This is a genomic window from Blautia sp. OM07-19 (assembly GCF_003481595.1).
GTDB lineage: Bacteria > Bacillota > Clostridia > Lachnospirales > Lachnospiraceae > Blautia_A > Blautia_A intestinihominis.
The window spans coordinates 118,168-170,422 of record NZ_QULA01000004.1 but is presented as its reverse complement, the minus strand read 5'-3'; the positions used below and the strand labels follow the sequence as shown (position 1 = coordinate 170,422).

At 43.2% G+C, this 52,255-nt stretch carries 46 protein-coding genes, 4 tRNA genes, 1 other RNA gene and 1 pseudogene (1 of these 52 cut by a window edge); 42 read left to right on the top strand and 10 right to left on the bottom strand.

Translation table 11 applies throughout. From position 1 onward, the window contains the following. Positions 1–382: 382 nt before the first annotated feature. The 10 genes from DXC01_RS05195 to DXC01_RS05150 all read left to right on the top strand — a co-directional run bounded on the left by DXC01_RS05195 (position 383) and on the right by DXC01_RS05150 (position 8,310). Positions 383–997 (top strand): hypothetical protein, encoded by a 615-nt coding sequence (locus tag DXC01_RS05195; protein ID WP_118698442.1) that lies wholly within the window; start codon positions 383–385, stop codon positions 995–997. Between the two features lie 105 nt (positions 998–1,102). Further along, positions 1,103–1,483: a hypothetical protein gene (locus tag DXC01_RS05190; RefSeq protein WP_118698441.1), complete on the top strand. Its 381-nt coding sequence runs from the start codon at positions 1,103–1,105 to the stop codon at positions 1,481–1,483. A gap of 181 nt (positions 1,484–1,664) precedes the next feature. Continuing rightward, complete coding sequence (locus DXC01_RS05185) at positions 1,665–1,859, top strand: helix-turn-helix domain-containing protein (protein WP_118698440.1); 195 nt, start codon at positions 1,665–1,667, stop codon at positions 1,857–1,859. Positions 1,860–2,425: 566 nt separating this feature from the next. Beyond that, on the top strand, positions 2,426–2,977 hold the full coding sequence (locus DXC01_RS05180; protein ID WP_118698439.1) for a single-stranded DNA-binding protein: 552 nt from the start codon (positions 2,426–2,428) through the stop codon (positions 2,975–2,977). Between the two features lie 23 nt (positions 2,978–3,000). Further along, on the top strand, positions 3,001–5,532 hold the full coding sequence (locus DXC01_RS05175) for a hypothetical protein (protein WP_118698438.1): 2,532 nt from the start codon (positions 3,001–3,003) through the stop codon (positions 5,530–5,532). Positions 5,533–6,022: 490 nt separating this feature from the next. Then, complete coding sequence (locus tag DXC01_RS05170; protein WP_118698437.1) at positions 6,023–6,316, top strand: hypothetical protein; 294 nt, start codon at positions 6,023–6,025, stop codon at positions 6,314–6,316. Positions 6,317–6,438: 122 nt separating this feature from the next. After that, entirely contained in the window at positions 6,439–6,624 is a 186-nt protein-coding gene (locus DXC01_RS05165; RefSeq protein ID WP_118698436.1) for a hypothetical protein, read from the top strand. Continuing rightward, positions 6,614–7,009, top strand: a complete 396-nt coding sequence (locus DXC01_RS05160; protein WP_243111550.1) for a putative PDDEXK endonuclease — start codon at positions 6,614–6,616, stop codon at positions 7,007–7,009. The genes DXC01_RS05165 and DXC01_RS05160 overlap by 11 nt, the downstream gene beginning before the upstream one ends. Then, positions 7,006–7,491, top strand: coding sequence for a hypothetical protein (locus DXC01_RS05155; protein WP_118698435.1), 486 nt, complete (start codon positions 7,006–7,008; stop codon positions 7,489–7,491). The genes DXC01_RS05160 and DXC01_RS05155 overlap by 4 nt, the downstream gene beginning before the upstream one ends. 285 nt (positions 7,492–7,776) lie before the next feature. After that, positions 7,777–8,310 carry an HNH endonuclease gene (locus DXC01_RS05150; protein WP_243105181.1) on the top strand — a complete coding sequence of 178 codons (534 nt, stop codon included), beginning with the start codon at positions 7,777–7,779 and terminating at the stop codon, positions 8,308–8,310. A gap of 104 nt (positions 8,311–8,414) precedes the next feature. Here the strand turns inward: DXC01_RS05150 and DXC01_RS05145 are convergent, their stop codons facing one another. Next, entirely contained in the window at positions 8,415–8,651 is a 237-nt protein-coding gene (locus DXC01_RS05145) for a helix-turn-helix domain-containing protein (protein ID WP_118197162.1), read from the bottom strand. A 229-nt stretch (positions 8,652–8,880) separates the two neighbouring features. Between DXC01_RS05145 and DXC01_RS05140 the strand changes: the two genes are divergently transcribed. The 6 genes from DXC01_RS05140 (at position 8,881) to DXC01_RS20865 (ending at position 18,795) form a co-directional block, all read left to right on the top strand. Continuing rightward, positions 8,881–11,421: an RNA polymerase sigma factor gene (locus DXC01_RS05140; RefSeq protein ID WP_118698434.1), complete on the top strand. Its 2,541-nt coding sequence runs from the start codon at positions 8,881–8,883 to the stop codon at positions 11,419–11,421. A 51-nt stretch (positions 11,422–11,472) separates the two neighbouring features. Then, positions 11,473–13,050 (top strand): SH3 domain-containing protein, encoded by a 1,578-nt coding sequence (locus DXC01_RS05135; protein WP_118698433.1) that lies wholly within the window; start codon positions 11,473–11,475, stop codon positions 13,048–13,050. A 253-nt stretch (positions 13,051–13,303) separates the two neighbouring features. After that, complete coding sequence (locus DXC01_RS05130; RefSeq protein ID WP_118698432.1) at positions 13,304–13,960, top strand: hypothetical protein; 657 nt, start codon at positions 13,304–13,306, stop codon at positions 13,958–13,960. 88 nt (positions 13,961–14,048) lie between these two features. Next, positions 14,049–15,653: a CAP domain-containing protein gene (locus DXC01_RS05125; RefSeq protein ID WP_158583618.1), complete on the top strand. Its 1,605-nt coding sequence runs from the start codon at positions 14,049–14,051 to the stop codon at positions 15,651–15,653. 50 nt (positions 15,654–15,703) lie between these two features. Beyond that, positions 15,704–17,902 (top strand): Ig-like domain-containing protein, encoded by a 2,199-nt coding sequence (locus DXC01_RS05120; RefSeq protein WP_158583617.1) that lies wholly within the window; start codon positions 15,704–15,706, stop codon positions 17,900–17,902. Positions 17,903–18,669: 767 nt separating this feature from the next. After that, on the top strand, positions 18,670–18,795 hold the full coding sequence (locus DXC01_RS20865; RefSeq protein ID WP_279221570.1) for a hypothetical protein: 126 nt from the start codon (positions 18,670–18,672) through the stop codon (positions 18,793–18,795). Positions 18,796–18,908: 113 nt separating this feature from the next. On the opposite strand, the gene DXC01_RS05115 is transcribed toward DXC01_RS20865, so the two are convergent. Genes DXC01_RS05115 through DXC01_RS05105 form a run of 3 tightly spaced genes read right to left on the bottom strand, consistent with a single transcriptional unit; the run spans position 18,909 to position 20,952 of the window. Beyond that, positions 18,909–19,769 carry a hypothetical protein gene (locus tag DXC01_RS05115; RefSeq protein WP_118698429.1) on the bottom strand — a complete coding sequence of 287 codons (861 nt, stop codon included), beginning with the start codon at positions 19,767–19,769 and terminating at the stop codon, positions 18,909–18,911. Positions 19,770–19,771: 2 nt separating this feature from the next. Continuing rightward, entirely contained in the window at positions 19,772–20,650 is an 879-nt protein-coding gene (locus tag DXC01_RS05110; protein WP_118698428.1) for a hypothetical protein, read from the bottom strand. Next, positions 20,647–20,952, bottom strand: a complete 306-nt coding sequence (locus tag DXC01_RS05105) for a hypothetical protein (RefSeq protein ID WP_118698427.1) — start codon at positions 20,950–20,952, stop codon at positions 20,647–20,649. The genes DXC01_RS05110 and DXC01_RS05105 overlap by 4 nt, the downstream gene beginning before the upstream one ends. Before the next feature lie 1,110 nt (positions 20,953–22,062). Between DXC01_RS05105 and DXC01_RS05100 the strand changes: the two genes are divergently transcribed. The 4 genes from DXC01_RS05100 to DXC01_RS05085 all read left to right on the top strand — a co-directional run bounded on the left by DXC01_RS05100 (position 22,063) and on the right by DXC01_RS05085 (position 23,545). Beyond that, the gene (locus DXC01_RS05100; RefSeq protein WP_118698426.1) at positions 22,063–22,317 is read left to right on the top strand and encodes a hypothetical protein; all 255 of its coding nucleotides are present in this window, start codon (positions 22,063–22,065) and stop codon (positions 22,315–22,317) included. Between the two features lie 316 nt (positions 22,318–22,633). After that, complete coding sequence (locus tag DXC01_RS05095) at positions 22,634–23,065, top strand: hypothetical protein (RefSeq protein ID WP_118698425.1); 432 nt, start codon at positions 22,634–22,636, stop codon at positions 23,063–23,065. Next, positions 23,062–23,310 carry a type II toxin-antitoxin system HicB family antitoxin gene (locus DXC01_RS05090; protein WP_118698424.1) on the top strand — a complete coding sequence of 83 codons (249 nt, stop codon included), beginning with the start codon at positions 23,062–23,064 and terminating at the stop codon, positions 23,308–23,310. Before DXC01_RS05095 ends, DXC01_RS05090 begins: the two co-directional genes overlap by 4 nt. Next, positions 23,303–23,545, top strand: a complete 243-nt coding sequence (locus DXC01_RS05085) for a hypothetical protein (RefSeq protein ID WP_118698423.1) — start codon at positions 23,303–23,305, stop codon at positions 23,543–23,545. The genes DXC01_RS05090 and DXC01_RS05085 overlap by 8 nt, the downstream gene beginning before the upstream one ends. 43 nt (positions 23,546–23,588) lie before the next feature. Here DXC01_RS05085 and DXC01_RS05080 read toward each other — a convergent pair whose 3' ends face one another. Then, positions 23,589–23,795 (bottom strand): type II toxin-antitoxin system HicB family antitoxin, encoded by a 207-nt coding sequence (locus DXC01_RS05080; RefSeq protein WP_118698422.1) that lies wholly within the window; start codon positions 23,793–23,795, stop codon positions 23,589–23,591. Positions 23,796–24,027: 232 nt separating this feature from the next. On the opposite strand from DXC01_RS05080, the gene DXC01_RS05075 reads away from it, so the two are divergent. The 4 genes and pseudogenes from DXC01_RS05075 (at position 24,028) to DXC01_RS05060 (ending at position 26,899) form a co-directional block, all read left to right on the top strand. Continuing rightward, complete coding sequence (locus DXC01_RS05075) at positions 24,028–24,273, top strand: hypothetical protein (RefSeq protein ID WP_118698421.1); 246 nt, start codon at positions 24,028–24,030, stop codon at positions 24,271–24,273. A gap of 66 nt (positions 24,274–24,339) precedes the next feature. Then, positions 24,340–26,070, top strand: coding sequence for a recombinase family protein (locus DXC01_RS05070; protein ID WP_118698420.1), 1,731 nt, complete (start codon positions 24,340–24,342; stop codon positions 26,068–26,070). Between the two features lie 23 nt (positions 26,071–26,093). Continuing rightward, positions 26,094–26,699: pseudogene (locus tag DXC01_RS05065) on the top strand (peptidoglycan-binding protein); the annotation flags it as partial. Between the two features lie 115 nt (positions 26,700–26,814). Next, a tRNA-Leu gene (locus DXC01_RS05060) sits at positions 26,815–26,899 on the top strand. Positions 26,900–27,036: 137 nt separating this feature from the next. On the opposite strand, the gene DXC01_RS21415 is transcribed toward DXC01_RS05060, so the two are convergent. Continuing rightward, complete coding sequence (locus DXC01_RS21415; protein ID WP_118698419.1) at positions 27,037–27,300, bottom strand: fibronectin type III domain-containing protein; 264 nt, start codon at positions 27,298–27,300, stop codon at positions 27,037–27,039. Further along, entirely contained in the window at positions 27,200–27,721 is a 522-nt protein-coding gene (locus tag DXC01_RS20260; RefSeq protein WP_118698418.1) for a hypothetical protein, read from the bottom strand. Before DXC01_RS20260 ends, DXC01_RS21415 begins: the two co-directional genes overlap by 101 nt. 557 nt (positions 27,722–28,278) lie before the next feature. On the opposite strand from DXC01_RS20260, the gene DXC01_RS05045 reads away from it, so the two are divergent. The 12 genes from DXC01_RS05045 (at position 28,279) to rnpB (ending at position 42,165) form a co-directional block, all read left to right on the top strand. After that, a tRNA-Leu gene (locus DXC01_RS05045) sits at positions 28,279–28,363 on the top strand. A gap of 239 nt (positions 28,364–28,602) precedes the next feature. Continuing rightward, positions 28,603–28,687: transfer RNA gene (locus tag DXC01_RS05040), tRNA-Leu, on the top strand. An 82-nt stretch (positions 28,688–28,769) separates the two neighbouring features. After that, positions 28,770–28,854 (top strand) — tRNA-Leu (locus DXC01_RS05035). Positions 28,855–29,050: 196 nt separating this feature from the next. Beyond that, positions 29,051–30,058 (top strand): deoxyguanosinetriphosphate triphosphohydrolase, encoded by a 1,008-nt coding sequence (locus tag DXC01_RS05030; RefSeq protein WP_118698417.1) that lies wholly within the window; start codon positions 29,051–29,053, stop codon positions 30,056–30,058. A gap of 20 nt (positions 30,059–30,078) precedes the next feature. Further along, the gene (gene dnaG / locus DXC01_RS05025; RefSeq protein ID WP_118698416.1) at positions 30,079–31,881 is read left to right on the top strand and encodes a DNA primase; all 1,803 of its coding nucleotides are present in this window, start codon (positions 30,079–30,081) and stop codon (positions 31,879–31,881) included. 39 nt (positions 31,882–31,920) lie between these two features. Continuing rightward, positions 31,921–33,045, top strand: a complete 1,125-nt coding sequence (gene rpoD / locus DXC01_RS05020; RefSeq protein WP_022215535.1) for an RNA polymerase sigma factor RpoD — start codon at positions 31,921–31,923, stop codon at positions 33,043–33,045. Beyond that, complete coding sequence (locus DXC01_RS05015; RefSeq protein WP_118251411.1) at positions 33,045–33,788, top strand: tRNA (adenine(22)-N(1))-methyltransferase; 744 nt, start codon at positions 33,045–33,047, stop codon at positions 33,786–33,788. Before rpoD ends, DXC01_RS05015 begins: the two co-directional genes overlap by 1 nt. Continuing rightward, entirely contained in the window at positions 33,751–34,533 is a 783-nt protein-coding gene (locus DXC01_RS05010; RefSeq protein WP_118698415.1) for a Nif3-like dinuclear metal center hexameric protein, read from the top strand. The genes DXC01_RS05015 and DXC01_RS05010 overlap by 38 nt, the downstream gene beginning before the upstream one ends. Before the next feature lie 45 nt (positions 34,534–34,578). Next, the gene (locus tag DXC01_RS05005; protein ID WP_442852508.1) at positions 34,579–36,234 is read left to right on the top strand and encodes a nucleoside kinase; all 1,656 of its coding nucleotides are present in this window, start codon (positions 34,579–34,581) and stop codon (positions 36,232–36,234) included. After that, complete coding sequence (locus DXC01_RS05000) at positions 36,227–37,237, top strand: helix-turn-helix domain-containing protein (RefSeq protein ID WP_118698414.1); 1,011 nt, start codon at positions 36,227–36,229, stop codon at positions 37,235–37,237. The genes DXC01_RS05005 and DXC01_RS05000 overlap by 8 nt, the downstream gene beginning before the upstream one ends. A 152-nt stretch (positions 37,238–37,389) precedes the next feature. Continuing rightward, positions 37,390–41,736 carry an MBG domain-containing protein gene (locus DXC01_RS04995; RefSeq protein ID WP_118698413.1) on the top strand — a complete coding sequence of 1,449 codons (4,347 nt, stop codon included), beginning with the start codon at positions 37,390–37,392 and terminating at the stop codon, positions 41,734–41,736. An 80-nt stretch (positions 41,737–41,816) separates the two neighbouring features. Continuing rightward, an RNA gene (gene rnpB, locus DXC01_RS04990) (RNase P RNA component class A) lies at positions 41,817–42,165 on the top strand. Positions 42,166–42,219: 54 nt separating this feature from the next. Here the strand turns inward: rnpB and DXC01_RS04985 are convergent. The 3 genes from DXC01_RS04985 to DXC01_RS04975 form a co-directional block, all read right to left on the bottom strand. Then, positions 42,220–42,657 carry an aspartate carbamoyltransferase regulatory subunit gene (locus DXC01_RS04985; protein WP_022214906.1) on the bottom strand — a complete coding sequence of 146 codons (438 nt, stop codon included), beginning with the start codon at positions 42,655–42,657 and terminating at the stop codon, positions 42,220–42,222. Continuing rightward, positions 42,657–43,577: an aspartate carbamoyltransferase gene (gene pyrB / locus DXC01_RS04980; protein ID WP_118698412.1), complete on the bottom strand. Its 921-nt coding sequence runs from the start codon at positions 43,575–43,577 to the stop codon at positions 42,657–42,659. The genes DXC01_RS04985 and pyrB overlap by 1 nt, the downstream gene beginning before the upstream one ends. A gap of 79 nt (positions 43,578–43,656) precedes the next feature. Further along, positions 43,657–44,052, bottom strand: coding sequence for a putative ABC transporter permease (locus tag DXC01_RS04975; RefSeq protein WP_118698411.1), 396 nt, complete (start codon positions 44,050–44,052; stop codon positions 43,657–43,659). 140 nt (positions 44,053–44,192) lie between these two features. Between DXC01_RS04975 and DXC01_RS04970 the strand changes: the two genes are divergently transcribed. The 6 genes in view from DXC01_RS04970 to DXC01_RS04945 are tightly spaced (at most 44 nt apart) and all read left to right on the top strand, a layout consistent with a single transcriptional unit that may run on beyond the window. Beyond that, positions 44,193–45,518 (top strand): bifunctional folylpolyglutamate synthase/dihydrofolate synthase, encoded by a 1,326-nt coding sequence (locus DXC01_RS04970; protein WP_118251430.1) that lies wholly within the window; start codon positions 44,193–44,195, stop codon positions 45,516–45,518. Then, a complete protein-coding gene (gene pheA, locus DXC01_RS04965; RefSeq protein WP_118251431.1) occupies positions 45,515–46,663 on the top strand; it encodes a prephenate dehydratase in 1,149 nt (382 codons plus the stop codon). The genes DXC01_RS04970 and pheA overlap by 4 nt, the downstream gene beginning before the upstream one ends. Before the next feature lie 2 nt (positions 46,664–46,665). Further along, entirely contained in the window at positions 46,666–47,973 is a 1,308-nt protein-coding gene (locus tag DXC01_RS04960) for an ATP-binding protein (protein WP_022214901.1), read from the top strand. Positions 47,974–47,999: 26 nt separating this feature from the next. Further along, positions 48,000–49,535 (top strand): Ppx/GppA phosphatase family protein, encoded by a 1,536-nt coding sequence (locus tag DXC01_RS04955; protein WP_118251432.1) that lies wholly within the window; start codon positions 48,000–48,002, stop codon positions 49,533–49,535. A gap of 12 nt (positions 49,536–49,547) precedes the next feature. Further along, on the top strand, positions 49,548–51,701 hold the full coding sequence (locus tag DXC01_RS04950; RefSeq protein ID WP_118698410.1) for an RNA degradosome polyphosphate kinase: 2,154 nt from the start codon (positions 49,548–49,550) through the stop codon (positions 51,699–51,701). 44 nt (positions 51,702–51,745) lie between these two features. Further along, positions 51,746–52,255 carry the start of a PTS transporter subunit IIC gene (locus DXC01_RS04945; protein WP_118698409.1) on the top strand. The gene runs 627 nt beyond the window's last position, so 510 of the gene's 1,137 nt are visible here — the first part of the coding sequence; it begins with the start codon at positions 51,746–51,748; its stop codon lies beyond the right edge, outside the window.

Below are 52,255 nucleotides of genomic sequence, written 5' to 3'. Positions count from 1 at the left end.
AGCACATTTTGTTGAAGTTTCTTTATATTTTATTTTATCTAGCACAACAAGTTAAATTATTTTATTATCTAACATTTTCAAGGTCAGGCGCCAACCTGATCCCTCATTTTTCTATAAATCCATATGCGAGATAACAAAAACAGGATTTGTGGAAAACTGAACACAAAGTGGAGTGAGCGGCGAACTACATCGCCGAAGTCGCGAGCAGGGGAACGTCCCACTCGATGGGCGACAATGAGTAGTAACCTATAAACGGGTCTACACAACACTGCTACTGTGTTCATTTTTTCATAGGTTCTGTTTTTTGCGTTCTGCTCGCATATGGATTTTTCTTTTTCTTCCCCAAAAAACATTAATTGAAAAAGAAAAGGAGAACAAAATTATGACCAAAACAAACGTAATATTAGCAACTATGGATTCTGTAAAAACACTGGAGGGCATGGTATTCCAGCCGGTTAAAATTCTGGAGGAGCTGGGTTATACCTACGCGGGCGCGACAGAGGATGAGAAATGGGATGAGAAATGGGATGAGATCCGTTATACAGGTGTTAATCCGGACAATCCGGAAGACATTGCTGTTGTAACAGTCGGAGAAAGGAATGACGAGCAGTACGCCTATCTGGAAAATGAAGATGGCGAGGACTGGCGGTTTAAAATCCACACGAGGGATAACATTATTACTAATGTGCACAAAATCTACACTCCAACGGAGGCGCTGGAAGAACTGCAGACAATGGTGATTGGAAAGAAATACGACGATTACACAGATTACAGTGAGCTTGGGGATGACGATGAGGTAATAGATTGGAATGAGGTCTGTACCTGGTACAATTTAGAACTTCATGGGACAAGCTACATAGAGAGTGGAGACGCAGAATATAAACAGATTGGCTTTAACGAAGAAACGCACGTTGTAGTACTGTACGTTAATACTGCAGACGCGCCGGAAGTCACGCTGTATATCTCCGACGATGGCACAATTTATGAAGTATGTTAAATTTTTGCCGGCCTGATTAAGTGCTCCCGGAAGAACGTTCTCCCGGGAGTGCATATTACACGAAGGGAGCGATTACGCCGGATACGAGAGGAGAACGAATGAATTATGACAACAATGACATTACCAGCATTCAATATGAGTTTTTTAGCCGGATACGTTGAGATGAAGCCCATTTGTAAGTCGTACAAAGAAGGACTGAAAATCGCTGAAATTTCGATCTTGGTTCCTGGAGAAAAGGGATCGTATAAGATTTTTACCACTGGCAGCCTGGCCGAGGAGGTCACTCACTCAGTCAAACCGGAAGATTTTCTGATGTGCTACGGTAGAGGCACGTCCACCAAAAATGGAAACAAATTTTGTTTGCAGGCGATCCGCGTAATGAATTACGGAAAAAACGTGGATGCGGAATACTTGGAACCGCTCCGGATTATAGAACCGTACACGATGGAAATTCCAGAAGCCGGGTTTCATAAAGTAGAATTGTAAAAAAAATACAAGAAATTGTAAAAATAGTATTGACAGACAGAAATAGATGTGTTATTATTAATACATAAACAAGAGAGGACGAAACCTCAAAGGTTTATAAAAAATTATTATTATTATCTTAGACGGAAACTTATTTGTAACCAGTTAACTCAGTAGCCCATTTTTGAGGAGGAAAATAGAAATGACCGAAAGAAAATGGAGTCTAGCAGCTTGCAGAGTAAATGCAAAATTAACTCAGAAAGAAGCTGCCAGAATTTTAAAAATGTCTCCAGCGACGCTGAACGCTCACGAGACAGGCAAAATCTCTCCTAAAATGGAGCAGATTAAAAAATATGCGGAACTCTATGACGTTCCCGTAGAAATTATTGATATCTGATTCTAAAAAAAATCAGATCGCACATTGAAAATCGAATAAAATGTTCATCAATTTTATTATTATATTTTAGGAACTTTATATATATCATCTATTAAAATCTATTTAACGGATGGTATCAGAATCAGTCCTAGCATAGATATCAAGAGTCTATGTTAGGCAGGAAAAATCTTAATCTTGAGTCAGAAGGAATACTGGATCCTGAACAAATCCATTTATTCCAAGCAATTTCCAATTTTGGAGAATACGGAATAACTCCGGGCATTTTCCAAATTAGGAATGGTACAGAATAACTCTGTAATTCTCCGGAAATTGCAAAAACAGGATGACTCTGGAAAAATTGAGATTTTGATTCTGATACTGTCCGTTTTTTTATTTTATTCTAACGAACTTTCTATATTTTGAGAATTCTCTCAAAAAAATTCCATCTATTTGAAAAAACCGCAAACGCCAAAAACAAAAATTGCTGTTTTTGAAAAAAAATAACATCTTATAATAGGGAACATTTATTCGATTCCTCAAAAATAACTCGTGAATTTTATTTTGACAGAAAAAAGGAGATTTTAAAAATGAATAATATTGTAATCGAAGGGCGTCTGGCCCAGGATCCAGAGCAGAAACAGACACAGAACGGAAAAATGATGACAACCTATAATATCGCCTGTGATCGCCAATACGACAAAGAGCACGTGGATTATTTTCACTGTCTGAGTTTTGGTCAGGTTGCTGATTATGTAGCCAAATATGGAGCTACCGGGATGAGCATTATCGCCGTAGGATCTGTTCAGATTGTGAATTATCAGGACAAAAATGGACAGAGACAGACTGGCGTAAATGTAATGGTCAATTCTGTAAAATTTTTGAGCCGCAATCCGAATACGGAAAATCCACAGAATCAAAATGGACAGCAGCAGCCTCAGGGCGGCTATGGTCAGCCGACAGGCGGTTATGGCAACGGTCAGAGGCAGCAGGCGAACGGCGGCGGATATGCACAGAATAATAATGGATATGCTCCTCGTAATACTGGTTACAGCCAGAATAACAATGGATACGGACAGCCTCAGGCACCTGATTTTATGCAGGTCCCTAGCGGAATGGATGACGAAATACCATTTAATTGATTTGCAGAAACAGGTGGACAAAAATGAAGAAAAATGAAAAAAAACAGAAAAGAAAAACAGCACCAACATTTGAGATGGCACTGAAAACCGGTATATTACCTAATTATATGCAGCTGTGGAGTCCTGAGAGACTCCAGGCTGTCAAGAAATTGTACGAGGCGATCACCGAGAAAAGGGATGCCGACCTCGGAAAAATTATTGTTGCAGGCGTACCCTGTGGAGGTGGCAAATCCTCCCTCCTCAAAGGTCTCGCGGTAATGGCGGCCGAGAGGATGCTGTCTCTGGTGATGATGACAGATAACAACCAGAGATTGCATGATGATATTGAGGATGCGATCAAATCCATCGGGGGGATTGAATGGGCGCAGGTAGAGCGTAATATAGCCTGGCTGTCGGATGGCGATACGGTAACGGCAGGAGAGTGGAGGAGCGTAATGCTCTCCTCTCTCGTGGCTCTCTCTACACAGCGCTATCTGATGGTTAATGATGATGTCCGCAAAAATGCCTGTACAACGTACATCATGGGCCAGCAGACTCTCAAGGACGTGTTGATCTGTGACGAGGCATTCCAGGATGTCGATGAACATATGTGTTATTACAGCGATGTCAAGCAGTTCTCCGGAATTCTCCGCGAGAGCATTCGTCCCGACAGAGAATGGGAGGATAACATTGGAGAGACTGCCAAAAGAGCGGAAAAATATGCAGATAAATTGATTTCCGACCTGTTATTAGAGATTGACAGAATTAACAAAATTAAATTACCGGCTCCTAAAAATGGACCGGCGCCGGAAGGACAAATGCACATTGACCTCTACCTCGGCAGAGAGGAGAGAGTGGAAAAATCGGAAAAAATATGGAGAGAAAAATGGTTGGAAATCCTGCCGATCGTTACTGATATCAGAGATGATATCAAGGCTGTCAAAAAAGATCTCCGCTCCGTCTCCGAAAATAGACTGTTTTCCGGACTCCAGAAAATCCAGAAGAGCATGGAAAATATGAGCGAAAAAACGAGACCTGAAACGATCCTCTCCACACTGGAAGAGCTGCTGAAATTAACTGAATTGCTGCCGATTGGCGGCGTTAGAGCTGGATTGAGAGAGATGGCAAGAACTTGCCTGGATAATGCTGAGAACTATTTTGCATTGCCGGAACTCGAAAAAATTATTCGGAACAACAGAGATAATATGTATAGCAACAGTGAACATGTTCGTGGTCGATCAATTACGGCAGAGCAGTTTTTAGACATTTTCCGTTCTGATAATGTGGTGTTCATCCAGGCCAGCAACTACGGCGATGACAAGGAAGGAGATTTGACGGGGCAGATTAAAATACACGTTTTCCGTTACAACATAAAATATTTGCCCCTCGACAAAATGCCTTGTTATCTATTCGATGGAACTGGCGGAATTAACCCGATGTATGACAATCGTGATATTTTTGAGGTCCGCCAGTATAGCAAGCCTCAGACTCATGTAGGATTTGTTCAGCTGGACGAAAAAATGAGCAAAACATTTTTACAGGATGGACGCAATATTGACCGGTTGTATGAGAGGGTTTCGAATTTTCTTTTGGAAACATATTGTCCTCGGAATCTGGATCCTCGAAAAATTATGATTTCTGGATTCAAAGCCGCCGGAAAAAATGCAGCAGAATACGGATTAGCATGGCCGGATGGATATGTTCCGGAGGGGCATGAGAGATATCCGATATTACATAATCATCAGACTGGAATGTACGGGCCAATATCTCAATATCCGTATGCTACATATGGAAGCAGTTACTGCACAGGATCTAATCTCTATAAGGATTGCTCCCTGTTATGCAAGATCTCAGTCTTGCGGCTCAAACAAACAACGGTTATCGGTCAGATTTGCTGCCGCGATCGTCAATTTTTGGAAAATCTGAAGAGCATGGATGAGAGCTATCGCGCACGTCAGCTGCAGCTGATATTCGCGTTTGGAGCAGACAGGTCAGATTTTGCGGATATCATTGAGGACGTTACGTTGAGGACTGCAATGGCGGATGTCATTCAGGAGATCAACAGGTTAAGAATCAGAAATTGGTGCGATAATCCGGCAGATGCTGGTAGATACGATATTACCGTAATATGGGCGTTAAGAGGTCGGAAACAGGGCGAATATGATTTAGCTGATGAAGATTTTTACGAAAAATTGATGCGTCGGGTTATGGAATATTTTGGTAGTAATCCTGCTGACAAAAATGATTACCGTTATATTCCAAGTAAATTGCATCCAAGAAGAAAATCTACGGAAAAAACCGGAACGTTGATGTGCAAAATATCTGACTGGTGGGAAGCACTTCCGGACGGAAAAGAATTCACGCTGTCGGATATGGCGGCGGGAGTAGGAGTTAACAAAAGAGTTTTAAACGCGACGCTCAGGAAAGAGCAGAACACTCATTTTCTGCATCTGCTGCAGGGGGAGGATAATTGCAATGTCCGGAAATCTGGAACCTGTTATATCTACAAAAAGCCAGCAAAAGAAAAAGAACCTGAGTATATTCAGGAAACACTGGATTTTGCCAAGATGATGTAATTCTGGCGGGGAGCTCTGAGTTGAGAATATTTTACAGGTTATTAGTTGCTATTAATAGCCTGTAAAATTACAAACTCAGACACTTGTAGTCAACGCAAAGCGTTCATTTTGATCGTAAAACTGTTGATGCTTCTATCAACTATTAATACTGTCGCCGACTCGTAGGTGATTTTTGGTAGATGTAACTGCCGATAAATTAACTAATGGTTATTAATGTTTTGGCTCTGGACACCAGACACTGGCTGATTACTGTTTAAGCTGGTAGTTTTACAAGTTCTTAGACTTTGTGCAATTTATATAAAAACAATACTTAAAAGCAATAAATATTTGTAAAAACTGGTGTAAACCGTACTCTTATATATATTATAGGGTACGGTTACCACTTAGAACTATTTGTACTTAAAAAATAAAGAGCTTGTAGTGCTTATTGACTTAGTACTCCCCGGCAAAATTTTAATTTTTGAAGATTTAGAATAGGAGGTTTTCCACTATGAAAAATATAACAACAACATTATCCGCTGTGGTAAAACACGTTGGTATAGATAAAACAAAAACACTTGTATGGCTTGAAACCTACACAAATTCAGGACGCTCTACCAGCAGCAGATTCTACACCTATGATAGATCAACGGACAAATGGACCTATCCGCTGGACGAGGCAGAAATAGAGGTATCAGAGCGTTATGTCGCAGAGGATTTTATGAACGTGTATAAAAATTTCCTTCAGATGGCCGACATGATCGACAGCAGTATTACCGGAATTAAGGAGGGGTGGTTGTCATGAAAAATATACCAAATAGAATTTTTATAGTTGTTGATCGTTACGAGTTAAATTTTGGCGGCGACATGGGTGACCGTTGTATATAATTAGCCGTCGGCGGTGCTGGCATTCACGGAACGAGTGGAATGATCGGCTTTGACAGCACAACTGGGCGTTGGTTGATTGGTGAGAAAAACGGCGTTCGTGAAATTTCCGAAGAAGAGGCGTTCAATCAGTTAGTTAAGGCTTACAAGGACTCTTACACCGTAGAGGATCTGGTGCGCGCCAATATGGAGGCAATTAAGAAAGGATGGTGTAATAATGGCAGGTAAAACAAAAAGAACTCCGCAGCAGATCGGACGTGCGAGCAAACAGAAGGGAGCGCGTTTTGAACTGGAAATCTCTCATTATTTAAAAGATCACGGTTATCCAAACGCACATAGAACCGCTCAGCACTGCGGCAAAACTGGAGATGCGGGAGACGTGGAGGGTGTGAGCGGGTTACATATAGAATGTAAACATGTGGAAAAACTTAACATCTATAATGCCTATCACCAGGCAGTAAGGGATAGTTCCGCCAACGGTAACGGAAATATTCCTGTAGTGATTCACAAGCGCAACAGAGAGGAAACGCTTGTAACCCTGTCACTCGATGATTTTATAGAGATTTATTCCGCCGGTAGAAACGGTGGGGAGAATGGAGTGTCTGAATTATGATTAATGGCAAACTTGAATTTTGCAGGGATGATTTTAAAATGTACCGCACTCTGGAAGCACAGTTGGCATTTTACCAGAAGCAGCTCTCGGAACTGCGCGACAATTACCTCATCGTCGATACTGTGAATGACTACAGGAGCGGCCAGGCACACACTGTAACCATCGAGACTGTGCAGCAGACCGCCTACGCTAGATCTAAGGCACAGACAGAATCTGTCATCCTGGACCTCACTCAGAAATTATGGATCATCAGGAGGACTGTGGATCTGGCCACCGGATGTACGGAGGCAGCTCTTCAGGCTGCAGTGGCTATGTACATATACAATGGAACAGAATTAGATAAAATCGCACGCCTCCTGTTCGTTAGCCGTCCTACCGTCAGTCGGTATATCAAGAGGTTTTTTGAACTGCCGGAGGTAAAGAAATTGTTTTACCAGGCCGTAGAGGATAGTAAAGGCAACCTGCGCGATCTGAAACACTAGAAACACTACATATAGTAAAAATATCAAAAAAAATTGAAAAATACGATATATTGAACGCTATGAACGGCATGAACGCCATGATATGTTATTATATAATTGTCAGAAAAAACAAATAAAACATTAGACATTTCAGTACGTGATGGTTATATATGTTGTATGTTGTACGTTAATTTCTGACATATATGGAATCCCTTTTTTCAAAATTTTATGTTCACCTAAAAAAGTCTTGCAAGATTTAAAACTGCAGGGCTTTTTTGTTGCAATTTTATGTGGAGGAAAATCGTTATGACAACTGAATCCGAAAAAATGGAATTTTTTGAAGATATTTCGTATAGTGAATATACAAGAGAACATTATGAAGTTTCTACGTTCGGAACTGTTATTAATAAAAAAACAAAGAGGATGCTAACGCCGTTTATCAGATCAGGATATCCTACCGTGTTAATTCCGATTGGTGATGGGAATGTAAAGCATTTTCCTTTGCATAGATTAGTTGCAGAAACATTTCTGCCTAATCCGTTAAATTTGCCACAGGTTAATCATAAAGATCAGAACAAGTTAAATCCACGAGTAGATAATCTTGAGTGGTGTACATGTCAGTATAATATTAATTACGGTGACGCAATTTATAGACGCGTCGTGAGTATGATAGGTCATACACCAGAAGTTGTGTGTTTGGAAACAGGTAAAATTTACCAAAATCAGAGCCAGGCAGCACAGGAATTGAGATTGGATCAGGGCAATATGAGTAGAGCCCTTTCTGGTAGGTGCAAGAGTGTTGGGGGATATCATTTTAGATGGCTTTTTGAATTTTCGTAGAAATTATTCAGCATGCCAAAAGGGCTGTAGTTCTTCTGATAAAGAAAATGCAGTCCTTTTGGTGTATAAATCAGATATGAAAATTAAAATTTATATTAAATATATTATTTTAGTAATTCATCATAGGTGGTATCAAGACAATCGCGTATTCCTCTGAGCTGGGATCCAGTAATATGCTGGATTCCGCGTTCGATCTTGACAAGTGTTTCCCTGGTGATGTCCACGTTTTTCAATTGCAGCATTCTGACAAAATCAGTCTGTCCATAACCTTTTTCTAACCGGATCCGGCGAATATTTCTGCCAATATCAATTCCAACCTGTTTGATCTTTTGTTCTGTCATATAACGAATTTCTCCCTGGTAAAAATAGAACCGAAATTAGTCCTTTTTATTTATCTTAAGGAAGAAAAATGTTATAATGGGACTAGTATTAGTCCAGTTTTGCGCGAATTATAGTATAAATCAGGAATCATCCATTTTCTGAAATGACAAATTAAAAAATTATTTTAAATTTAAAACCTTGAGGATACTTTATGTGTCTAATAGATAAACAAATGAAGGAGAGAGAATAATGATATGCTATAAATGCCAAAAGTACGTTGAAAAATCAGCAGAGAAATGCCCTTATTGTGGGGCTGACTTTAAATTTTCAGAAAAACTGATACAACAGGCAATTGAGGGAGAAGAAACAGCGCAGCAGGAACTTTACAACCGCACATACAGTGATGTGTATTTTACAATACTGGCAATTACGAAAGATAATGATCTTATTATGGATGTACTGCAGGATACTTATCTCACAGCATTTCAGAAACTAGAGCAGTTGAAAGAAAGTAATAGTTTCCGCGCATGGGTCAGAAGCATTGCTCATAATAAGACTTTGAATGCTTTGAGGGACCGCCGGGTGCTTTATACGGCATCTGTTGTATCCGTAGAAACGGAGAATGTTCTAAATGTCGAGGACAACCGGATAGAAAATATGCCGGAAGCAACTATTGATCAGCAGGAGACAAGTCGTCTGGTAAGGGAGATTCTGGATGTGCTTCCGGATGAGCAGAGAATTGTTATCGGAATGTTTTATTATGACCAGATGAGCGTATCAGAAATAGCAGAAGAACTGGAATGTAGTGAAAACACAGTAAAAAGCCGGTTGAATTATGGACGCAAAAAAATACAGAGTAAAGTTCTTGAACTGGAAAAGAACGGAACCAAACTCTACAGCCTTGCACCATTGCCGTTCTTCATCTGGCTGCTTAGAAATCTGTATGAACAGCCGGATAAGGATATCTTTGACGCAATACGTCAAAAATATATTTTGGGAAAAGGAGTAGCACAAAAGAAAGACAGTAGCGGTGAAGCAGCAGATTCTAAATCAGAGACAGATCCAGGAGAAGGAAAAAGTGAATCTGGTGCTGATACGTCACAGGGTAGTGAGAGTGGAGACCAGACAGAAAACAGTCCAGGACAGTCCAAAGAAAGTGATTTATTGAAAAAAGCATCGTCAGCCATGAAAACAGGAAACTCAGCCAGCCAGGGACTTCTTTTCAGATTATTGGCAGGTGCAGCGGCAGTTGCGGTTATAGGTACAGGAGCTTATTTTGGCTATCAGCATATGAAGCCTGATGAAAAAATAGAAAAAGAAGCATTGGATACGGAAGAGAAACCAAAAGAAAATCCGACAGAGAGTCCACTGCCAGAAGTAACCGCAACACCTGAACCAACCGCAACACCAACAGTGACGCCGTCTCCAACACCGGAGCCGGACAAAACTGTCAGAGAGGAAATAGAATCCACAGGTTATCAGTATATAGGGGGAACTTCCTATGATGTAACATATACAGGTGGCGTTATTTATCAGGAAAACGGTCCGGATGCAGGTATCAGCCTGTCTGAAGCTCCAACAGGAGTTGTCGGAGTCATAAAAAGAGATATGGACGGAGATGGGGAAGAAGAATATCTTCTGGTAGTATTAAAGCATCGAGAACAGGATTTCCTAAATAATGGAAAAATGGATGCTGCTTTGTACTTTGAGGTTTATAAGGAACAGGATGGAAATCTGGTATTACAGGGAGGAACCGCTGATGAAGATGCGTATGCAGTGCATATTACAGAGTTTTTCCCAAATGTAAAAGTTGTGTGCAGTGGAACGACTGTATATGTCGTCGAAGAAGCGATGGCGGCATTTTCAGCAGATCCGGGAAACAGCGGAGCTTCCTACACTTATACGGGAACAGGATTTTCCTGCAAAAGAGCAGAGGCAATGGATGGAGCGATAGAAAGTGAGTTCACAGATCCAGTAGCAAATGCGTCAGAAGAAGATCTGCTGTGCCAGATCACTATCCCTCAGATTTATGATGAAGGAAATTATTCAATAGTTTCTTTGGTGTATAGTGGCACACCTCAGGCTGTTACACTGGAATACAGAGATAATGGATATGTGGAAGCAGAGTCGTGCTCTGATGATGATTCTGCATCTTCAAAGGAAAGCGCGGGTGGTGTAGAAGAAAATGCGGAAGAAAGTACAGATATGGAGGCAGAGATAGCAAATGCAGAAGAAGAGCTTAAAGCACAGGGATATATTCCAGCGGAATTCACCTCATATGATGATGTAATAGAAAGATATAAAACAGTTCTTGAAAAAGAGGAGACATATGAGGAGATGCTTGCTGATGGAATAACGAACATGGGAATGCTGGATATCATTCGTAATCAAGACCGAACGGACAAGCTTTCATATGTTGGTTATGCGGAATTGGATCTGGATGAGGATGGATCAGATGAACTAGTAATACTTAATTCTGATGGAGATGTTTATGAGATATATACACAGAAAGATGGACAGATAAAGAAAATATTTCAGTCATCAAATTATCGTGAAGCTGCATGGCTTGTGGAAGGAAATCTTATTTGTCATAGAGCAACAGGGGGTGCCGGGTATCATGTGATTAGTGTATATAAGTTAGAAGATGGAAGCCTAAAAACGGTGGAATCACTTACAGTTGATACAAAAGTAAACAGAGAAGATACAGGTAAGCTAAATGAAATGGAACAAAAATATTCTGATATGGAGATGAATATTTCATTTAATCCGTTCAGTGAATTTGAAAAGTGATCATATAAAAAGAAAATTTCTTTAATCGATTGAAAGCGGGGAGGAGAAAAAATGGGAAATTTCGGATTTGTAATAGTTGGTGTAATTGCATTAGATATTTTTATTTGGGTATGGCTTATAATATCTGATAAAAAAACACTTATTCATTATGATTTTCTACCGAGGACAAAGGAATCTCTTGATGCGGAAGTGCGAAATGCGATTGTAAAAATAGACACAAATAATAGCAGTCATTGTAGGTACTGCGGAGCTGAAATGGCACCAGGAAGTAAATATTGTGGTATATGTGGTAAGAGTCAATTTCCTAAACAGAGTAAATACTTTAGCAGTGGACATAAAGGTACGATTAAACAGGTTAATCAGTGGTTGGCTGAGAATCCGAATGTAAAAAATGTAACGATGAATGTAGAGCTTGGAAAAGGAATTGGGGCGTTTACTTATCGTTCTGTCATAACGAGCATAGAACTCCAGTATGAAATAGATAAAGAGTGTAATCCGTATCAGTATGCTGTTGTAGAAGTGAAAAGGCATTCTGGATGGTATACTTTCGATGCGAATAAGGCTGTAAATAAATGGAAAGAAAATAATCCAGCTGCACAGGTGGTTTGTGAGCGGTCAACGATTTGGGAAAGAAATGGCAGTGCTCATAATGCGCAGATTTATATGCTTATTAAATCAAAAGAAGAGCAGGAAGGTGTCGATGGAAACACATCTAAAGTAAATTATAAACGGAATAAAAAATGGTTAATTGTCCTTTGTGTATTGATTGCATTGGCAGTGGGAGGAATAACATATGTGAGTTCACTGCCCAGATTTACAGGAACAGGAAGCACAGATGGTTTGATTTTGAGTGTAGATCAGCCATTTTCTCGTATTATGAAGATAAATTACCAGAATACCGCTGCTAATGATTTTTCATTGGGATGGGTAGATAAATCAGCAGAGGTAGTAGCTGTAACTGATAAAGGGGAATATTCAGGCAAAATAGTGGGGGCTTTTGGCAATGATTCAAAATTAAAGCATGGGAAAAAAGGATTCTTTTTAGCGATATTTAAAGATATAGATGGGAATGTAGAACAATTAAATTTTAATGGAATTTTATATTTGAAAGATGATGGGCTTCCTGAACACAATACTGGGTTTGGAAATATGTCTGATAAAGAAGCTCAGGTTCAACTTTTGATCACACACAATAATGGAGATACTTCCACAAATCTATTATCTGAGAATCCGGATACAGAAACCGCAGAGAATCAAAATACAGAAATAACAACAGAAGAAAGCAGACAACAATATAAAGTAACAACAGGTGGAACCAGATTGAATATACGAAAAGAGCCTCGTGCAGATGCAGAAATACTACAAAAGCTGGGGGATGGTGTTGTTTGTGATGCCACTGGAAACAAAAGCGAAGATGGAAGCTGGATAGAAGTTATTATTCCAGAGAGTGATCAGACTGGTTGGGCAAATGCTCAGTATCTTACTGAAATACCAGTGGAACAATCCATTAATGTTGGCGGACGGGAAATAACTACTTCAGATATTCAGAGAATGCAGGACTTTATGTCCAGTAGCCTCCCAGATGCAGAATTTACAGATGAAGAGATAGAGGAAATGTTCCAGAACTAAAATGATTAGTGAAAAATATATTAGTCTAGTACTCAGATCCAGTTTCCTATTGTATGCGAGTCGTGCAGTAAAAACAAAAAAACAGAAAAATTCTTGAAAATAATTAAAAATTTAAAACCTGGAGGAGGGGTTACGTGTCTAATAGGTAAAAGAACGGAGAGGAGGAATTGTTTAAATGCATGTAAGAGCAAGAAATGGATAGTCAGTTAAAGATGCAACTGAAACAATCAAATACCTAGGAGGAAACGAAAAGATGAAAAAAGTATGTAAAAAATTAATGACAATCGTAATGGCAACAGTTATGTTACTGATGACTGCAACACCTGCATTTGCAGGAAGTAATATCGGACTGTATATTCCGAAAAATATGACAATGACTTTGTATTCTAAACAGTCTGTAAAGAATAATCCTTATGCTAACACATCATATATTGCATACATAGAAAACGCTAAAGTGTCTGTAAAATCAAGTAATCCAAAGGTTGCAACAGTAAAAGTAAAATCGAAAAATATTGTAGTTACTGCAAAGAAAACGGGAAAAGTAACGATTACTATAAAAAAAGGATCAAAAAACTATCGTTGTAAAGTGACTGTGTCTAAATATGCGAATCCAATTAGTTCGGTAAAAGTTGGAAAGACAACAATTTCAGGAAAAAAATTCAATACCAATAATTACATGAATTTCAAATATTCCAAATATGCAGGAAAAAAGACGGCAGTCAAAATTAAAATGAAAAAGGGATGGAAATTGTTATCCATGGACTATGCCCAAAAGACATGGAGAAAAGGTGAGAATATTAAAAATGGTTCAAAAGTACCTGTGAAAGGTGGTTCAGGATTTACAGTAGGTGCTTATGTGATGAATACAGCTACACAGCAGACAGAAATTATCTCCTTACAGTTTAAATAAGCGGAATATGAATTTGTAAGAATTCAAATCTCAATGTATGCCTGATAATAAAATCAGGCATATATTGATAAGAGGAAAGAAAAAATTTATGAAGAGATTAAAACGCACTTTATGTATCCTGCTGGCAGTGGTACTCACGCTAACATCCGTCACCTTGCTCCCGGTCAGCGCTGAAACAGACGGGGATGCCGTTATCACGGTACCAATCACCGTGCAGGAAGAGTATGACATGGCACAGGAATTCTTTGAGATTCTGAACAAGAACCGTGCAGATGCAGGGAAATATGAATACATCCTGGATGACAGACTGATGGACCTGGCTATGGATAGGGCTGCACAGTGCTGTATTTATTTTGGACATAACTCTTTAGTTTATAGTAATTATGATGGAATGTCTGGTACTTATATCGACAAATATGGAAAACATTCCACTGACATCTTCATGCAGGAAGATATCGCAGAAGGACTTGCAGATGCCCAGAGTACTTATACGGTATGGTATAACTCTAATGGGCACAGACCTCTGCTTACCGATACCAAAAACTATAAATACTGTGGTATCGGCGTAGTTTCCTACCATGGCAAAAGGGAATGGGTTCTTGTTGTATCCAATGCCCCGGTTGGAAATACGATTGGAAGTGTTTCCGGTTCCAGAACAAACACTAGGGATATTCGCGCAAAAGTAAAATATTTTGCGGGTGGCAATATCACTATCAAAGGACTGAATAAAAAAACAGACACCCCATTTGAATTTGCTGATTATAGCGGAAATGGCAACAGTGGATATTCAACTGCTGATTTCCCAAGTTTGTTTATTTATCGAAATAATACACCTGGCATTATTGATGTCGATGGACAGGGAAGAATCACTACTAAAGCTGCAGGAGCTGGCTCTTTTACCGTATTCTACAGAGGGACTACAGAACTTTGTACCGTGAACGTAAATGTAAAGTTATCTTATAAAGATATGCTGGCGCTGACACCAACTCCAACACCTAAACAGACGGAAACTGCAGCTCCAACCCAGCCGCCGAAACAGCCAGAGACAGCTAAACCTACAGAACCACCGAAACAAACAGAAGTTCCCAAACATACAAAGGCTCCAGAACAGGCAAAACCAACCCAGCCTCCAAAACAGACAGAAGTTTCCAAACCTACAGCGACACCGAAACCTGTACAACCAGTAAAACCTGTTTCTACAAAGTTTACAGTAAAAACAAAAAATGTAACATATAATGGAAAAGCTCAGAAACCAGCTGTTAACGTATATGCTGGAAACAAAAAGATCTCCAGTAAGTATTACAGCGTATCCTACAAGAATAATAAGAATGTGGGCTACGGAACTGTTGTGGTAAAAGGAAAAGGCAGTTATGCAAAATATTCCGGATTCACTACATTTAAAATTAATCTGAAAAAAGTATCTTTAAGCTCCGTAAAGGCTCAGAAGAAAAAAATGGTCGTATATTGGAAGAAAACTGGTGGTAATCATGGATATCAGGTACAATACAGTACTTCGAAACGTTTTTCTTCAAATGTAAAAACCGTCAGACTTAGTGCCGGAAAGAAAAGTGTTACTATTAAAAATATTCCTGCGAAAAAACGCTATTATGTGCGTATCAGAAGTTATAAGAAAGTTGGAAATAAAATCTGGTACACCGGATGGAGCAAAGCGAAAAATGTAAGAACAAAGTGATTTTTTCGAAACTATCACATAAAGAAAAATATAAGAAAAGAAGGATTGATATGAAAAGTAAGAAATTGAAAACATTAGCAGTGGCAGTAGTGCTGTCTCTGACAATTGGTGCCGTCCCGCCTGTAACAGGGACAGAGATTCCGATGATCACGACCACCGTGGAAGCGGCAGCAAAGAAAGTGTCCTTAAAAGCATCCAATAAAAAGGTATACGCAGGAAAGACCGTAAAGATCAATGCGAAAGCAACCAGAGGGGCAAAACTTAGCTATAAAACTTCCAATAAGAAAATCGCCACGGTAAATTCTAAAGGCGTTATCACAGGTAAGAGCGCAGGTACAGCAAAGATTACCATTACAGCAAAGAAATCAAAATATAAGACTGTGAAAAAGACCATCACGGTAAAGGTAGTAAAACAGAACCAGAAGATTACTACGTCAAACGTAACCCTGACCATAGGACAGAGAAAGAACCTGGGCGCAAAAGCCCGCACCCCGATGATCTATAAGAGTTCCAAGCCGAAGGTAGTGACCGTGGACAAGAAAGGAAACTTGCGGGCACTGAAGACAGGTACGGCAAAGATCACCATTTCGGCAAAGGCATCAGGAATATATAACAAAGCATCCAAAACCATTGCCGTAACGGTTTCAAAAGCTGTAGCGTCAAAACCTATAACTCCAACAAGGAAGCCAGAGGCATCAAAACCAACGACAACACCGGTGCCAACAAAAGTACCGGAACCTACAAAAGTACCAGAGCCAACCAAGGCGCCGGAACCGACAGCAACACCGACACCTACAAAAACACCGGATCCTACGAAAGTACCAGAGCCAACAGCGACTCCGATACCAACAGCTACACCGACAGAAATACCAAAACCGGAAGTATCTTATGTAACAGCCCTCTATATTGAAAAGACTGAGGATGATACTTTATATGTAGGAGAACCGAAAGAATGTAATGTAAAATGGGAATCTACAGGTAATACAACCAGAAAAGACTTTATCTATGAATCCAGCGACACTTCCATCGCAACTATTGATGAGAATGGAACAATTACTCCCTTAAAAAACGGAAAAGTTTCGATAACGGTTACTTCAAAAACGCCATTTGCATCTTCGAAAGGAGCTATTTGTTTGCATACGACAAAAAAATATACGGTAAAGGCTCGCTATAATGATGAATACGAAAACGGAGTAGGATTTAAGGATCCAGAAAATGTTACCACAAAAGGAAGAAACGTTGGGATTGGTGAGACAATCAATCCGAATGAAGGCATCAGTAACTGCAGCCCGGAAAAAGCAGAAAAATATCTGACATTTTCCTCCAGTGACCCATCGATTGCTACAATTGACAAGTATGGAAACATCACAGGAGTGTCCAAGGGCTATGTAACATTCACAGTAAAGACAAAACTTCCGGTAGAACCCACAGGCAATTATTATAAGGAAGATTCTGCTACCTATCATGTAGGAGATTATACTTATGAAGAGATTTTGGATGGACTGACTATGGATACCGTTGCAGGACAGACGGCGCACGAAGTGATGAATGACCTGCGGCAGAATCCAGATCACAGAAATTTTTTTAAAGATTATCCGAGTTATCCAACACGTGAATGGTCAGATGGACTGCTCCGTGATGCTGCAACAAGAGCGTCCAGAAACATTGTATGCGTTGTACTTGGTGGATGGGCAGAAGGCGAAAAATCCTCGATAAATCCACTCGCTTCTCATCCAGGCGCATTTAATGGATATGGAGGAGCTGGCTGGGAAACTACAGGAGCAGCTCTTGGAAAAGGGGGTTCTGTATTCTTTGAAGACATTGGACATTTTGGAAATGAAACAGACCCCAAAAAGAAATATGAAGCTATTGCAGTTGTGCAGTACAAAAATGCGGCTGGTATTAACTTAACATCTATGATTGTACAGGCAAGTTCATGTGAAAGGTTTCTGTTAGATAGTATTATTAAATCTAGCAAGATGCCTGCAAGCCAATTTTACGATTACTGTAATCATTTTAATCTGGATATCGATGACGATAAATGGATGATTCCAACAGAGGAAGAAGATTCTTCTGTTGGAGGAGATGATATCTTCTCAGATGGTTCCACAGGTACAGTTGATAGAACATCCTCTGTAGAAACATCAGATGCCGGACAGCAGGAAGAGACTGAAGAAACAGAGGAATTTGAACTTTCCCCAGAGGAAGAAACAGGTGCGGTTTCTGATATAGATGTAACTTTCGAATAATGTTTTATCCCCACTGGATATCCAGTGGGGATTTTTCTTTTACTCTATCAACTTTTTCCTTTTCCTTTTTCTGGAAATAAAACCAAACTTTTAAGTGCCAACTTTTAGGGGAGTAAAAGTTGCTCTCTTCTAGGAAAATCACTTGTTTTTTTAGAATAAAAAGTTGACATTTTTTCATAAAAATTGGAATTTAGGACAATAAAAGTTGAGAAAATAGCAATATCTATACAGATTTGAGTTAGGTTTGTTTGGTTTCCAGGTAATTTTTGATTAATCCTGCTGCCAACTTTTAGATTTATTGATTTTCCGTAAAAGTTGACATTTTTAAGAAATCGGATCATACTCATCCTAAAATTACTATTTTAGAAAAAGCCCGGCGCGCAAATTCTCTTTAAAGCAGATTTATTTCAGGAAAATCCAGATTTTTAAAACGGGATATATCAGAAGAGATATTAAGAAAAAATAGAAAATGCCAAATACGGCATAATCAAAAGGTATTAATGCCGCATACGGCATAGAGTAGCATTTCTAAAAGTGGAGTTTATGCCGTATAAGGCATAATTAAAAGCTGAAAATGCCGTATAAGGCATAAGTGATATTTCAGAAAGAATTGTTTATGCCGTATGAGGCATAAGTAAAGCTCAATAATGCCGTATTGGGCATAAGCAAGAGGTAATAATGCCGTATGTGGCATAAATGAAAATTAATAATGCCGGATAAGGCATTATAGAGTATAATTAAAGATAATAGAAGTGGAGGTAGCCAAAATGGATCCAAATGGACTAACGTGGAGAAAATTGAAAAAACAACTTTTTTCCGAAGAGGAAATTAAGGAGAGCGAAAGACGAGTTGAAGAACTGATGAAAAAGAGACAGCAGAACGGACAGAATTAGGAAAAAATAGGTTTTTGCCTGATTTTTATAGGTTTTAAACTGATTTTGATAGGTTTTGCTTGGGAAATATTGATTTTGAGAAGGATTTGAAAAGGGGTCGATTATGACCCCCTTTAACTATTTTCATAAAGACTTTCTTTGTAGAAATTAATCAGGAGTTGAAAAAGTGGTTTGGTGTGTTCCGGCGCGCGATTAATAATATAGGATGGAATTTGATCGGGAGGAGTGTTTGCGCGGAATAATATGTTGAGCTCCTGCAGCAGTTGGATTATTAATTCAGGATTGCCGGATTTTTTCAGCCAGGTAATGACAAGGCGTTTTACTGAATCATAAAATCCGGTTAAGTATATTTTCAGGCCGGTTTCAATCTCGTCATACGCGCTCTGTTGGTCCGGGAACAGCTGCTGCAGTACGGCGAGAGCACCTTTTAGGAGGACTGGATCCGCTGCATGATAGCGTTTAGTGTAGGGACGGTTTTGGGGTGCTTCCGATTTCCATTCTTTGACAGTCTCCAGGCCAATTCCGTATTCCATCATAATATTTTCGTCGTCATCATCAGTTTCTTTTTGGATAAAATCCTGTTTGGCAATTTCGAGACGTTCCTCCTCGGTCTGTTGGAGGCAAGAGTATAATAAATATACGATCGCGAAGCATTCCGGAGAGGCGCAAGTCTGAACTTGATCGAATAGATATCCCTCCGATTCTCCGTGTTTGATGGCATTGTTGACTATTGACAGAGCTACGCGTAACAGTGCACGACGGGTTCCCTCCGCAAATCCAGCATTGTAATCATAGCCGAGAGAGCCCCAGTAATCAACAATATCGTCCATATTGTCTGGAGCGTCCTTGTAGCCCATGGCGTATATTTGGGCATATTTCTGCCAGTTTTCGTAAACGTCTCGGTCATCTGGGAAAAGATCGAGAATTCTGCCAAGAGCCTTTCTTCGTAATGCGCCGCTGGTTCTACATTCCATATTCAGTTCTCCTCCTTGTCTAATACAACTGTCATTTCTGACATGCATTTATTGAGATTTGCCTGTCGTCTAAGTGCGGTCATTTGTGCGTCCGAAAATCGGACAGAAAACCATTTTTCAATGTTTTCTTTTACTATGTTTGGTTCCTGTCCATCCTGCAATATCTGAACAGCAGTACGACGTGCAATCTGTTTTGTGGTTTTCCGTTCCATGTAGTCTGCGGCCTCCTGTTTCCAACCAACGATTTCCTCGTAACCGATGATATCGTCTTGAAAAAAATCGTAAATGGAGTGAGCATTGCCACCGTGATTACAATACAGGTCCTGCACAACCTCACGTGCCTTATCGCTGCGTCCACGAAGATACGCTACATGTTCTGCTGTTGTTTTAAGAGGAGTAGCTGCTGCTTCCTGCAATCGCCTGAGTGTCAGATTATCAACTTTTGCTCCGGAATTATCAACACTGGAACAGATATTATCTATTTCCGTCTCTGATAGCTCTGGGTAGACACTGTGAATAATGTCCGGTGACACACCGCATTCACACATAAGCTTGACCTTGCGGATGCGGCAGCATCGATTGTGTAGCTCGGATGGTGAGAGGTCAGTTTTTTTCCTGCCGGTTAATTGTTCCTCTTCCTCGTCAGATCTGGCTTCTGCTTTTAAAACTGCCATTGCGTGCTCTGGAATCTCGACGCCGTACCAGTTATCAATACATATCCTGATATCAACAGAAGAAACCCTGTCACGGATCATCGCAATAGCTGTTACAGCTGCAATCTCCTTGGCTTGCTGGTGGTAATATCTCTCATCGTAATTATGCGGGTCGTGGAGACTGCCGCACAATTCATCAACAGTTTTTGATTTTTCTTCGTTATTCATTCGTCCTCCTCCTTAAAAATCTGCCGGAACGTATTACCGGATAATAGTTCTACGGCTACCCGAAATCCCTGCTGAAATCCCCACAGATCGGCAGCACCGGCAAGCTCCATTACCAGAGACTCGATTTCCAGGTATGTGTTATCCATGGTAGACAAGATCTTAATAGTAGTGTTAATAGCATCCTGAAGGCTCTTAGGATAACCAGCATTACAATAATACGCGTAGATTGTCCTCATCAGGTCCTCATCATCTGTTTCAAGCCGGTCAGGATTCCATTCACCGTAATCAATTTTATTGGTCATTTTGCACAACACCTCTTTTTTTTGTAATTATGTGGAAATAGTACCATGAAAATCCTTGAAAATACAGTGTTTATGTGGATAAATAGTATTTTCATCACTTTTACTTTTGGAATGCTTTTTGGGATACTTCAATTTTTATTCAGATATCTGAATGCCGTGTTGTGCAAAATGACGAACGATTTTTAGGACAAAATACGAGAAAAGGCGACAAATTCTTGTGCAGATTTCATAAAGAAAATGCTTTTAGAGCATAAAAAATTGTATGCGTTTGTCCTTATAGGGAAAAGACGTATATTGTCAGTTTTTAAAATGAATTGACAGATGTGTACGCGCAATATCATTTGTGAGGTACGTCAATAGACTTTTTGGAACACCTGTCATATAATGTATATATCAGATCTGAAGGAGATGTTCATTCTCCCTGTTATATAAAACGGGTCGTTCTTGGAGCGGCCCGATACTTCAAAAGTTTTCCAGAAAAAAGTACCTTTACAATTAAAAATGAGATTTGCCGGGGGAGCCCTAAGCGAGTAAAAGATATCAGCTATTAATTTAATGTATTAGCTAATATATTTTATTGACCCAAAGAGCGTGGTCAACGCAAAGCGTTCATTTCGGTTGTAAAAACTATTGGTAAAATTAAAGACTCTTAATTCTATGTTTCTAACCGATTCTACTTTTAGAAAAATTAACGGCTCAAGAGCTCATTAACGATTGTTAATTTTACAGTACGAAAAGTTCTAATGGTAACCGTACCCTATATATATTATAAGAGTACGGTTGTAACATAAATGTCGATAATATGACTTTTAAGGCTACTGATTTTGTGTAAAATGTACAATTTTATAAATCATCAATAAAATCAACAGTTATTAAAATAATCTTAAGCTGTTATATCTAATTAAAAGTAGGAGAGGAGAGGAAAGAAACATAGCTTAACAGTTTGTAAAATTGTCAATGGCTTGTAATATCAAAATGAATGCGTTAGCATTGACTACCAATGTTTGAGCTGATAAAAAATACAGGCCATTAATCAAAATTAACAGCCTGTAATCATTATCAACTCAGAGATCCCCCACAAATCTCAAAAAAAAAGGAAGGAGCCCCACAATGCCAGAAAGTCAGATCTATTACATGAGCGAACTCATCGAAAGAAACCTTGACGAAGTTCTCCAACAGACAGAATTTTCGTTAATAAATTATATCGGTCTGTCACCAGAGGAGGCCAACAGAACGATTAACCTGGCATTATCTCGTATAATAGGAAGAAACTCTGTCAGCCAGCAGCAGAAACAGCCTCGAACTATCCGTATCTCAACAGATAGCAACCCTGATTACACGCTGGCAGAAATACCTTTCTGTTAATCACAACGGTACCCAGCGATAATATTCCAAAAAGTCCACCGTTTCTATATGATCGGTGGCCGGACAAGTCCTACTACATAAGGCAACACCCGGAGGAGTCTGATATTAAGAAAATTAACAATTAGGAGGATCCATAGAACATGTAAGCAAAACATACTATTACATATCTACATTCCGCACAGCAACACACAGAAAGCAGCTGCAGGCGGTAGGAGCAACTGATGACAATACTGTAATTGAACGATTTCACGGTAAGATACCGGAGCGAGAACAATATCAGCGCCTCAAAAACCACCTACTAAAACCCGGTGACATTTTGGTCATCTATGATCTGGAGGCTCTTGGTGGAAAAAGAAGCGCGCGCCAGGAATTACAGTATTATAGAGAGCATGACATCCGCGTAAAAATCCTGGATATCCCAACAACCACAATTGATTATCATGACAACCCAGAGATATCAACAATGATCATGGACACTATCATGAGCACTCTCGATTATGTTATTGATCACGAAATAGAACGTACCCACAAGAAACAGATACAGGGCGTTGATCGGATCCGCGACAAGCCTGCCTGGCACAACTACGGCAGACCGCAAGTACACCTTCCTGATAACTATGCCGAGGTCATGGAGAGGTGGACACGTGGGGAGATTACCGCAGTTGCAGCGATGGGTTTAACCGGACTGAGTAGGACCACATTCTACCGGCTCAGTCATCAATATAAAAATGGAGGTCTGCAGGCATGACAAGGATTGAAGACTATGTGAACAGGAAATATCCTATATTAATCATAGAGGATCCAGTTGAGGGCGGTTATACAATATCTGTCCCTGATCTGCCCGGATGCGTTACCTGCTGCCAACGATGGCAAGATATTCCAGCTACAATTGAGGACGCGAAACAGGCCTGGATAACCGCAGCAATCGAAGAAGGTATCCGGAGACCAGAGCCTACAGATATTAATAACGTGGAGGTATACAAAAATGTTTGATGATTTTGGTGGATTTAATGATTTTAACAGTGGCTTCGATGATTTCGGTGGTATGAATGACCTGTATTACCAGCAGGACGCTATGCAGCAGGATTTATTTCAGCAACAGACAGGGCAGTTTCAACAACAACAGTTCGACAGCATGCGACAGCAACAGGACGAATTCCAGCATCAGGTAATGACGGAACAAAACCAATCTCTATTCAGAAGAATAGTTGATTTCATTTTCTTTTAAATATAGAAAAAAAAGAAAGGGACGGCTCTTAAAAAGCTGTCCCTTAAAAATTCTCCTGAGCAAATTTTGGTTCCGGGATTTCCCTACCTGCTGCCGTTGCCGTATCTATCCATTCTGTAATCACATTTTTTACATTTTCGTATGCCTCATTTGGACTTTTCCCATCCGCCATACAACCCGGAAGATCCGGAACGGTCACAATATAGCAATTTTCCTTCGCTGAATATTTCATTACTATACAATAATTCATCCTATTTTCCTTTCAAAATAATTTTCCTATAAACAGTATAGCACAAAAATTAGAATTGAAAATAGAAGGGGTTATTATTTACTGGGTAAATAATTAGAAACAGAAGAAAAATAGATAAAATGTGAGAGAAATGAAGATATTACGAGGTGACATCTGAATTTTTGCTGTTTTGCAAAATAAATTACATATTAATACCGAAACATAGATTTTTTGAAGAAATGGAGGTATTAATATGACAGGACGTGCATATGATTCGGCAGTCAGGAATACAGATGAAAAAAGGATCATCGAGGCTGATTTTGCCATGAAGGAACCGGTATATGATCGTATTGAAAAGCAGGACCCGTCTGGGGTGAGTGTGATTATGGAATTTCCTCAAAATCCTAAAATTGACGGAGAAAAGATCCTGCAGGAGGTAAGAGCAATTCTTTCCGGAACGTTAAGGGAAACTATGGGAAAGGCAAGCGGAAACGAATGATAGCATGTGAGGAGGCGAGATACCTCCTCAATTGTTTTTTGACGAGGACATATAGGCGGTGAGTAAATGAAAAGAGTACGAGTGTTATTGCGCGTAAGTTCCAATCAGCAGCTGGATGCAGATGGAGATTTGGACATACAGAGGCAGATCGACTTAGATTACATAAGGGAGCATAAAGATTGGGTACTAGATAAGAAGGAGTACTTCGAAGGTAGTAATAGCGGCTACAAGAACGCAGTGGAAAAGCGTGACATTCTGAAAGAAATTTTAGAAGACGCGAAAAATGGAGAGTATGATATTTTGGTTGTCTATAAAGATGACCGTGTGGGCAGACGTATGTGGGAGATCGGATCATACGTGATGACGCTTAAGCGGTATGGAGTGGATATCTATACAGTCAAGGATGGCTGTATTTCTCCGGAAACAGATGATATTATGGGACAGATGGTACTCGCTCTTCGTTATGGAAATGCCCAGAAAAGCAGTTCTGATACTGGGATGCGAGTAAAAGATACCGCAAAGAAGCTTGTTCAAAAAGGAAGGTTTATGGGCGGTAAAGCTCCTTATGGTTATTCGCTGGAATATTCCGGTGAAATAAGCAAGCATGGCAGAGCTTTGAAACACCTGGTTATCATTTCGGAACAGACTGAAGTGGTTGTGTTTATTTACGATTTAGCATTTTACAAGGAATATGGTTCTGTAAAGATAGCAAAAATTTTAAATACTCACGAAAAATATAAGGATATGGCACCGAATGATATCTGGAAAGCTGGAACAATTACGAGCATTTTGACGAATCCCATATATGCTGGTTATACTGCATATAATAGGAGAACCAGAACTGACGGCGTATATCATAAGCTTGGAAGCGATAATTGGATTGTTGCGGAAGAATGTAATCCAGAAATTGCTATTGTAGAGGTGTATATCTGGAATGGTGTACAGGATCTAAGGAAGAAGCGGGCTGACAACATTGCGAAAACAGATGAACACAAAGATCCGAATATAACAGTAATGATTAGCAATAGAGGTACATTAGCTCTGATGGATGTATTATATTGTGGTTATTGTGGATGTAAAATGACCAATGGCAGCAGGTATAATTATTGGACCATCAAGGGTACCGGAGAAAAGCGTTCCGGAAAAGTCGGAATATATAAATGTCAGGATGCATGGAGCGGTGCGGTACATCCGGGAAGAGGTTTTTACCGGGCCGACAAGATCGAACCGATTGTCTTCAACTCAATTTCTGAGTACATAGGGCGGCTGCAGGAAAATGACGATGTTTTTCAGGAAATAGAGATAAATAAACAAAAGGAAAAGAAAGCAGTGAGAACTGAGCTGGAAAAAGAAAAACAGGAGCTTCTCAAGATTCAGAAAAAAATTGATGTCATGGAAGAAAACATTCCACAGGCTATGACAGGAGAATATCCATTATCACTGGATGATCTTGTAAGACTGATTGATAAGCAGAAGGAAACCTATAGTAAACAACAGGAGATAATAAAGCAGAAAGAAGAAAAATTAAAAAATATGGATGTATCCATTTCCGAGTGGGGATACCTCCGGGAACAGATCCCGACGTGGCAGCAGGTGTTTTTGGATGCGGACTCACACACGAAAAGAGTTTTGGTTGATAAGTTGGTTGAGCGTATTGATGTAATGGAAGAACAGATCACAATACGATTTAGAATACGGCTGGAGGATTTTATCAGCAATCCAGAAAAAACAAGTCAGAATTTATTGGCAACAGCGTCTGATAAGAGTATAATTTTAAATAATATTAAGATAAAATGATGTAAGAAATCAACCCCGAATTTATATATAACACGTGGTACCGGAACAAAGGAAAAGATTTTACAATTACATCGTCCACTGCCTATGATCACAAATGGATTCATGGAAGAAATATTTTTGACAGTATTTCCAGAATCGTAGATGAGCTTTTTGAAAATTATCTGTCGAGACCGGATGTGAGACAGCCGATTCTGACCCAGTACTGTGACGGACGGCAGGTACAGTGCAGAAACCGCGGATGGATGACACAATGGGGCAGTAAATCGCTGGGAGATCAGGGGTACTCTCCAATAGAAATTCTTCGGTATTTTTATGGAAATGATATTTATGTAAATGTTGCAGAAGCAGTATCGGGGATTCCTTCTTCCTGGCCGGGATATGATCTTAATATCGGGGCAACAGGAAATAAAGTCCGCCAGATTCAGGAACAGCTGAATGTGATTAGCGATGCATATCCGGCGATACCGAAGGTTGGAGTAGATGGGATTTATGGCGAGCAGACAAAGAATTCTGTTCGTAAATTTCAGGATGTCTTTGGACTTCCTGAGACGGGAATTACAGACTATCCGACCTGGTATAAGATTCAGGAGATTTATGTCGCTGTCAGCAGAATTGCAGAATTGAATTAAATTCACAAAAAAACGGAAAAATTTCAAAAAAAGCCTTGACTTTGTCAGTTGTTTCTGGTATCCTACTACATGTCGCGAGGGAAGAGAATAAAGAATTCCCAAAGAAATGCGATATGCGGAAGTGTCGGAACTGGCAGACGAGCAAGACTAAGGATCTTGTAAGCATTGCGCTTGTGTGGGTTCAAGTCCCATCTTCCGCATGGATAGATCCCTGTATCTGAGAAGGTGCAGGGATTTTTTTGATTATTATTCAGATTTATAAAAAACGCCGCATCACAGAGGCAGAAGATAAATAAACTGCCCTGTGGTGCGGCGTTTTTGGAACTATTTCATAAAATTATTTGATTTTGACAGAGGAAGTTCTGCTCCAAACAGAATAATAATTCTTTTTGCTGACGGTTTTGTATGTGCGGATTCGAATGTAATATTTCTTGCCACGGGTCAGCTTTTTCAGAATGGCAGATTTGGAGCTGCCTTTTGCGGTGATCGTTTTAGCACCCTTAAAGTTGCTTGAAGTACTGTACTGGATCTGGTAGGCAGTAATGGATTTTACCGGTTTCCAGGATATGCTTGCCTGATTCTTTGCAGGTGATTTTTCCATCGGTTTTTTTGTTCTTGATGATATCTGTTTTTTTACTGCTCTGATTCAGGGTAAGAGAAGCAGCTTTTACTGTAAGTGTAGCCTTTGCACGGGCAATCTGAAAGTTGACTGTTTTTCTGCCAGCATAGCATCTGGTACCTGTGACGGTGACAGAAGCCGTGCCTGCGTCTGTGTTATCGCTGTAGGCAAGTGTATAATCTGTGTCAGGGGACAATTTCTTACCGGCAGAGGTTGTTACGGTGATTTTCGGCTTTTTTTCGGAACCATCATAGGTGAATACCGAGCTGGAAAGCTGAACATTGCATTTGCTGAAATCATTGGCAGTAATCTGGAAGGTTTTTGTTATAGAACCGGAAAAGCTGCCGCTTCCATAGATAGTAACGGAAGCTGTGCCTGCATTGGTATTATTACGATAATACAAGGTATAATCCTGATCCTGCGTTAAGGTACTGCCGTTACATTTTACAGTGACATCAGGTTTTTTTGCTGCGCCGTCATAAATCTGCGACTCATCAGAAAGAGTGATGTCGCAACTGCTGATATCTCCACGGCTGATATAAAAGGTGGTGGTAAAATATCCGGAATAATTTCCAATACCTGTGATGCCCGCACGTGCTCTTCCAGGAGAAGCATTGTACGCATATTCTACAGTAAAGTCCCTGCCCTCAACCAGGGTTTTGCCGTTATTAACAATGGTTACTTTGGGTTCCTGTGGTCTGCCATCGTATATGCAGGTGTCTGGTGTAAGTGTACAGGTAGTGCTGCTTGTGTAGATAGAAGCAGGTTCGATCGTGTATTCTTTTGTTACACTGCCGGTTTTTACCAGATGTGGTGTGGTGGCACTGTCGGAAGTGCCTGCGTAATTGGAAAAATAGACTGATAAAAAATGAAAAAAGTGTTGACATATGGAGATTACTTCGTTATACTGTTGATTGTCGCGAGGGAAGAGAATAAAGAATTCCCAGGGAAATGCGATATGCGGAAGTGTCGGAACTGGCAGACGAGCAAGACTAAGGATCTTGTGAGCATTGCGCTCGTGTGGGTTCAAGTCCCATCTTCCGCATGAATGAGTCCCTGTATCTGAGAAGGTACAGGGATTTTTGCATACTGAAACAGAAAGCCGGGGCAAAAGAAGCAATGCCGGAAAAACAGATGAATATCTGCAAACGGTAAGGGCTGGAAAATCAGAAACAAATAATTTTGCAAAAAATAAAAAAGAGTATTGACTATCTAAAAAAGATTTGCTATACTATCATCTGTCGCGAGGGAAGAGAATAAAAAATTCCCAGGGAAATGCGATATGCGGAAGTGTCGGAACTGGCAGACGAGCAAGACTAAGGATCTTGTGAGCATTGCGCTCGTGTGGGTTCAAGTCCCATCTTCCGCATGAAAGGTATTGACTTTTACATTACCTTTTGTTATATTAATATCTATCGCGAGGAAGCAATTGTTTCCAAGAAATGCGGTATGCGGAAGTGTCGGAACTGGCAGACGAGCAAGACTAAGGATCTTGTAAGCATTGCGCTTGTGTGGGTTCAAGTCCCATCTTCCGCATGAGAGAGAACTCCTGTTAAATCAGGAGTTTTTTTTATGCCATAGCAGATAACTCCATAATGTTCTGCCGATACAAAAAAAGAAATTTTTTTTGAAAAAAAGAGGAATTTGAAACATTATGTAGAATATAATTAATATAGGGTATTTTGTCGTTACTGTGAACCATAGTGTTTTTGCACCTGTGGAGGTAGTGCCTATGAATATACGGGAGAAGATGGAACAGCAGGAACTGGAACTTTTGAGTCCATATGCGGCGTGCAGCGCTCATTCCAGAGGCAGGGAACGCACCGAGGAGGAATGCGATGTCAGGACCGTTTATCAGAGAGACCGTGACCGGATTCTCCACAGCAAGGCATTTCGCAGACTGAAAGATAAGACACAGGTGTTTCTTGCACCGCACGGGGACCATTACAGGAACCGGCTCACGCATACACTTGAGGTATCGCAGATCGCACGCACGATAGCCAAGGCACTTCGCCTGAATGAAGATCTGGTGGAGGCGATCGCGCTCGGACATGATCTTGGACATACACCATTTGGGCATGCGGGGGAGCATGCGCTTGATGAGATCCATCCGGGTGGTTTTACTCATTACCGTCAGAGTATTCGTGTCGTGCAGATCCTGGAGAAGAACGGTGAGGGACTGAACCTTACATGGGAAGTGAGGGATGGCATTCTGAACCATCGGCTCAGCGGCAGTCCTGCGACACTGGAAGGACAGGTTGTCCGCTTTTCCGACAAAATAGCTTATATCCATCATGATATGGATGATGCACAGAGAGCAGGTATCCTGACAGAAGATGATATCCCTGTGACGCTTCGGATACTTCTGGGGTATACAACGAGGGAGAGACTGAATACTTTTGTGCATGATATCATAGAGAACAGCCTTGAGAGAGACCATATCTGTATGTCGGAGAGAATCTTCACGGCACTGATGGATCTTCGGACGATTATGTTCCAGAATGTATATACGCATCCGGAGGCAAAGAGAGAAGAACACAAAGCAGTCAGAATGCTTAAGAAACTATATGAATATTATATCGAGAACCCGGAACAGATGTCCAGGGAATATCAGGAACTCATGAAGCGAGGAGAGTCCGGATCCCAGGCGGTCTGTGATTACCTTTCTGGTATGACAGACCAGTATTCCATGGAGAAGTTCCGGCAGATATACATACCAAAGTCCTGGGAAGGCTATTAAGCAGCAGAGGAGGATGGGCAATGCGTTATTCGGACGATATCATTGAAGAAGTACGTCAGAAGAATGATATTGTAGATGTGGTATCCCAATATGTGAAATTAACCAGGAAGGGCAGTTCCTATTTTGGGTTATGTCCTTTCCACAATGAGAAGACACCTTCATTTTCCGTAACACCGGGGAAGCAGATGTATTATTGCTTTGGCTGCGGAGCCGGTGGGAATGTTTTTAATTTTATCATGGAATATGAGAATTATACGTTTGGCGAGGCGCTGAAGCATCTCGCTGACCGCGCGGGAGTGGAACTTCCCAAGATCGAATATTCCAGAGAAGTGAGAGAGAAGGCACAGGAGCGTGCAGAACTTCTGGAGATCAACAAGCAGGCCGCGCAGTATTTCTACTATCAGCTCCGTACAGAGAAGGGCGCGCAGGGGTATCAGTACCTTACAGGGCGCGGGCTCAGTGAGGAGACGATGCGTAAGTTCGGGCTTGGGTATTCGGACAAATTCGGCGGAGGACTGTATCAGTTCCTTAAGTCCAAGGGCTACGGTGATGACCGGCTTCGGGAATCCGGGCTTTTTAATGTGGACGAGCGTCATGGTATGTATGATAAGTTCTGGAATCGTGTGATCTTTCCGATCATGGACGTTAATAACCGTGTGATTGGTTTTGGCGGACGTGTGATGGGTGACGGCAAACCGAAGTATCTGAACTCCCCGGAGACTAAGATCTTTGATAAGAGCCGTAACCTGTACGGACTTAATGTCGCGAGGACGACGAGGAGGAAATATCTGATCCTCTGTGAAGGATATATGGATGTGATCTCCATGCATCAGGCAGGTTTTACCAATGCGGTGGCTTCGCTTGGAACGGCACTGACTTCCGGCCACGCCAGCCTTCTGAAGCGTTATACGCAGGAAGTCCTGCTTCTCTACGACAGTGATGAGGCAGGTGTCCGTGCGGCGCTCCGTGCGATCCCGATCCTGCGGGAAGCTGGCGTCAATTCCAGAGTTGTGAATCTGCGGCCATATAAGGATCCGGATGAATTTATCAAGAACCTTGGAGCGGAAGCTTTTGAGGAACGGCTTGAGCAGGCATCGGACAGCTTTATGTTCCGGGTCAGCATTGCAGAGAGCGAGTTCCCGATGGAGGAGCCGCAGGGGCAGAACCGTTTCTTTGAACGCTGTGCAGAGATGCTTCTGGAACTGAAGGATGAACTGGAGCGGAACCTCTATATCGAGGCGATCGTTAAGAAGTACCGCGGTCAGTACGGTATCAGCGTGGAGGATCTCCGTAAGAGAGTCAATACACTGGCGCTTAAGGGTACACCGGCAGAACGCCGCATCCAGCCAAAGAAAAGTCAGGAAGGTGCACCTAAGAAAAAGAAGGACAGTGCTTCCGATCAGGCGCAGAAATTGATGCTGACCTGGATCGTTACCTACCCTAAGATCTTTGACAAAGTGGCACAGTATCTGACACCGGAGGATTTTGTGGTCCCTCTGTACAGGGAAGTGGCGCAGATGCTTTTTTCTCAGAGGGAAGAAGGCGAGGTAAATCCGGCCAGACTCCTGAACAGTTTCACAGACAGTGAAGAGCAGAGAGAAGTTGCATCGCTGTTTAATGCGACGATCCATCTGGAGACTCCCAAGGAGCAGGATCAGGCTTTTGCCGATACGCTTCTTCGGATCAAGACAGAGAGTCTTGCAGAAAGAAACCGCAACTGGAATCCCACGGATATGGCGGGACTTCAGGAAATCATCAAAGCAAAAAAAGAATTAGAGGAACTCGGCCGAAAACGCCGGGATCTGCATATTTCTTTTGAATAAGGATAAAATATAAACACTATATGGAGGGAATAAGCACCTATGGAAATGAATATGGGCAAATTCAGCGAAAAACTGGTTGAGCTTCTGGAGCTTGCAAAAAAGAAAAAGAACGTACTGGAATACCAGGAGATCAGTGATTTCTTCAAAGACCAGCCTCTTGAAGTTGAACAGATGGAAAAGGTATACGATTTCCTGGAAGCCAGCGGAGTCGATGTGCTCCGTATTTCAGGCAATGATGACAGCCTGATGCTGGACGATGATGCAGAGCTGGACAAGCTGGATGATGAGGAAGAGATCGAACTGGACAAGATCGATCTTTCTGTACCGGAAGGTGTCAGCATTGAAGACCCTGTCCGTATGTACCTCAAGGAAATCGGTAAAGTCAGCCTTCTTACAGCAGATGAGGAGATCGAGCTTGCAAAGCGTATGGAGCAGGGCGATGAGGATGCCAAGAAACGTCTGGCAGAAGCCAACCTTCGTCTTGTAGTCAGCATTGCAAAGCGTTATGTAGGACGTGGAATGTTGTTCCTGGATCTGATCCAGGAAGGAAACTTAGGTCTTATCAAAGCCGTTGAGAAATTCGATTACCGCAAGGGATATAAATTCAGTACCTATGCAACATGGTGGATCCGTCAGGCGATCACAAGAGCGATCGCTGATCAGGCGAGAACGATCCGTATTCCTGTGCATATGGTAGAAACTATCAACAAGCTGATCCGCGTTTCCCGTCAGTTACTCCAGGAGTTAGGCCGTGAACCTACCCCGGAAGAAATCGCAGAAGAGATGGATATGAATGTTGACAGAGTGCGTGAGATCCTCAAGATCTCTCAGGAACCGGTATCTCTGGAAACTCCGATCGGTGAGGAGGAGGACAGCCACCTTGGAGATTTCATCCAGGATGACAACGTGCCGGTACCGGCAGATGCAGCAGCATTTACTCTTCTCAAGGAACAGCTGATCGAAGTTCTCGGAACTCTTACCGAGAGAGAACAGAAAGTCCTGAGACTGCGTTTCGGACTGGACGATGGACGTGCACGTACCCTTGAGGAAGTTGGTAAGGAATTCAACGTTACAAGAGAGCGTATCCGTCAGATCGAAGCCAAAGCACTGCGTAAACTGCGTCATCCGAGCCGCAGCCGCAAACTGAAGGATTATCTGGACTGATGGGCGCATCTGTACAGATTTCCAGGAGACTTGGCGCGATCGCCGATCTGGTGACACAAGGAAACCGGCTGGTAGATGTGGGATGTGATCATGGATATCTGCCGGTATACCTGAAACTTGAGAACAGGATTCCAAGCGCGATCGCAACAGATGTTGCGGAGGGACCGTTGTCTCGTGCGCACGAGCATATTGAACAGTACGGACTGGGCTCTTACATAGAGACAAGACGCTGTGACGGACTTGCCGATATCGGACATGGCGAGGGAGATACCCTTGTCATTGCCGGCATGGGCGGTCCTCTGATGGAGCGTATCCTTAACGATGGCAGAAGCGTCTGGGATGATTTTCAGGAAATGATCCTTCAGCCGCAGTCAGATATTCCACATTTCAGGCATTTTCTTCTGGAGAATGGATTCCATATCATAGAAGAAGAGATGATCCTTGAGGACGGTAAGTTTTATCCAATCATGAAGGTGAAACGAAATACGGAAACGGAGCCTGAGGTGTGGAGCGCGCAGGAGGAAATGTTTGGAAAAATCCTTCTTGAGAGAAAGCATCCGGTTCTTGAGAAATTCCTGGAAAGAGAGCTCAGGATCCATGAGGAGATCCTTGAGAAGCTCAAAGAAGCTTCCGGGGAGAGCGCAGTAAACCGCAAAAAAGAAGTTGAGGAGGAGCGGCAGCTAATCCTGGCTGCCCTGGACCGATATGAAAGTAAAGGAACTGACAGCGTGGCTGGAGAATAAATATCCGGCAAAAGCAGCAGAACACTGGGACAATGTAGGACTTTTGGTTGGTGATGATGAGGCAGAAGTTTCTCATGTTTTTCTTGCACTGGATCTGACGGAGGAAACTCTGGAAGAAGCGATCCAGGCGGGGGCAGATATGATCATTACGCATCATCCGATGATCTTTAGTGGAATCAAAAAGATCAACAATCATGATTTCACCGGAAGGAGGATCATGCGCCTGATCCAGAATCATATCTGCTATTATGCCATGCATACGAATTATGATGTCCTTGGCATGGCAGATTTGAGTGCAGATTATCTGAAACTTGAGGAGCGGGAAGTTCTTTCTGTGACAGAGGAGACCAGGGACCGCTGTGAGGGATTGGGCCGTGTCGGCATGCTTTCGAAGCAGATGAGTCTCAGAGAATGTGGAGAATTTGTAAAGGCTGCACTTTCTCTGAATGATGTCAAGATTTATGGAGATCTTGAGCAGTCGGTGCACAGAGCTGCGATCTGTACAGGAAGCGGCAAGAGCATGATCTCAGACGTACTTGCCAAAGGTGCGGATGTGTATGTCACCGGTGATATTGACCATCATACAGGAATTGATGCAGTGGCAGCAGGACTGGCGGTCATCGATGCCGGTCACTACGGCACAGAATATATTTTTATGGATGCCATGAAAAAGAAGCTCGGCGAAAACTTCCCGGAACTTCCGATCACATGTGCAAAAGTAAAAAGCCCGTATACGATATTGTAGATATCGAACTATAACTATAAAAACGGGAGGGTTTTTATGGAGAATATGGCAAAAGTAACGATCAATGGCGAAACGAAAGAATATCCCTGTGGAACTTCCTACAGGGATATTGTCAATGAATACCAGAAAGATACAGAGGCTCCGATCATACTGGTCACGGTGGATGGGAGACTTCGGGAGCTTCATAAGAGGGTCAAGGGTGACTGCCAGGTAGAGTTTGTCACTACCAGAGACCATATTGGCTTTTCTACGTACAAGAGAAGTGCCTGCCTTGTACTGCTCAAAGCAATCTACGATGTGGCAGGCAAGGACGCGGTCGAGAAGGTGGAGATCCATTATTCCGTTGGCTCCGGCTATTATTTTACAATGACTGGATTTGCAGGATTGGATCAGGACTTTCTGGATCAGGTCAGAACACAGATGCATGAGATCGTAGATGCAAAGGTGCCGATCTGCAAGCGTTCCGTCAATACAGATGAGGCGATCGCACTGTTTCACCATCATCACATGTATGACAAGGAGAAGCTGTTCCGGTACCGCCGTGTTTCCAAGGTGAATATCTATAATATTGGAAACTATGAGGATTATTTCTATGGATATATGGCAGATCATACCGGCTATGTGAAATATTTTGACCTCAAGCTTTATGATGAGGGCTTTGTCCTGGAACTGCCGGAGCGTAAGGCTCCATCCGTGATTCCGCCGTTTGCTCCGGAGGAAAAAATCTTCCAGGTACAGAAGGAATCCCAGGAATGGGCAGAGAAGATGGATATTTCCTATGTCGGCGATCTGAATGACCGCATTACCAGTGAGGGCGTGCGGAACATCCTTCTGGTGCAGGAAGCGCTCCAGGAAGCTAAGATCTCCAGGATCGCACAGCAGATCGTGGAGGACGGCAGCAAAAAATTCATCATGATCGCAGGCCCGTCTTCTTCCGGAAAGACCAGTTTTTCCCATCGCTTGTCGATCCAGCTGACAGCACACGGCATGAAACCGCATCCGATCGCCGTAGATAATTATTTCAAAAACAGAGAAGATACACCGCTGGATGAATACGGTGAGAGAAATTATGAATGCCTGGAAGCCCTGGACGTGGAGAAATTCAACGAAGATATGCTGGCTCTTCTCCGTGGAGAACGCATCGAACTGCCGGTATTTAACTTTGTGACAGGCCACAGAGAATACCGGGGAGATTTCCTTAAGCTTGGGAAAGAGGATGTCCTCGTTATCGAGGGAATCCACGGACTTAATGACAAACTGAGTCATTCCCTCCCGAAAGAAAGTAAATTCAAGATCTATATCAGTGCACTGACACAGCTGAATATCGACAAACACAACCGTATCCCGACCACGGATGGCAGACTGATCCGAAGGATTGTGCGTGATGCGAGAACGCGTGGAACGAGTGCAAAGGACACGATCGCCAGATGGCCGTCGGTAAGAAGAGGAGAGGAAGCAAACATCTTCCCGTATCAGGAAGAGGCAGATGTGATGTTCAACTCCGCACTTGTCTATGAACTGGCCTGCCTGAAGCTTTATGCAGAGCCGCTTCTGTTCGGGATCGGCAAGGACGAGCCGGAATATATCGAGGCGAAGCGCCTTCTGAAATTCTTTGACTATTTTGTCGCCGTGCCAAGCGACGATATCCCACGGAACTCTCTTCTCAGGGAGTTTGTAGGGGGAAGCTGTTTTGATGTATGATTCTTTTTCCGCTCATCTTATGCCTTTGATAAACAGTTCCTTTGCTCCCGGACAGGCACAGGCTACTGTGGATGCTTTTCAGGATCCGGATCAACGGCAGATCGCACAGGCGGAGTTATATTATTTTTCAGGACGCGCGCAGGAATGTAGAAACATTGCGGAGCTTTATCTGCAGGACAAAGATCTCTGCCTGCGCCTGTCCGCAGGACTTTTGTATTCTTTTTCCAATCTTACGCTGGGAAATCCATCTGCTTCCAGGATGGGATTTCGAAACATCCAGGAATGCCTTCGTCTTGCAGAAGAAAACTCTGCATCAGAAGAAGTTATAGCTTCCTGTGTTTTTGCCGGCTATCTGGCAACGGTTCTGATGCATCTTCCGGCAGACGGACTTCCACCTCTCAAGGATTTTCTGCCGTATCTGCCGGCGGGTATTCGTGCTTATGCGATCTATATCCTCGCACACAATGCTTATCTGAATGAAGAATATGAGCGGGCACTGGGATTATGTCAGTCAGTTTTTCTGATGCTTGATGGCTGTTATCCCATTGCTATGGAATATCTCTACTGCGTGATCATTATGTGTCTGAATAACCAGAAGAAACACGAGGAAGCCAGGGAAATCCTGATGAAAGCATGGAACATGGCGAAACCGGATGGATTTCTGGAACCGTTCATCGAGCACCACGGACTGATGCTTGGCCAGATCGAAGCCTGTATCAAACCAACAGAACCGGAAAATTACAAACGGCTTTCACAGGCAGTCATTGCTTTCAGCCGCGGCTGGATGGATATTCATAATCCACAGCTTCAGAGCTCTGTTACAGATAAGCTGACACCTATGGAATTTTCCATAGCCATGCTTGCAAGCAAAGGCTGGACCAACCAGGAGATCGCAGATCACCTGTCCATGTCAGTCAATACGATCAAACATTATCTCTCCCGCATTTTTCAGATACTGGGTGTGGAAAAGCGCGAAGAGCTGAAACCTTTTGTAAATAAATAACAGACAAAGATACATACGGCGGTCAATTGCGACCGCCGTAATACTTTTTTCAGAAAAAAAGGCACTTTTTTGGCTTCTGATGGGCATTATATAATTTTGTTCTGTAAAGTATAATATTTCCATAAAATATAAAATGTGGAAGGAGGAGCAAAATGAAGAAAAACGAATTAGCGAAAAAGAGCCGGAAACTGCTTTCTGCGATCCTGACCGGAACAGTGCTGATCACATCTGTGGTACCGGAATCCCTCATCTGGGCGGCTGATGTGGAAATGCAGGAATTCGAAGACGGCGAAGACAATGAGGATGTGATCTTTGAAGCTGCAGAAGAACCTGCAGAAGAACCTGAGACAGAGGATGTTGAGGAAAGTGGAGAAGTGGAGATCCAGGATCTTTCAGAATCCCAGGATGAAGATGATACTGAGGATGCCGTGGAAGTGGAGGAAGACTTTACGGATGGAGTTGCTCTTTTTAGCAGCGGCAGTGAGATGGCAGTGGGAACAGCGGCTGCAAATACGATTTCGCCGGGGACGGGAGAGGTAACAATCACTTCTGGAGGAACGTATACGGTACAGGGCGGAACATATACTAAGACTGGGCCTCGCAATCCCTTCGGTGGTGCAATTACTATTGACACTACAGAGAAAGTTACTCTGGAGATTACTGGAAACATTAATATGCCAGGGGATGATTATGGCTGTTTTATTAGTATAGAAAATGCTTGTAAAGAGTTGACGATTATTAATGAGTATACGGTGAATGTTGATAATAATCCTTTTCTGATCAATAAAAATAAAGATGCAACAGTTACTTTTGAGGGCGGTACTTATGAGGCTTTAACGGACGGTGGAGTTCCCATAATTCAAAATGGAGGGGTTGTTAACCTTAAGAATGCTAAATTTAATGCAACTGGTTCTTTTGACTATGGAGTTATTGTAAATAATGGGTGGTTCGGTAGTGATGGAACAATAAATATTCAAAATGGAACGATATTGGACTGTGGCGGTAATACAGGTATTGGTGGTGATGCTTGTATTATAAGAGGAACCGTCAATATGTATGGCGGAACCATTACATCACCATCTTCGAAGAAGGGCACTATAACTATAGGAATAAATGCAGCGAAAATTAAAGTTGTTGGTGGAAAAATTCAAAATTTTGATTGGGGAATTTATCTAGAAGGACAAACCAATGTATCAGCTACTATTGGAAATGTAACCTTTGAAAATAATGATTGCGATATTGTCATGGATCCAGGAAAAAAATTTACCATACAAGATGACTTCAAAGGAACTGCAAGTGTTAAGCTACCTATTTTCCCACGTACAATTACAACCCCTGGAACATCTCCGGAGATGCGCACAAAGATTACTTATGTTGATGGCTCTCATTCTATAAGTTATGATACAACTGAAAAGTGCCTGTACGTAAGTGATCATGTTCATTCATGGAGTTATTCAACAAGTGCTGATAAAATCATTGCAACATGCACAGCGAAGACAGATTGTGAATTTAATCCCGGTAAATTAAATTTAACCCTGGCAGCAGTCGATGCATATTATTCTGGCAAAGCTTATACCGGAGCAACCGTGACAAATGACATTACCTGTCAGACAGGTGATGAAGCGAATATCGTATATTATCTGAAAGATGGCATGAAGACAACCAGCAGCAACAGCGGTGCTGCGAGTGAGGGAGCTGCACCGGTAAATTTGGGACAATATACGGTAAAAGTCACGCTTGGCGGTCAGACCATAAGTGCTGATTTTGAGATTAAAAAAGCGAAAATTAATCCGACAGTGACCATGGATGACTGGACCTATGGACAGAAGGCGAACACACCAAGCATAACAGTTAAGTCAGGTGAAAGTGACATCACAGCTTCTTATGATGCCTCCAGCTATACCTGTACATACTATACAGATGCCGGCTGTACAGATATGACGACCGCAGCAGATGGTGCAGCCACAAATGGAGGAGTACCAAAGAATGCAGGTATTTACTATGTGAAAGCGGTTGTGCCGGAGAATGGAAATTATGCAGGGGCAGAAGCGGAAACTTCCTTCACGATCGCACCACTTCCGGCAGACTTAACCTGGTCGAAAACAGATCTGATTTATACAGGAAGTGAGCAGAGCGTATCGGCGACGGTTGCGAATGCACTGGAGGGCGATTCTTTTGCAATTGCCTATGAAGGCAATACACAGACAGAAGCAGGTGACAGCTATACTGCAACGGTAACAGATCTTGGAAATGATAACTATACACTTACCGGTACCACGGGTGTTTCCAGGAACTGGAGCATCAGTTATCTGCAGACTTCAGCGGCTGCACAGGTTTCCGGAACGAAGGGTAACAATGACTGGTACATAAGTCCTGTGAAACTTGTACCGGACAGTGGATACCAGATATCGACGGACAAAACAGACTGGAAGGATTCGCTTGGGGATTACACAGAGCAGGGAGAACAGTCTGCAGGATATTATCTGAAAGAGACTGCAACAGGTGCCGTTACCGATAAAAAAACAGTAACCTTCAAAATTGATACCGGAATGCCGTCAGGCAGTATCCGGATCGGGGAAAATACATTTGACAGTTCCCTGAAGGATATTACTTATGGTTACTGGTTCAAGGATAATGTTTCTGTTGACATCACAGGTGCAGATAGTGCCAGTGGAATTGCTTCTGTAGAATACCAGGCGGTCAGTGCGGAGGAATCCTATGATGCAAACGGCACATGGCTTCCATGGAATGCAGAGGAGAAACTTTCCCTGACAGAAAGCGGCAGGTATGTGGTCTATGCCCGTGTTACAGACAAGGCAGGAAACCAGACGATCGTCAATTCGGATGGAATAGCTGTATTTAAAGATTCTGTAGTTGTGGATTCTTCCATCGACTACACAAGAACAACCAAAGCTTCCGTGGACGCGAAAGTAACATTAAATGGAAACACTGTAGCGTCTGTAAGAAACGGAGAAACCACTCTGACAGAGGGGAAAGATTATACAGTTTCCGCAGATAAGATCACATTCAGCGGAGAGTATCTGGATACTCTGGAAGCAGGCACTTATAAACTGACAGTTGCATATCATCCGCAGGGCGTGACAGAATACAAAGGCGGTGACAAACCTGCCGACAGCCAGATCGCAGTAAATGTCAGCCGTCAGACAGCAAATGTAAAAATCACAGGTACGCTTGATAAGGAATACGACGGACAGCCGGCAGATCTGGCATATACAACAAACAGCAATGCCACCGTCAAAACAGAGTATAAAGTAAATGAAACCTGGCAGACAGAAGCTCCGATACACGCAGGAACTTATGAAGTCAGGGTCAGTGTATCCGAAAATGGTGATTTTACCGCTGCTTCCGATACGAAGGCTTATACGATCCGGCAGCGGGAAGTTGTAGTTTCCGGAATCACTGCAAAAGGTAAGGTATATGACGGAACAGCGGATGCGGAACTGGATTACAGCAAAGCCGTGTTTGCAGGAGCAGTGAAAGGTGACAGCCTTACAGTAAGTGCAGAAGGTACTTTTGCAGACAGCAATGCAGCCAATGGAAAAACTGTTACGATCACAAAGCCTGTGCTGGGCGGCGGATCGGCAGGGGATTATATCCTGGCAGATGACGGGCAGCAGACAAGTACCACAGCAGATATCAGCCCGAAAAATATCACGGTAACTGCTGACAATAAGAATAAAATTGCCGGTAAAGCAGATCTTGTCCTTACTTATACGGCGAAAGGTCTGGTGGGAAAAGACACTTTATCAGGAATTACAGTAAGACGAAAAGCCGGTGAAAAGGTGGGAATCTATCCGATCACAGTTTCTCAGGCTTCCGGTTCTAATCCAAATTACAGGATTACTTTCAGGAAAGGTATCTTCACGATTGAGCAGGCTGATCAGTTCAAACTGAGCGGAAAGGCCGTTTATCGCCTGAAACTTCCGATATTTTTTGCAACGGGCAAGGCACAGAAGAACAGCATTGTCGTTTCCTGGAGAAAGTATCCTGGTGCAGCCGGTTATGATGTTTTCTGGCGCTACTGTGACGGAAGCATAAATTATAAAAAGACCGGAACGGTTAAAAATGGAAAGCTTTCCATGACACATAAGAATCTGAGGTCGAACCGTGAATATAAGTATTTTGTTGCTGCTTATAAAATGGTAAAAGGCAGAAAAATTTACATTGCCAAATCCAATGAAATGCATGTTGCCATGAAACAGGCACGTACAACAAACGCCGTTTCGATTAAAGTAAACAGGACTACGGTTATTCTAAAACCAGGCAAAACCTTCAGGCTGAAGTGTCAGCTTACAGGTGAAAACCGAAAAAAGAAGTTGCTTTCCCATTCAAGTCCCTACCGCTATTACACTACCAACAGCAAAATTGCAACGGTAAGCCAAAACGGGGTGATCCGGGCAAAGGCGAAGGGAAGTTGCAGCATATATATTCTTGCCAGCAACGGTGTATATAAAAGAGTGACTGTAAAAGTTAAGTAAAGCAGCCGGTTATAATTTTTCAATTTACTTATTTATAGTACTTTACTTAAAGCGGGATTCGTGTTAGAATAGCATTCGTGCGAGCAGGCCAGGTGATCGCGGCTGTACAGACGAAAGGGTACAGACGAGGAAAGTCCGGGCTTCACAGGGCAGGATGCCGGATAACGTCCGGTGGAGGTGACTCCCAGACCAGTGCAACAGAAATAAACCGCCTCCTTTGGAGGTAAGGGTGGAAAGGCAGTGTAAGAGACTACCGCCGTTGTGGTAACAGAACGGGCACATGTAAACTCCATTTGAAGCAAGACCGAAACGAAAGCGATACGGCTGCCCGTCGTGCTTTCAGGTGGGTCGCTCGAGCCAGCTGGCAACGGCTGGCCTAGATAGATGATCACTCAACGACATAACCCGGCTTATCGGTCTGCTCGCACAAAAAAAGAAACGCTCATTTCGAAGCGTTTCTTTTTTTTGTGTTCTGAAACAGGATTATTTATTGCGTTTACCGCGATATTTCTCCTCACAATACTTACATCTGTAAACTTCCTTCTCCGGGTCAGCGAGGATGAATACGTGATCCAGGCCCTGCTCGATGGAAGTGATGCAGCGTGGGTTCTTGCATTTGATGACGTTTGTGATCTGTTTTGGAAGTTTCAGGATCCTTTTCTCAACGATCTTCTCGTCTTTGATGATGTTGACGGTGATGTTGTGATCGATGAAACCGAGGATGTCCAGGTCGAGGTTCTCGATCGGGCATTCTACTTTGATGATGTCCTTGACGCCCATCTTGTTGCTCTTTGCATTTTTGATGATGGCAACGGTGCAGTCAAGTTTGTCGAGTTTCAGGTCATGATAAATGGTCATGGCTTTGCCGGCCTTGATATGGTCAAGTACGAAACCTTCGTGAAGTGCTCCAACATTTAACATTATACTTCCACCTCCAGTAATGTAAGAATCAGTGCCATACGGACATAAACACCATACTGTGCCTGTCTGAAGTATGCAGCACGAGGATCATCATCTACTTCAACAGAAATTTCATTTACACGCGGAAGCGGATGAAGAATGTACATATCCTTCGGAGCCAGTTCCATTTTCTGTTTGTCGAGGATGTAGAAATCCTTCATGCGTACGTAATCTTCTTCGTTGAAGAAACGTTCTTTCTGTACACGTGTCATGTAGAGGATGTCAAGCTTCGGAAGTGCATCTTCCAGACGCTCTACTTCTTCGAATTCTACGTTATTCTTCTCAAGGATATCTTCACGGATGTAGCTTGGTACACGAAGTTCTTCCGGTGAGATCAGAACGAATTTCACATTGGAATAACGAAGTACCAGCGCCTCGATCAGAGAATGAACGGTACGGCCGAATTTCAGGTCGCCACACAGACCGATCGTAAGGTTGTCAAGTCTTCCCTTGAGGGAACGGATAGTAAGAAGATCAGTGAGGGTCTGAGTAGGATGCTGATGACCACCGTCACCGGCGTTGATAACAGGAATAGAAGAAGCCATAGAAGCTACGAGCGGAGCACCTTCTTTCGGATGACGCATAGCACAGATATCTGCATAACAGGAAACGACACGAATCGTATCGGCAACACTTTCGCCTTTGGCAGCGGAACTGGAACCGGCAGAAGAGAAACCTAAAACCTTGCCGCCAAGATTCATCATGGCTGCTTCAAAACTTAAACGTGTACGTGTGCTTGGTTCGTAAAAACAGGTGGCAAGTCGCTTATCATCGCAGACATGCGCATACTTTGATGGATTTTTTTCAATGTCGCTGGCAAGAGTCAGAAGATCGTCAAGTTCTTCTTTGGAAAGATCCAGCGGGCTCATTAAATGTCTCATAAGAAACCTCCCTTATTGATGTTGCGAAAATTCAATAAAATTCTCTCTTGCACAATCATATACTACAAGAATCGATTTTTCAAGCAGATTTCGTAAGTATTTTTTCAAAAATCAATCCTGCGGCAAACCAGAGAGGAGCATAGTCGAGCCGGATGATTCCTCTGTACTGAAAACGGGCGGCTGAATAATCCCAGGGACAGATGCCGATTTCTCTGAGAAAACTGCCGCTTATGAATTCGACCATATAAAATCCCAGCATATAGAGAAGTCCGCGGCAGACGAAAGACAGGGAGGAGATCCGTGCATACAAAGGAGCGATGATGGCAGCACAGCCGTAGATCGGGAACATGAGAAGCGAACTTTTGCCTGTCATTGTCCACTGGCCGGACAAAAGGGAGTGAAGCCCGGTCCAGAAAACCTCCATGCACCATCCGATCGAGCCGCAGAGAAAAAAGTTTGTCAGATTCTGGTTCATAGCGGTTCCTCCTGAAGTAAAAAAGATTTGATCAAAACCAATATTAACGATGCGTTAATTAGTATGGCTGGTCTTGAAAAAAAGATACACAGATGTTATATTTATACAAATAACACATTTAAGAAACAGGAGCATACAACATGGATTATCAGCAAAGCAGGGCATACATCAGAGACGCAGAGCAGTACGCAGGCGGTGCCCTGGATCTTACCAATATAAAGGAAATTATGAAGCGCCTTGGCAATCCCCAGGATCAGCTTAAATATGTTCATGTAGCAGGAACCAACGGCAAGGGATCCGTGATCGCGTATTTATATACGACACTGACCAATGCCGGATATCACGTTGGACGGTATATTTCCCCATCCGTATATTCTTACAGAGAAAAGATCGAGGTGGAGGGAACACCGATCAGCAGAGAGCAATTTGCAAAACATACGACCAGGGTTGCTGCAGTGATCGAAGAAATGACCGCAGAAGGTCTTGCACATCCCACCCCATTTGAAATCGAAACGGCGGTGGCATTTTTATTTTTTGCAGAAGAAAAATGTGATCCGGTCATCCTGGAAGTAGGCATGGGCGGTATCACAGATGCGACAAACCTGATCCGCACGACAGAACTTGCTGTTCTCGTACCGATCAGCATGGATCATCAGTCCTTCCTTGGCAACACGATCGCAGAGATCGCGGAGAAAAAAGCCGGCATCATCAAACCAGGCTGCAGCGTGGCAACGATCGGACAGGAACCGGAGGCACTGAAGGTCATAGAGAACGTAAGTCATGAGGCAGGGACAGACCTCTGCGCGGCAGATATTTCCCAGGCAGAAGTGCTGGAAGCAGATTTTACCGGACAGCGTTTCCTCTACAAAGGAGAGGAATACACACTTTCTCTCGCCGGTTCCTACCAGACGGAGAATGCAGTCCTTGCACTGGAAGCCTTACGCATCCTGGATGAGAGAGGCTATCATACCACGACAGAGCAGCGCAGGGAAGGACTTAAGGCAACCCACTGGAACGGAAGACTGACCATCATCCACAGAGATCCGCTGTTTATCGTGGACGGAGCACACAATCCGGCTGCGGCAGATATGCTCGAGGATTCTGTACGGAAATATTTCAAAGACCGCAGGATGTTTTTTATCATGGGTGTTTTCCGGGACAAGGATTATCCATATATTATCCGGAAACTCTGCCCTTATGCAGAACAGATCATTGCGATCGAGACACCGGATAACCCGAGGGCACTCCCGGCGGAGGAACTTGCCGAAGCGATCTGTCCATGCAACCCACATGTCCACGCGGAGAAAAATATCGCAAAAGCGGTCGAGGAACTGTTTGAGATGGCAGGGAAGGACGATGTGATCCTGTCCTTTGGCTCACTGTCCTTTATCGGGGACATCACCCGGATCGTAAATACAAGAAAAGAGGTATCCGGATCACCGGTATCGGAAGGGAATAACGAATGATAGATTTACAGGAATGCCGCAAGGAGATCGATGTCATCGACAAAGAGATCTTACGGTTATTTGAAAAACGAATGAAAGTCTGCGAGGATGTTGCAGAATACAAGATACACACAGGAAAGCAGGTACTTGACCCGAAGAGAGAACAGGACAAACTGGATGTTCTCAAGAATCAGGCACATGGAAGCTTCAACAGCCTTGGTGCGCAGGAGCTTTTTCAGCAGATCATGGCGATCAGCCGCAAACGCCAGTACCAGCTTCTGACCAAGAATGGTGTCGGAACAGAGCGAAACTACAAGATGGTCGACGAACTTCCGCTCAAAGATGTAAACGTTGTTTTTCAGGGAGTTGAGGGCGCATACAGCTATGCGGCCATGAGAGCATATTTCCCGGAGGAGATCAACAGCTACCATGTCAAGACCTTCCGTGCAGCGATGGAGGAGGTTGCTTTTGGCAAGGCTGATTATGCAGTCCTTCCGATCGAGAATTCCACAGAGGGGATCGTGACGGATATTTATGATCTTTTGACAGAATATCAGCTTTATATCGTCGGGGAGCAGGGGGTCCGCGTACAGCACGTGCTTCTGGGACTTCCGGGCGTGACCGTGGACGAGATCGACACCGTCTATTCCCATCCACAGGCACTTGCACAGTGTAAACATTATCTCGAAGAACATCCGTCATGGAAAACCGTCAAGGCAGAGAACACAGCAGCTTCAGCCAAGAGGATCAAGGAAGAGCAGAAGAGAAACCAGGCGGCGATCGCAAGCCGTGCAGCAGGCGAGCTCTACGGACTTTCTATCCTTGCCGAAAACATCTGCCACAATGATCAGAATGTGACACGTTTCATCATTGTCAGCAGTAAACCGATCTATGAGAAAAATGCAGGAAAGATCAGCGTATGCTTCGAACTGCCGCATGCAAGCGGTACTCTGTATCACATGCTGTCACATTTTATCTACAACAGCCTGAGCATGACAAAGATCGAGTCCAGACCGATCCCGGGACAGAACTGGAAATACCGTTTCTTTGTAGATTTCGAAGGAAACCTGGAAGATCCGGCGGTCAAAAATGCACTTCGAGGTCTTGAAGCAGAGGCGATCGGGGTACGTGTACTTGGAAATTACGGACAGCAGGAGGAAATATAAAAATGACCAGAGTAAAAGAATGCGTATTATACAGAGGATTTGAACATGGAGAGATCCTTGACAAGATGACAGCACTTATGGATGCCTGTGAGAAGTCAGCCGTAAACGCAAAAGAAATGGAAGAAGATTTCTATGAATGTGTCAACGGTCTGATCGAGACAGCAGGTTCCTATGGATTTGCAGGAAACCTGTGGCACAATTATCTGACTCTGCTTCTTGTGAACAACGAGAATGCATTCAGCACCGCGAGCGAGATCCGTGGACATATCGACGGAAGCATCAATGAGCTGGCACTCCATGATTTTGCAATCTTCAAGGAACTGTATGATTTTGACCTGAATCTTCTGGACAAAGTATTCCATACTTCCTGCTGCGGTATCCTCTGCGACTATCAGGCACCGAAGGACAGTGGAAAGATGTTCAACAAACGTATCCGCGACCGTATCTGCGAGATGAGCCGCACACTGGCAGCAGCCAAGGATACAAAGGAATTCATGGAAGATATGGTCCAGTTCTATAAGGATTTCGGCGTAGGCAAGCTGGGACTTCATAAGGCTTTCCGTATCGAGAAAGACGAGAATGGAAAAGCACAGATCGTTCCGATCACAAGGATCGCACATGTACGTCTGGATGACCTGGTAGGCTATGAGATCCCGAAACAGAAACTGATCGAAAACACAGAAGCATTTGTCCGAGGCAGAAAAGCAAACAACTGTCTGCTGTTCGGTGATGCAGGTACAGGTAAATCCTCCAGTATCAAGGGAATCCTGAACCAGTATTATGATGAGGGACTTCGTATCATTGAAGCTTACAAGCATCAGTTCCAGGATCTGAACGAGATCATTGCTCAGATCAAGGACCGCAATTACAAGTTTATCATCTACATGGATGACCTTTCCTTCGAAGAATTTGAAATTGAATACAAATATCTGAAAGCTGTGATCGAAGGTGGTCTGGAGCGTAAACCGGACAATATTCTGATCTATGCGACCAGCAACCGTCGTCACCTTGTCCGCGAAAGAGCAGGGGACAAACTGGAAGTTGGAGATAGTGACGATATCCACTCCTCTGATACCGTACAGGAAAAACTTTCTCTGGTATATCGTTTTGGCGTTCGTATCTACTTCGGCGCACCGGACCGCAAGGAATTCCACACGATCGTCAAGACACTGGCAGCCCGTCATGGCATCCAGATGCCGGAAGACCAGCTCCTTGCGGAAGCTGGCAAATGGGAGATCTCTCATGGAGGACTTACCGGAAGAACTGCACAGCAGTTTATTGATCACCTTCTCGGAAAAGAGGAAAACTAATAGATAAGCAGGAAGGGGTATGGGATATGGCAATTACAACATTTGCAGCGATTGATATCGGTTCTTATGAGATCAGCATGAAGATCTTTGAGTTTTCCAAAAAGATCGGATTCCGTCAGCTGAACGATGTAAGATACCGCCTGGAGATCGGAAAGGGAGCCTATTCATCGGGAAGACTGGAACCTGAGATCGTGGATGCGATCTGTGGGATCTTGAAGGATTTTGACAAGATGATGAAGGAATTCGGAGTTTCCGATTATCGTGCCTGTGCGACCAGTGCATTCCGTGAGATGGTAAATCCGCTGATCGTTCAAGAACAGATCTACCGCCGTACAGGGATCCATGTAGAGATCCTCAGCAATGCCGAGCAGCATTTCCTGGGCTACAAATCGATCGCGGCAAAAGAATCCAGCTTCAAAAAGATGATCCAGAAGGGAACTGCGATCCTGGATGTCGGAGGCGGCGGGCTGCAGGTGTCTCTTTTTGACAAGGATGCACTTGTAACAACACAGAGCCTCAAGATGGGAAGCATGCGTATCCGTGAACGGCTCAAAGAACTTGAGAAGACCACGACGCATTACGACCAGCTGATCATGGAATTTATCCGAAATGACCTAACCGCTTTTCAGCGGCTGTATCTGAAAGACCGGGAGATCAAAAATGTGATCCTGATGGGGGATTTTCTTGCAGATACGATCTTTCAGGAGCATATCGGAGAACATATTCTCACAATGGAAGAGTTTGGGAAGCATTATGAGGAAACGGTATACAAGACAGAGCAGGCACTGGCAGATGAGATGGGGATCGATCTGGAGTATGCGTCCCTGATCGTTCCGACGATGGTCATCTGCAAAAACTTCATCGACATTTTCCAGGCAGAAGCAGTCTGGGTTCCGGGAGTTTCTCTTCTTGATGGAATTGCCTACGATTACGGAGAAAAGAAGAAATTCATCAAGAGCGCCCACAATTTCGAAAATGACATTCTGGTTGCTTCCAGAAACATTGCCAAACGCTATTCCAGCGGCAAAAACCATATCCAGGGCACAACGGATATCGCACTGACGATCTTTGACAGCATGAAGAAAGTCCACGGTATGGGTGCAAGAGAACGTCTTCTTCTCCAGATCGCCGTACAGCTCCATGACTGCGGTAAATACATCAGCATGGGCGATGTGGCAGAGTGTTCTTACCGCATCATCATGGCGACCGAGATCATCGGACTTTCCACAGAAGAGCGAAGAGTCATTGCCAGCGCGGTACGTTATAATACGACAGAATTCGTTTATTATGGAAATTATGACGATGGTCCGGGACTCGACAAGGAACGTTATCTTCTGGTAGCGAAACTGACCGCGATCCTTCGCCTTGCGAATGCCATGGACCGCAGCCATTATCAGAAAGTGCAGGGGCTCAAGGCTGTGCTCAAAGACAGAGAACTGCAGCTTATGATCGACTCCAGCCGTGACATTTCTCTGGAACTTGGACTTCTCAAGGACAAAGTAGCGTTCTTTGAGGAAGTCTTTGGAATACATCTTGTGCTGAAACGCCGCCGCAGAGCGTAGAGGAGGAAAAATATGGATTTAAGTAAATTTGAAAAACCGGAATACTATGTAAACAGGGAATTAAGCTGGCTGAAATTCGATGAGAGAGTCTTGAGCGAAGCCAGGGATAAATCCCTCCCCCTGTTTGAAAGACTGAAATTCTTAAGCATCACCTCTTCAAACCTGGATGAGTTTTTTATGGTGCGTGTCGCATCCCTCAAGGATCAGGTGCATGCAGGTTACAAGAAAAAAGACATCGCAGGAATGACCTCCGAAGAACAGCTCCGTGAGATCAGCAAACAGACACATGAGCTGGTAAAAGTACAGTATAGCACCTTCAACCGTTCTGTCCTTCCGGCACTTGAGAAAGTGGGACTTCACCTGATTGCAGAGCATGAGGATCTGAACCAGAAACAGCAGGAATTTGTTGACCGGTATTTCGAGGACAATGTGTATCCGGTACTGACTCCGATGGCCATGGATTCTTCCAGACCATTTCCACTCATCCGCAATAAGACTCTGAATATCGGCGCACTGATCGCCAAGAAAAATAACAAAAAACATACCAAAGAGCTGGAATTTGCCACCGTTCAGGTGCCTTCTGTACTTCCAAGGATCGTAGAGATCCCTTCCGCAAAAAAAGGCGACCGTACCGTGATCCTTCTGGAAGAGATCATTGAGCGCAATATCGGCAAGCTTTTCCTGAGCAATGATGTTGTCTGCGCGCATCCGTACCGTATCATGCGTAATGCGGACCTCACGATCGACGAAGATGAGGCAGAGGATCTTCTGGTAGAGATCCAGAAACAGCTCAAGAAACGCCAGTGGGGCGAGGTCATCCGACTTGAGGCAGAAGAAAAGATGGATGCACGTCTTCTTGATATCCTCAAGAAAGAATTTGAGATCAAGGAAGCAGATATTTACAGCATCAATGGACCGCTGGATCTTACCATGCTGATGAAACTTTATGGACTGGAAGGCTTTGACGAGTACAAGAGCCCGAAACATACACCGGCACCTGTGCCGCAGTTCCAGAATGACAAGGATATCTTTGAGGTGATCCGCGAGGGAGATGTCTTCCTGCATCATCCATATATGAGCTTTGATCCGGTCGTAGATTTCGTGCGACAGGCAGCGAAGGATCCTGGTGTCCTCGCGATCAAGCAGACACTTTACCGCGTCAGCGGCCATTCACCGATCATCGCAGCGCTTGCACAGGCAGCAGAAAATGGTAAACAGGTTTCCGTACTGGTGGAACTGAAGGCCAGATTCGACGAGGAAAATAACATCGTCTGGGCAAAAATGCTCGAAAAAGCCGGCTGCCATGTAATCTACGGTCTTGTCGGTCTCAAGACACACAGCAAGATCACTCTGGTCGTTCGAAGAGAAGAGACCGGCATCCGCCGTTATGTGCATCTGGCAACCGGTAACTACAACGATTCCACAGCCAAACTTTATACAGACTGCGGTATCTTTACCTGCGATGAACGTTTCGGAGAGGATGCGACGGCTGCATTCAACATGCTTTCCGGTTATTCTGAGCCAAAGCGCTGGAACCGTCTGATCGTCGCACCGATCTGGATGAAAAACCGTTTCCTGCAGATGATCGAGAGAGAAGCAGAACATGCGAAACAAGGACTTCCGGCATGCATTGTTGCCAAGATGAACTCTTTATGTGACCCGGCGATCATTTCAGCTCTTTATCATGCTTCTTCCTGCGGCGTGCAGATCTATCTTCTGGTACGAGGCATCTGCTGCATGAAAGTGGGAATCCCGGGAGTGAGCGAAAACATCCATGTGCGCTCCATCGTCGGAGAATTCCTGGAACACAGCAGGATCTTTTACTTCCAGAATGGCGGAGCTGAGGAGATCTACATGGGAAGTGCAGACTGGATGCCGCGAAATCTGGACCGCCGTGTCGAGATCGTATTCCCGGTAGAGGATGAGCAGATCAAGAAAGAGATCAAGCACATCCTGGATCTGGAATTCCGTGACAATGTAAAGGCACATCTGCTTCAGCCTGATGGAACGTATGAGAAACAGGACAAGAGAGGCAAAACTCTCATCAATTCTCAGATGGAATTCTGCGCAGAAGCACAGAAAAAAGCAAAAAAACAGAAAAAAGCCGAGAAAAACCATTTCAGAGTGTTCATCCCGGCAGAGCCGGTCAAAGATCCGGAAGAATAAAAAAGTTCTGGATAACAAATAAACTTTACGAGGGGAAAGAGATTATGAGCAACGAAAAACAAAGCTTTCTGAAGCGGAAGAACGTGATCATATCGTTCAAACGCTACGGGATCGATGCGATGGGTTCCATGGCACTGGGACTTTTTGCGTCACTTCTGATCGGTACGATCATCAACACCATAGGGCAGAATGTATGCCCGGGAAGTTTCGTTTCAGAGAAGCTTCTGGAGATCGGTGGTTATGCGACCAGTGTGACAGGTGCTGCGATGGCACTTGCGATCGGTCATGCGCTCCAGGCACCGCCGCTGGTCATGTATTCCTTGTGTGCAGTAGGAGCTGCCTGCAATGCGATCGGCGGTTCCGGCGGACCACTGGCAGTATTTTTTGTGGCAGTCATCACCTGTGAGATCGGAAAACTGGTTTCCAAGGAGACAAAGATCGACATCATCGTGACACCGGCAGTCACCGTGATCGTTGGCGTAGTTCTGGCGATGCTTCTGGCACCTGTATGCAAGAGTGTCTGCGATGCACTTGGTTCCTTTATCGGATGGGCA

Coding starts and splice junctions, on each gene's coding strand:
- DXC01_RS05195 (WP_118698442.1), top strand. CDS start 383: ATGACCAAAACAAACGTAATATTAGCAACTATGGATTCTGTAAAAACA.
- DXC01_RS05190 (WP_118698441.1), top strand. CDS start 1,103: ATGACAACAATGACATTACCAGCATTCAATATGAGTTTTTTAGCCGGA.
- DXC01_RS05185 (WP_118698440.1), top strand. CDS start 1,665: ATGACCGAAAGAAAATGGAGTCTAGCAGCTTGCAGAGTAAATGCAAAA.
- DXC01_RS05180 (WP_118698439.1), top strand. CDS start 2,426: ATGAATAATATTGTAATCGAAGGGCGTCTGGCCCAGGATCCAGAGCAG.
- DXC01_RS05175 (WP_118698438.1), top strand. CDS start 3,001: ATGAAGAAAAATGAAAAAAAACAGAAAAGAAAAACAGCACCAACATTT.
- DXC01_RS05170 (WP_118698437.1), top strand. CDS start 6,023: ATGAAAAATATAACAACAACATTATCCGCTGTGGTAAAACACGTTGGT.
- DXC01_RS05165 (WP_118698436.1), top strand. CDS start 6,439: ATGATCGGCTTTGACAGCACAACTGGGCGTTGGTTGATTGGTGAGAAA.
- DXC01_RS05160 (WP_243111550.1), top strand. CDS start 6,614: ATGGCAGGTAAAACAAAAAGAACTCCGCAGCAGATCGGACGTGCGAGC.
- DXC01_RS05155 (WP_118698435.1), top strand. CDS start 7,006: ATGATTAATGGCAAACTTGAATTTTGCAGGGATGATTTTAAAATGTAC.
- DXC01_RS05150 (WP_243105181.1), top strand. CDS start 7,777: ATGACAACTGAATCCGAAAAAATGGAATTTTTTGAAGATATTTCGTAT.
- DXC01_RS05145 (WP_118197162.1), bottom strand. CDS start 8,651: ATGACAGAACAAAAGATCAAACAGGTTGGAATTGATATTGGCAGAAAT.
- DXC01_RS05140 (WP_118698434.1), top strand. CDS start 8,881: ATGATATGCTATAAATGCCAAAAGTACGTTGAAAAATCAGCAGAGAAA.
- DXC01_RS05135 (WP_118698433.1), top strand. CDS start 11,473: ATGGGAAATTTCGGATTTGTAATAGTTGGTGTAATTGCATTAGATATT.
- DXC01_RS05130 (WP_118698432.1), top strand. CDS start 13,304: ATGAAAAAAGTATGTAAAAAATTAATGACAATCGTAATGGCAACAGTT.
- DXC01_RS05125 (WP_158583618.1), top strand. CDS start 14,049: ATGAAGAGATTAAAACGCACTTTATGTATCCTGCTGGCAGTGGTACTC.
- DXC01_RS05120 (WP_158583617.1), top strand. CDS start 15,704: ATGAAAAGTAAGAAATTGAAAACATTAGCAGTGGCAGTAGTGCTGTCT.
- DXC01_RS20865 (WP_279221570.1), top strand. CDS start 18,670: ATGGATCCAAATGGACTAACGTGGAGAAAATTGAAAAAACAACTTTTT.
- DXC01_RS05115 (WP_118698429.1), bottom strand. CDS start 19,769: ATGGAATGTAGAACCAGCGGCGCATTACGAAGAAAGGCTCTTGGCAGA.
- DXC01_RS05110 (WP_118698428.1), bottom strand. CDS start 20,650: ATGAATAACGAAGAAAAATCAAAAACTGTTGATGAATTGTGCGGCAGT.
- DXC01_RS05105 (WP_118698427.1), bottom strand. CDS start 20,952: ATGACCAATAAAATTGATTACGGTGAATGGAATCCTGACCGGCTTGAA.
- DXC01_RS05100 (WP_118698426.1), top strand. CDS start 22,063: ATGCCAGAAAGTCAGATCTATTACATGAGCGAACTCATCGAAAGAAAC.
- DXC01_RS05090 (WP_118698424.1), top strand. CDS start 23,062: ATGACAAGGATTGAAGACTATGTGAACAGGAAATATCCTATATTAATC.
- DXC01_RS05085 (WP_118698423.1), top strand. CDS start 23,303: ATGTTTGATGATTTTGGTGGATTTAATGATTTTAACAGTGGCTTCGAT.
- DXC01_RS05080 (WP_118698422.1), bottom strand. CDS start 23,795: ATGAATTATTGTATAGTAATGAAATATTCAGCGAAGGAAAATTGCTAT.
- DXC01_RS05075 (WP_118698421.1), top strand. CDS start 24,028: ATGACAGGACGTGCATATGATTCGGCAGTCAGGAATACAGATGAAAAA.
- DXC01_RS05070 (WP_118698420.1), top strand. CDS start 24,340: ATGAAAAGAGTACGAGTGTTATTGCGCGTAAGTTCCAATCAGCAGCTG.
- DXC01_RS21415 (WP_118698419.1), bottom strand. CDS start 27,300: ATGGAAAAATCACCTGCAAAGAATCAGGCAAGCATATCCTGGAAACCG.
- DXC01_RS05030 (WP_118698417.1), top strand. CDS start 29,051: ATGAATATACGGGAGAAGATGGAACAGCAGGAACTGGAACTTTTGAGT.
- dnaG (WP_118698416.1), top strand. CDS start 30,079: ATGCGTTATTCGGACGATATCATTGAAGAAGTACGTCAGAAGAATGAT.
- rpoD (WP_022215535.1), top strand. CDS start 31,921: ATGGAAATGAATATGGGCAAATTCAGCGAAAAACTGGTTGAGCTTCTG.
- DXC01_RS05015 (WP_118251411.1), top strand. CDS start 33,045: ATGGGCGCATCTGTACAGATTTCCAGGAGACTTGGCGCGATCGCCGAT.
- DXC01_RS05010 (WP_118698415.1), top strand. CDS start 33,751: ATGAAAGTAAAGGAACTGACAGCGTGGCTGGAGAATAAATATCCGGCA.
- DXC01_RS05005 (WP_442852508.1), top strand. CDS start 34,579: ATGGCAAAAGTAACGATCAATGGCGAAACGAAAGAATATCCCTGTGGA.
- DXC01_RS05000 (WP_118698414.1), top strand. CDS start 36,227: ATGTATGATTCTTTTTCCGCTCATCTTATGCCTTTGATAAACAGTTCC.
- DXC01_RS04995 (WP_118698413.1), top strand. CDS start 37,390: ATGAAGAAAAACGAATTAGCGAAAAAGAGCCGGAAACTGCTTTCTGCG.
- DXC01_RS04985 (WP_022214906.1), bottom strand. CDS start 42,657: ATGTTAAATGTTGGAGCACTTCACGAAGGTTTCGTACTTGACCATATC.
- pyrB (WP_118698412.1), bottom strand. CDS start 43,577: ATGAGACATTTAATGAGCCCGCTGGATCTTTCCAAAGAAGAACTTGAC.
- DXC01_RS04975 (WP_118698411.1), bottom strand. CDS start 44,052: ATGAACCAGAATCTGACAAACTTTTTTCTCTGCGGCTCGATCGGATGG.
- DXC01_RS04970 (WP_118251430.1), top strand. CDS start 44,193: ATGGATTATCAGCAAAGCAGGGCATACATCAGAGACGCAGAGCAGTAC.
- pheA (WP_118251431.1), top strand. CDS start 45,515: ATGATAGATTTACAGGAATGCCGCAAGGAGATCGATGTCATCGACAAA.
- DXC01_RS04960 (WP_022214901.1), top strand. CDS start 46,666: ATGACCAGAGTAAAAGAATGCGTATTATACAGAGGATTTGAACATGGA.
- DXC01_RS04955 (WP_118251432.1), top strand. CDS start 48,000: ATGGCAATTACAACATTTGCAGCGATTGATATCGGTTCTTATGAGATC.
- DXC01_RS04950 (WP_118698410.1), top strand. CDS start 49,548: ATGGATTTAAGTAAATTTGAAAAACCGGAATACTATGTAAACAGGGAA.